This is a genomic window from Clostridioides sp. ZZV14-6387 (assembly GCF_020657835.1).
GTDB classification, from domain to species: Bacteria; Bacillota; Clostridia; order Peptostreptococcales; family Peptostreptococcaceae; genus Clostridioides; species Clostridioides difficile_A.
In genome coordinates, this window is sequence record NZ_JAGWCW010000020.1 from 1 (window position 1) to 57,671 (window position 57,671).

Here is a 57,671-nt window from a genome sequence, read left to right on the forward strand (position 1 = left end):
AAGTTAAGCTCTCTAGCGCTGATGGTACTTGGTGGGAAACTGCCTGGGAGAGTAGGACGTAGCCACGTAATTTTTTTATTTTTTGTAAAAAAAGACAAAAAATATGTATTTCTTTTTTTATTTCGGGGAAACTAAACACAGGAATTATGGACTATTATAAAAATTTAATTCTTGAGGAGTGATAGAAATGAAAAAAGTTGCTTTAATTTTAGCTATAATCGGTGCTCTTAACTGGGGAGGAATTGGTATCCTAGGTACAGATTTAATAGGTAGTATCTTTGGCGGAACATATGAAATGGTAAGTAGAATAATATACTTCATTGTAGGTTTAGCTGGATTATACTTAATACCAAGCTTAATGTCTGATGATAGAGAATAATTTAATTTGTACTTTTATATTAAATACCTCATTCTAAATATTTAGGATGAGGTATTTAATTTTATAAAAATCTTAATTTGTATCTTTTTTAATGGTAAAATAGATAAGAATTGAAGTTTTTAAAAAGATGTATTATACAAGAAAGAAGTACTATGTGAAAAAAGGAGTATTATTAATATATGTTTATAATTAATGAATTAAGTAATATTGTAAATAATGAAGTAATATCTTTTCATATGCCTGGTCATAAAAAAGGCAGAATTTATGAGAAATTAGGATATAGAAATGTATTAGAAAATTTGTATAAAATGGATACTACTGAAATATTAGGAACTGATAACTTACATTCGCCAGAAGGGATTATAAAGAGTTCTCAGAAGAAAGCATCAAGAGTATTTAAAAGCGATTATACATATTATCTAGTTAATGGGAGTAGTTGTGGAATACAGTCTGCGATAATGTCAGTGTGCGCTCCTAAGAGTAAAATAATTGTAAATAGAGATTGTCATCAATCTGTTATAAATGCATGCATTTTGGGAGATATAGATATAGAGTATGTTTCTTGTGAGATAAGTGAAGATACGAATGTCTTAAAGGGAATATCCATAAGTAATGCGATTGATGTAATAGATAAAAACTTAGATGCAAAAGCAGTGCTTCTTACATATCCTACATATTATGGAATGACATATGATTTAGAATGTATTTGTAATTATGCGCATGATAAAAAAATGGTAGTGATAATAGATGAAGCACATGGTGCTCATTTAGGTCTTAGTGATAGACTTCCTAAAACAGCTCTTGAGCAGGGTGCAGATATAGTTGTACAAAGTACTCATAAAACACTCCCATCATTTACTCAATCATCAATGATACATATAAAAGGAAATCGAATTGACATAGATAGACTCTTAAATCTGTTGAGAATCACAGAATCCTCAAGTCCTTCATATATATTGTTATCTTCTTTGGAGTTAGCGGTAGATATATATGAAAATAAGGGACAAGAACTAATGAAAGAGCTTTTAAATAAAATTAGAGTTTTTAAAAACAATATTAATGAAAATATTGAGATATATGATACGAATGATAAAACAAAGATATTTATATCCTCTAAAAATATAGGTCTAACAGGTTATGAATTAGAAAATATTTTAAGAAATAAATACAACATACAGGTAGAATTATCTAATTATTATGGAGTCCTTTTAATATGTACAATAGGAAATAGTACTAAGGATTTCAATAGTTTAGAAACAGCATTGAACAATATTGTAAAAGAAGACTTTAAATTTACAAAGTTAGAAAATAAAGAATATCCCACTATTATTCCAAAGAAAATATTAACACCTAGAGAAGCATTTTATAAAACTAAAAAAAGTGTTAAAATATATGACAGCATAGGTAAAGTCTGTGGTGAATGTATAGTGCCATATCCACCTGGGATAAGCATAATATCTCCTGGTGAAATTATAAGCAAAGAAATAATAGATTATTTAATATTCTGTAATTCTAAAGGGATGGTTGTAAGTGGACTAAAAGATGTAGATTTAAATTTTATAGAAGTAATAGATTTAGAAAATATTTAAGTTTATAATACAAAGTTTAAAATTATAATATGAAGTAAAAAACTTATAGTTGTAATGAGTAATATATAGAATATTTATATAAAGTTGTCTAAATAAAAATTATATTAAAAAGTAAAAAGTGTTTGTATGGAGGATATGAAAATGAAAGGTAAGTTAATAATTATAGAAAGTGGTTCAGATGCAAGTGGAAAGGCAACTCAGACAAAAAGATTATATGAAAGACTAAAAAAAGAAGGCTATATGATTAAAAAGGTAGAATATCCAAATTATGAGTCTCCATCATCTGCTTTAGTAAAAATGTATCTAAAAGGAGATTTTGGTAAAAATGCATCAGATGTAGACCCATATATAGCATCAACTTTTTTTACTGCAGATAGATATGCTTCATTTAAAACCGATTGGGAGGAGTTTTACAATGAAGGTGGAATAATTATTGCAGATAGATATACAACCTCTAATATGGTACACCAGGCTTCTAAAATGGATGTTTCTGATAGAGAAGCATATTTAAACTGGCTAGCTGATTATGAATTTAATTTATTTAAGATACCACAACCTGATTGTGTTGTATTTCTAGATGTTCCTATTGAGTTTAGTGAGAAACTCATGGAAAATAGAAAAAACAAGATTACAGGAGAAGAAGAAAAAGATATTCATGAAAGTGATATAGAGTATTTGAAGAAATCTTACAATAATGCTTTATATATAGCAGATAAATATGATTGGAAAAAAATAAATTGTGTTTCAGATAACGAATTAAGAAGTATTGAAAGTATACATAATGAAGTTTATGAAATAGTTCTTGGTTCAATAAAATCTATGGAGAGATAAATATGTATTTTGAAAATATTATAGGTCAAAATTTTGCAAAGAAATATTTAACAAATTCTATAAAGAAAAATAAACTTAATAATGCGTATATGTTTGAGGGTATAGATGGAATAGGAAAAAAGAAGTTTGCTGATGAGTTGTCTAAGTTGTTGCTTGATTATGTAAATCTAGAAAATAGTCCAGATTATATACTCATAAAGCCAGATGGAAATAGCATAAAAATAGCCCAAATCAGAAATATGCAATCAGACATAGTAATAAGACCTCATAAGGACTATAAAATATATATAATTAACAATGCTGAGAAAATGACTGTAGAAGCCCAAAATGCACTTTTAAAGACACTGGAGGAACCTCCAGATTATGCTATAATAATCTTAGTTACAAATAACAAAGAATCTTTACTAGAAACTATAAAATCTAGATGTGATATAATAAAGTTCTCACCTATACCAATGGAAGATTTAAAAAAATATTTAATAGATACAGGTATAGAGGAAGAAAGAGCCCAACTATTAGCTACTTTCTCAAGAGGAAGTATTGAGAATGCTTTGAGTCTATCTCAGTCTGCTGAATTTTCAGTGATGAGGGACGATATACAACAGTATATTCAAGTAATGTTAGATAAAAACATAGTAGAGATTCTAAACATCCCAAATAATATGGAAAAATATAGAGGTAATATTATAAGTTTATTGGATATTATGATAAACTATTTTCGAGATATTATCCTGTTAAAAGAAAATGTGAACAAAAATATGCTAATAAATGTAGACAAGCTAGTTTTTATTCAAAATATGAGTGGAAAAATTAGTTATTCTCAATTGTCCAAAATTATTGATATAATAGAAGATGCAAAGAGTAAAATAAAGAGCAATTGCAATTTTAATATAAGCATACAAGTTATGTCTTTAAATATATACGAGGTGATTAAATGATAAAAATAGTAGGTATAAGATTTAAAAGTGCAGGAAAAATATATTATTTTGACCCTGTTGATTTTAATATAGAGCAAGATATGGATGTAGTTGTAGAAACTGCAAGAGGTCTAGAGTATGGGAAAGTGGTAGTAGGACCAAAAGATATGGACGAGAGCGAACTAGTTTCCCCTCTAAAACCAATCATAAGAATAGCCACAGAGGAAGATAAAAAAATATATCTAGAAAATAAAGAAAAGGCAAAAGAAACTTTTGAATTATGCCAACAAAAAATAAAAGAACATGAGTTAACAATGTTTCTAATAGATTGTGAGTATACATTTGATAGAAATAAATTGATTTTTTACTTTACAGCAGAAGGAAGAATAGATTTTAGAGAATTGGTAAAAGATTTGGCTGCTATATTTAAGACTAGAATAGAGCTTAGACAAATTGGTGTTAGAGATGAAGCAAAATCTATAGGAGGTCTAGGACCTTGTGGTAGAAAACTTTGTTGTTCATCTTGGTTAGGTGATTTTCAACCAGTTTCAATAAAAATGGCAAAAGACCAAAGCCTATCTTTAAACCCAACAAAGATATCTGGAATATGTGGAAGATTATTCTGTTGTTTAAAATATGAGCACGATGTATATAGTGAGGCGATAGAAAAAATGCCTATTGTAGGTGCACTAGTGCAATCGGATGATGGAAAAGGAAAAGTTGTAGAAGTAAATCCTCTATTAGAGCAAATTAAAGTAGAGTTTCAGGATAAAACTGTAAAGATATATACAAGAGAAGATATAAGGATACTTAGAGAGCCTAAAAAATGTGATGGCTGTGGTGGTAAATGCAAAGATAATGATGGATTAGATGAAGCTACACTAAGAGAGTTGAAGAAATTAGAAGATTAAATTTAAGGTAGGGCTTTTCCTACCTTTTTTAAAGCAAATAATACTTGAGGTTATTAATATTTGAGGAGCGTTTATGAATATGCAATTAAAAGATTCAGAAAGAATAGATGATTTACAATTAAAAGGTCTTAAACTTATACAAGATACTAATGGATTTTGTTTTGGTATAGATGCAGTTTTATTAGCTAATTTTACTAAAATAAAAAAAGATGCTAAAGTTGTAGACCTAGGTACAGGAACAGGTATCATACCTATACTGATAGCAGGTAAAAGTGAAGCTAAAAAAATTATTGGTGTAGAAATACAAGAAGATGTATATGAAATGGCAACTCGTTCTGTAAAATTAAATAGTCTAGAAGAAAGAGTTGAAATTATAAATGAGGATATAAAATCTATAGATAAAGTTTTAGATATAAATGGTTATCATGTAGTTACATCAAACCCTCCATATATGCATATTGATGGAATAAAAAACCCAAATGATAAAAAAGCTATATCAAGACATGAAGTAAAGTGTAATTTGGAAGATGTAATTAAAGCTGCATCTAGATTAGTTATGCCTAGAGGAAAGTTTTTTATGATACACAGACCAACAAGATTGGTGGATATAATAACTTTAGGAAGAAGATATAAACTAGAGCCAAAGGTTATCCAATTTGTGCATCCAAGACCTAAAAAAGCACCTAATTTAGTTTTGGTTCAATTTGTGAAAGATGGAAGGCCAGAGCTTAAGATATTAGACCCATTGTATGTTTATGGAGAAGATGGGAATTATACAAAAGAACTAAAAGCAATATATAATAATGAAGATATAGGAGAGTTATAGATGAGTGGGAAATTGTACATATGTCCAACACCAATAGGAAACCTAGAGGATATAACATACAGAACTTTAAGAGTATTAAAAGAAGTAGATTTGATTGCGGCAGAAGATACAAGACATAGTATAAAACTTTTAAATCATTTTGAAATTTCAAAGCCTCTGACTAGTTATCATGAACATAATAAAGATTCAAAGGGAGATTATTTAATAAATAAACTTATTGATGGAGAAAATATAGCTTTGATAAGCGATGCAGGTATGCCTGGTATATCTGACCCAGGAGAAGAGATAATAAAGCAAGCTATACAAAATAATATAGAGATAGAGGTTTTACCAGGAGCAACAGCATTTGTAACTGCTTTAGTTGGCTCTGGTATGGATACACATAAATTTGTTTTTGAGGGCTTTTTAGATAGAGATAAAAAAGTTAGAAAAGGACAACTAGAAGAAATAAAAGAAGAAAGTAGAACTATAATTTTCTATGAATCACCACATAGATTGAAGGATACACTAAAAGATATGTTTAAGATTCTTGGAAATAGAAAAATTTCCATAAATAGAGAACTTACAAAAAAATATCAAGAGATAATCAGAGAAGATATAGAAACTGTTATAAAAATATTTGATGAAAAAGAAGTAAGAGGAGAGTTCGTATTAATAGTAGAAGGCTTTCATGGTGAAAAGTCAATAAAAGAAGATTATGATGCTCTTACGGATAGGGAATATGTTTTAAAACTAATTGAAAGTGGTATGAACAAAAAAGATGCAATAAAAATAGTTTGTAAAGATAGAAAATTAAAAAAGGATGTAGTTTATAAACAAGTTCTGGATTTATAAAACCTGAATCTGAGGTGATTTTATGGAAATAGAAAAAATTATAATAGAAAGTTTAAAGAGAAAAGATACACATAAAACGTTTATAGAGTTGGATAAAAAGGATGAACTGGAAAAAATAATACCTAAAGTAAAATGTATGAAGTCTGTAGGAGAATGTAAATATCATGTTGTTAATTGCTTTGAGCACTCTATAAATGCATTAAGAGAATTAGAAATCGTTCTAAATGATAAATATTTTTTCCCAATACATTTAAAAGAACATGTGTTAAATTATTTAGATGAATATGTTGAGGATGGTATAAATAAGTTACATGCACTAAAGTTAGGAATATTTTTACATGATATAGGTAAGCCTGATAGCATGACTTTAGATGAAACAGGAAGAGTTCATTTTACAAATCATGAAAAAATAGGTGCTCAAATAGTAGACAATATGGGGATAAAGTTAGAGTTATCAACAGAAACATATAAACTTATAAGTAAATATGTAAGACATCACATGATACTTTTGTCTTTGTATAAGAAAAATGATTTGAGTAGAAAAGAATTAATTAATGTATTTAATCTAATGGGTGAAGATACTATAGGAATAATACTACTTGGATATGCAGATATAGTTTCTACAATAAAGCTATTAGACAAAAGCGAAGAAGTGAGTGTGTTAAAGACATATATGGAATACATTCTAACAAATTACTTGTATAAAAGTAATTATACACATGTATAAATTTAGTCAATATAATTGAATTTTAAATGGTTAGTTAAAGTTTAAACTATGTAGATTTCAAAAACATAAAAGAAGTTGTCTTTGTTATAAAATTATGAAAGACAACTTTTTTTATATCAAAAATTGGAATCTCATTAAGGATACTTAATGGTCTATTAATTAATAAACCATTAGTATTTAACTTATATTACAATATTGATTTTGCTTGTATCGGTGTTGATAGTATAACAGAGGTCTTAGTAGAACCAATTTTCTTTATAGTATCAATCACATTTTCTAATTCGTACATATCTTTTACAATTACTTTTAAAAGTAAGCAATCATCACCTGTTATATGGTGACATTCTACAATTCTAGGGTCCTTTCCAGCTGACTCGATAAATTCTGTATATCCATTACTTGGAAGAGAAATATGAATAAATGCCTTTATAACTCTACCTAATGAATCTGGGTTAACAATAGCTTTATATCCTTCTATAACACCAGATTCTTCTAATCTTTTGACTCTTTCTGAAACTGCAGGAGAAGTTAAACCAACTATTTTTCCTAAGTCCTTCATAGAAATTCTCCCATCATCCTGTAAAATTTCTATGATTCTATAATCTGTAACATCCATAAATAAACAGTCCCCCTTAAATAAAAATAATTAATGCTATAAAACTTTTTTAGAATCTATCATTTTTGTTTTTAAATACCAAAGATCTTTAGATAAATCAACCTTATAAATGTGTGGTTTTGAAAGTCTTTTGTATTGTTCCCAGATAGTACTTAATTCATATTGTACATGATTTTTTATTTCAAGAACAGGTTTTTTATTATATTTGCATATTCCTTTTATATACAGTGGTTTAAGAAGCTCTTTAACTTTATATTTTGTAAATGTCTTCGTTTTCCATGTATATGTAGGATGGAAGATTTCTAAAGGTTTAGATTCATCTATAACTTCATCATGTAACATAATTAAATCTGCCTCTGCTTTATTGTCTTCGTTATATATTCTTATAACTTTCTTGTAACCAGGATTATTTATTTTTTCTGGATTTTCAGAAATCTTTATCTTAGGTTCAAGAGTTCCATTTTCACAAGATGCAGCTAATTTGTAAACTCCTCCAAGAGAAGGTGAATCAAAAGATGTAATGAGTTTTGTACCTACTCCCCATGAATTTATAGTAGCTCCTTCTGCTTTAAGTGATGATATAGTGTATTCATCAAGGTCATTAGATGCAGTGATACTAATATCTGAAAAGCCAGCACTATCTAATTGTTTTTTTGCTTCTTTAGATAAATAAGCTAAATCTCCAGAATCTAGCCTTATACCCATAGGTTTGTATCCTTTTTCAGAAATATTTTTAAACACCTTTATTGCATTAGGTACACCACTGTTTAATACATCATAAGTATCTACAAGAAGTAAGCATTTGTCTGGATAAACATCAGCATATGCTTGAAATGCATCAAGTTCAGTATCAAATTTTTGTACCCAACTATGCGCATGTGTACCAATTATAGGAATATCAAACATTTTCCCAGCTAATACATTTGCAGTTCCAGTACAACCACCAACTACAGCAGCTCTAGCTCCATATATACCTGCATCAGCACCTTGTGCACGACGTAACCCAAATTCAAATACAGGGTCTCCTTGAGCTGCAAAACAAACTCTAGAGGCTTTAGTAGCAATAAGAGATTGAAAATTGACTATAGTCAACAATGCTGTTTCAATAAGTTGAGCTTGATATAATGGTGCCTTAACAGTAATCAATGGCTCATTAGGAAACATGATAGTTCCTTCTTCAACAGCATATATATCTCCTGTGAACTTAAATTCTTTTAAAAACTTTAGAAATTTATCAGAAAATAAATTTAAGCTTTTTAAGTACTCTAAATCTTCATCTGAAAAATGAAGATTATCTATGTATTCAACAACCTGATCAATACCACAAACTATAGTATACCCTCCATCACAAGCGTTTTTTCTAAAAAACATATCGAATACAACAATGTCTTCGTGAATATTTTTTTCAAAATAGCCATTTAACATAGTAAGCTGATATAAATCAGTAAGAAGTGTTAGATTTCTCATTATTTCTCTCCTTAATTATTATTAAATATTAAAAATTATAAAAACTCCCACACTTATACTAAAACATAATATAGTACAACTTTCAAGTATAAAGTATTACCTAACTATCATAAAATTATTTAAAGAGGAGGATGATTAGGATAGGAAAAATATGGTTTTATATGGTATCAATAGGAATAATAGGAAGTCTGATTTCTAAAAATATGGGTGAATTAAATAAAGTTATATTGAGTGAGACATCAAAAGGTATAGAATTTGCAATAAGTTTAGCTGGTATCATGGCACTTTGGATGGGTGTAATGAATATTGCAAAAGAATCAGGTCTAATCGAAAAGATAGGTCAGAAATTAAATCCTATAATGAGAAGATTATTTCCTTCTATTCCAAAAGGTCACAAGGCAATGTCTTATATAGTTATGAATATTGCTTTAAATATGCTGGGAGCTGGAAATGGTGCAACAGCATTTGGTTTAAAGGCAATGAGCGAACTTCAAACTTTAAACAATAAAAAAGATACAGCAACTAATGATATGATTATGTTTATGGTAATAAATATATCATCTATACAGATAATTCCATTTACTATAATTAAACTAAGGATGGATATGGGAGCTCAAAATCCAAGTGAAATAATCTTTACAACTTTATTTGCAACCATTATATCTACAGCAATAGCGATAATAACGTGTAAATTTTTTCAAAAAAGATATAGATAAAGGGGATGTAGATACATGGAAGTATTTTCAAACTTACTTATACCAATAATAATTTTGTACATAGTAGTTTATGGTAAATATAAAAAAATAGATGTGTATGATAGCTTTGTAAAAGGAGCAATCGATGGGCTAAAAGCAGCTTGGGACATTCTACCATATATAATAGGAATATTTTTGGCAATAGGAATATTCAAAACAGGTAAAGGTCTTGATATGTTAGAATGGTTATTTACACCAATAGCAAATGTGCTTAGTATACCAAAAGAATTAATAGGTCTAATAAGTGTAAAACCTTTATCTGGAAGTGGTGCTTTAGGTATGTATAGTGAACTTGCAAATAGGGTTGGAATAGGTAGTTTAGTAGAAAAAATGGGAGCTACAATTGTAGGTTCTTCTGAAACTATATTTTATACAATGGCAATATACTATGGAAGCCTAAAGATAAAAAACACTAGACATACATTATCATGTGCTATGATTACCCATGTTGCTGGTGTTATAGCAGCTGTTTTTATTTGCTATGTAATATTTGTATAATTTGTTGACAATGTGGGAAAAATTTTATAATATAGTGATTATATAGAAATAAATAGTAATATAAATTATAAGCTATGAAAAGAAGAGTAAATAAAGGTTTTTTCTATCAGAGAGCTAGATTAGGTGAAAGCTAGTGTCAAAAGCTTTATTGAAGATGGTCTTGGAGCTTTTTATCTGAGCATATATGCTAGGATAAAACGGTTGGGCACGTTATAGTCTACTAAGATGTCTATAAAGTGAATTTCTACATTTCATGTGAAACATAATTATTATAGATGAATTAGGGTGGTACCGTGAATAATCTCGCCCCTATGTTAGCTCATAGGAGGCGATTTTTTATTATTTCCATGAAATATTTATAAAACTAGAACGATAAAAAAATTAGGAGGTAAATAATATGAGCAAACCGAGTTTTTATGTAACAACACCAATATACTATCCAAGTGGAGGATTACACATAGGTCATACTTATTCAACAGTAGCAGCAGATACGATAGCTAGATTTAAGCGTTTCTGTGGATACGATGTAAAGTTCTTAACAGGAACAGATGAGCATGGTGAAAAAATCCAAAAGAAGGCTATAGAACAAGGAATGTCAGAGATAGAATATCTTGATGGAATGATAAAAGATATAAAAGCTTTATGGAATACTATGGATATATCTTATGATGATTTTATAAGAACGACAGAAAAAAGACATACAGACATAATACAAAAAATATTTACTAAATTATATGAGCAAGGTGATATATATAAAGGAGAATATGAAGGTAGATATTGTACTCCTTGTGAGAGCTTTTGGACAGAATCTCAATTATTGGAAGGAAATAAATGCCCTGATTGTGGAAGAGAAACATACTTAGTAAAAGAAGAATCTTATTTCTTTAGACTATCTAAATATGAAGATAGATTAAAAGAGTTATTTAAGGATGATAGTTTCTGTTTCCCTGCTGCTAGAAAAAACGAAATGGTAGCAAACTTCTTAGATAAAGGATTAGAAGACTTAAGTGTAACAAGAACGACTTTTGATTGGGGAATAAAAGTTCCTTTTGATGAAAAACATGTAATTTATGTATGGGTAGATGCTTTATGTAATTACATAACAGCATTAGGATATATGACTGACAATGATGAAGAGTTTAAAAAATATTGGCCTGCCAATGTCCAAATAGTAGGTAAAGAAATAGTGAGATTCCATACAATAATATGGCCAGCACTTTTAATGGCTTTAGGTTTAGAAGTTCCAAAGCAAGTATTTGGGCATGGATGGATATTATTTGCTGATGATAAGATGAGTAAATCAAAAGGTAATGTGGTTTATCCAGAGCCTATAATAGAAAGATATGGAATAGATACACTTAAATACTTCTTATTAAGAGAGTTTGCATTTGGACAAGATGGAAGCTATACTCATAGAAACTTTGTAACAAGAATAAATTATGATTTGGCAAATGATTTAGGAAACTTAATAAGTAGAACTGTGGCTATGGTTGAAAAGTACAATAATGGAATAATACCAACAGCAAAAGTTTCAACTGATTTTGATGCAGATTTAAAAGAACAAGCTGTATCAACTAGAGAAAATTTTGAAGCTGAGATGGATAAGATGCAATTCCATGAAGCATTAGAGAGTGTATGGAAATTAGTTAGAAGAACTAACAAATATATAGATGAAACTATGCCTTGGGCACTAGCTAAAGATGAAGCTAAGAAAGATGAATTAGACACAGTTTTATATAATTTATGTGAATCTATAAGAATAATCGCTACATTAATAAATCCTATAATGAATGAAACAGCTAATAAAATATATGAGCATATAGGAATAAAAGGTCAAGATGATATAACTACATGGGAAAGTACAAAGACATTTGGACTTATTGGCGAAAATGTAAAGGTATTTAAAGGTGAGCCTTTATTCCCAAGATTAGATGTAGAAAAAGAAATAGAAGAATTAACTGAGATGTTTTCTGGAAAACCTCCAGTAGAGGAAAAACCATTAGAACATAAAGCAGAAATTACTATTGATGATTTAGACAAAATAGAGCTTAGAGTAGGAAAAATAATAAGCTGTGAAAAGCATCCAAAAGCAAATAAATTATTAGTGTCACAAGTTAAACTTGGACCAGAAACAAGACAAATAGTATCAGGAATAGCTGAATACTATAAGCCAGAAGATTTGGTAGGCAAGGAAGTTACAGTAGTATGCAACTTAAAGCCAGTTAAATTAAGAGGTGTAGAATCTCAAGGTATGATATTAGCAGCAGGTGATGATGGAGACCCATATATTCTACCATTTACACAAGGAGCTAAAGATGGATGCGAGGTTCGTTAATAGGCAATTAAACAGTAAGGAGATTAAAGATGTTATTTGACTCACACGCACATTTAAATGATGAAAGTTTTGATGAAGATAGAGATGAACTGATTGGTTCATTAAAAGAAAAAGGTGTAGATTTGGTTGTAAATCCAGGTGCGGATATAGAAACATCAATAACAGCAATTGAGCTAGCAAAAAAGTATGATTTTATATATTCAGCAGTTGGAGTACATCCACATGATGTATCAAAGCTAGATGATACAGCAATAGATACTTTAAGAAAACTTGCAACTGAAAATGAAAAAGTTGTAGCTATTGGAGAAATTGGGTTAGATTACTATTATGATTATTCTCCAAGAGAAGAGCAAAAAGAGTGGTTTAAGAAGCAAATTGAGTTAGCTAATGAGTTAAAACTTCCAATAATAATACATGATAGAGATGCACATGGAGATACTTTTGAGATAATAAAAAACACTAAGAGTCCTGAAATAGGATGTGTACTTCACTGTTATAGTGGCAATGTAGAGTTAGCTAGAGAATATGTTAAAATGGGTTGTTATATATCAATTCCAGGAACAGTTACTTTTAAGAATAACAAGAAAACTAGAGAAGTAGTAAGAGAAATTCCTCTAGAAAGACTGTTTATAGAGACTGATTCACCATATATGTCACCAGAGCCACACAGAGGAAAGAGAAATAACCCTTCTCAAGTAGCCTTTGTCGCTGATAAAATAGCTCAAGAAAAAGGAATATCCTATGAAGAAGTATGCAGAGCTACAAAAGAAAATGCAAAGAAGTTTTTTAATATAAAATAAACAATTAAAATTTATAATGACATATGAAATGAGCAATTTATAAGTACAAGATGAGTATACCATTCAGTTTGAATGGTATACTTTTTTTATTTCTAGTGACTTATTTTATCTTTTTAATATATATTTTCTTAACATTGTTAAAAAAGAATTTACAAGATATCCATTAGACTTAACTGAAACATAATATCTATTTAACTTAAGTTGTTTATTATATTCTTAGATAAGTAAACGAAAGGTAAATTAAGGAGGCAAAATCTTGTATACAATTGATAGTACTAAGATATTGATAAATATGGATTTAGGAGAACTAGAAAAAATATATTCAATGATAAAAGATATATCAAGCATTTCTATAATCAAAGACCCTAACTTAGCTACAGTAATGGTAAGAGCCAATGAAAGTGTAAATAATACAACTTTTAATTTAGGAGAGATATTAGTTACAGAATGTAGCGTAAAAGTAGACGAAAGTTTAGGTTATGGAATAGTTGCAGAAAATGATGATAAGAAAGTTGTTTATTTAGCAACTATAGATGCAGTTTTACATAGCAATAACACTAAATTTGATGAGCTAAAAAATTATATAAATAAAAGTGTATATGAAGAGAACTTGAGATATGAGCAAGAGATTATTGATGAGTTTAGCTTAATTAATAAAACAAAAGTTCAATTCAATACTATGGATTAAATAGGAGGAGAGTCATGGTAAATTATACACAAGAAATATATAGAAAACTGCTAGATAGTGCTTCATTTCCTGGGAAATTAAATAATATAGATAATATAAATATAGAAAATAATACAAAACTATCAAATGGAGCAATTGGTATAGCAATTACTCTATTAGACCAAGAAGTTACCTTCTATGTAGAGAATCATACACAAGAAGATATAAAAAATATAAGAGCACTTACAATGTCAAATCAAGCAGATTATAAAAGGTCAGATTATATATTTTTAGATACTAATTCAGAAATAGATATACTAGAAGTTAGAATAGGTTCTTTTGAATATCCTGATGAGAGTGCTACCATAATACATCAAGTAAATGATTTATCAATAGATTATCAAACTAAGTATATAAAGCTTGATTTAAGTGGTCCTGGTATAAAATCTAAAAATAGTCTCTATTTACATGGCATTAAAAAAGAATTTCTAGAGAGGTTGTCTACTATAAATAAAGATTATCCAATAGGAGTAGATTTAATTTTAGTAGATAAAAAGGGAGAACTTGCTTTTATACCAAGGTCATCAAAATTAAGTTGGGAGGTACTATAACAATGGCTTATGTAGCAGTTAAAGGTGGAGAAGAAGCTATATTACAGGCTAAAAATATACTTGAATTTTATAGAGTAAAAGGAGAGAGTTTACCTATAGATGTAAAGCAGATTAAGGAACAGATGTCTTATGCTGTAGACAAAGTAATGTCTGAAGGAAGTTTATACAATAAGGAATTATCTGCCTTAGCTATAAAACAAGCTCAAGGTGATATATTAGAAGCATCTTTTTATATAAGAGCTTTAAGGTCAACAATGCCTAGAGTTACATATTCACAACCTATAAACACAGAAGAAATGAGAATAAAGAGAAGAATATCAGCTACATTTAAAGACATACCAGGAGGGCAATACCTTGGAGCAACAAGAGATTATGAGAATAGAATACTAAATGTAGAATTATTAGAAGAAGATGAGAAAAAGAATAGAGAATTTAAAAATAATTTTATAAATGAATTAGAAAAAGTAGATGAAATCCCTAAGTTTACAAAGATATCTAATATATTTAGAGAAGAAAATTTATTGCAAGAAGAAGTGTGTTCAGATAAATCAGAGGAAGTGATAGATGATATTACAAGGAATAGTCTAAGATTTCCAGTTTCTAGGTCAGCAAAATTACAGGCTTTAACTAGAGGTGAAAGTGGAGTAGTATCAGGATTTGCTTATGCTATTGTAAGAGGGTTTGGTGATGAACATCCATATATAAGTGAACTTAGAACAGGTAATGTATCTGTAAAAATAAAACATCCAATCTATGAAGATGAGCAAATAACAATAGGTGATATGTTGGTTACTGAATGTGAAATAGTATCCAAAGCATCACAGAATAAGACTGAAAATTCTAAAAACAATTTGGGAGATAAAAATAAAATGTCTTTAGGATATGGTCTTTGTATGGGGAACAATGAGAATAAGGCTATATCTATGGCTATACTGGATAAATCTCTAGAACCAAATAGTGAAAAACTAGCACAAGATGAAGAATTTGTATTACTTCATATAGATGGAATAGATTCATTAGGATTTATATCTCACTTTAAACTTCCTCATTATGTAGATTTTAAAGCGGATGTAGAAAGAATAAAATAGTTTATGGAGGTAAGTTTAGGTGATATATAACTATGGTTTTTTAGACGAAAACACAAAAAAGGAAATAAGAAGAAAGATATTAAAAGCAGTATCAATACCTGGTTATCAAGTTCCTTTTGGTTCAAGAGAGTTGCCTATAGCTAAGGGATGGGGTACTGGAGGTTTACAATTAACACTATCATTAATTGGTAAAAATGATGTAGTAAAAGTAATTGACCAGGGAAGTGATGATTCTACAAATGCTTGTAATATAAGGAGTTTCGTTGCAGGTGTAAGTAATGTAGAAACTACAAAAGATACGTTAGAATCTACACTGATTCAAACAAGACATAGAATACCAGAAGAAAAACTAAAATCTAACCAAATACTAATATTTCAAGTACCAATACCAGAAACACTTAGAATAGTGGAACCTAGTGAAGTCGAAACGAGAAGAATGCATTCAGAAGAAGATTACAGTAGGATGTGGGTATATCTTTATGAAGATATAGTAAGATTTGATGATATATCAATAGCTGCGGAATACCCATGTAAAGTAAATGATAGATATTTAATGAATCCATCTCCAATACCAAGGTTCGACATAAAAAAATTAAACATGTCAGATAATTTATTCTTATTTGGAGCAGGGAGAGAAAAAAGGATATACGCAATTCCTCCATACACAAAAGTGGAACCTTTAGAATTTGAAGATTACAAATTTGAAGAGGAAAAATTTGAAGGAAAGCATTGTAGTTTATGTAAAAGTACAAATACATTTTTGGATGAAGTATACGATAGTGACACCAATGAAAAGTACTATAGTTGCTCAGATACAAGTTATTGTGAAAAAGTTAGGTTAAGAAATAACGGTGTAGATGTGACAATCGGAGGTGCTTGGAATGAGTAATATAAATAAAACGAAAAGAGTAGAAAACATAGACAAACAAGTATTAATAGGAAGAAATATCAATCTTATTTATGGAGATGGATGTGAGAAGTGTTTTGAAAGTACAGGATATGAAAGCAATAATATATGTAAATATTGTGGTTCTATAGTCGCATGTAATAATGTAAGTCTGGAACTTTATGAAGGAGAAGTCCTTGGGATTGTAGGTGAATCTGGCTCAGGAAAAAGTACATTGTTAAAGATACTGTTTTTTCAAGAACATGCAAATAGTGGAGAAGTATATATATCACATTACAATAAAGATGAAAATATATTAGAGCTTTCAGACCAGAAAAAGAGATATATAAAGAATCACTTTATGGGTATTGTGTATCAAAATCCTCATCTTGGTTTAAATTTGGACTTTAGCAGTGGTGGCAATATAGCAGAAAAATTATTAATGGCAAACTTGTATAATGTTGAAAAAATAAGAGATAGAGCCAAAGAGCTTCTAATAAAAACTAATATACCTGTAGAGAGAATAGACCATAAACCAAAATATTTTAGTGGAGGAATGCAACAGAGAGTTCAAATAGCAAAAGCTCTTTCAAATAATCCTCCAATATTGTTACTAGATGAAGTTACAACAGGTTTAGATGTATCTGTACAAGCAGAAGTGTTGGATTTAATAAGAGAAATTCAAAGAGAATTAAAGATTTCTATGGTAGTTGTATCTCATGACTTTGATGTTATCAAGATGCTTGCAGATAGAACAATTGTAATGAAAAATGGAAGTGTGATTGAGTCTGGTCTTACAGACCAAATAATGGAAGACCCACAACACCCATACACTCAGCAACTTATAAATTCACTGTTATAAATATTGTTTGTAAATAAGTAAAATGGGGGCTTTAAATAAAATGAAAGAAACTATACTTAAGGTAAATAATTTTAGTAAAGATTTTGAACTACATGCATTAAACAAGACTATAAAAGCATGTAATAATATAAATTTTGAAGTTTTAAAAGGGGAGTTCTTAGGAATAATAGGTAAATCTGGAGCAGGTAAATCAACTATATTAAAAAGTATTTATAAAACATACATACCAACAACTGGAGAAATAATATTTAACTCAGAAATATATGGAAATGTAGACTTAGCTAAAATTGGGGACAGAGAAATGATAAACCTTAGAAAAAAGGAAATAGGGTATGTATCACAGTTTTTAAAGACACTGCCACGTATAACTGCAATTGAACTAGTAGTACATTCATTAATTGAGAGCGGATTTGAAAAGATTTGTGCATATGACATGGCAAAGGATATACTCAATCAATTTGAAATAAAGGAAAATTTATGGGATGCTTATCCAAATAATTTCTCTGGTGGAGAAAAGCTAAGATTAAATCTTGCTCAAGCGATGGTTAAAAAGCCTAGACTCTTGTTACTTGATGAACCAACTGCATCACTTGATAATCAATCTAAAATATATGTAAAAGAAAAAATGTTGGAACTTAAAAGTCAAGGAACTACAATGATAGGAATTTTCCATGACATAGAATTTATGGAAACTGTTATAGATAAGACCTTTACTATGGCAAAAGGGACTATGAGTGAAAGTGGGGTAGCCTAGATGATAAAACTAATTCATAATGCAAATATTGTATTAGAGGATATAATACTTGAAAATGCTCATTTAATTATAGAAGGAGATACAATAAAAAAAGTATCAAATGATAAGATTGATTATGCATTTGATTTTAATGAGATAGATGAAATAATAGATGCAAAAAACTTATATGTCATACCTGGTATTATAGATATTCATAGTGATGCCATTGAAAAGGAAATAGAGCCAAGACCAAGTACATTATTACCATTTAATATGGCATTTTATGAGCTTGATAAAAAACTACCTGCAAATGGAATAACTACAGTTTATCATTCTATATCTTTAGGAGATGGAGTAGGAGTTAGAAGTATTGATAATTCTTTAAAGATGATTGAAAATATCGATTCATATAAAAACATAGATAGTAAGAGTATAAATCATAAAGTACATTTAAGATATGAAGTATTATATCATGAAGGTTTAGATAAGGTTTCAGAATTATTGGAACAAAATAAAATAGACTATTTATCAATAATGGACCATTCTCCAGGCCAAGGTCAATATACAAATCCAGCATTTTATAGAGAGTATGCTACTAAAGTATGGGGAGTTACAGAAAATTATATTGATACATGGCTAAATGGTTTAGTAGATTTACATGATAATTTGGACTGGAATAAAATAGCTAATGTTATAGGAAAAGCAAAAAATAAAAACATAAATATTGCTTCACATGATGATGATACGTTAGAAAAGGTAGATTTTATAAAAAATATAGGCGTCAATGTATCTGAATTTCCTATAACTCTTGAGGTTGCAAAACATTCAAAGAAGCTAGGAGTCTTAACTTGTTTAGGAGCACCTAATATTGTAAGGGGAAAATCTCATAATAACAACTTAAAAGCAATGGATGCTATATTGGAAGATTGTTGTGATATTGTTTGTTCAGATTATCTTCCATCAGCTATGATAAAATCTATGTGTATAGTTGCAGAAAAAACTAACAATTTAAATAAAGCAGTCAATTTATTTACTTCAAATCCAGCTAAAGCAGTAGGCATATATGATGAAAGAGGTAGCATAAAAGAAAATAAAAAAGCCGATTTAGTTTTGTTAGATATTGATAGTGAGTATCCAAAGATTGTAAATACTATTGTAAATGGAAATACAGTTTATAAAAGGGAGGTATAAATATTGTTAACGGATTTACATTGTCATACAAGTATATCAGATAATAATTTAACTACAGAAGAAATAATAAAAAAAGCATCAGAAAAGAATATAAATGTACTAGCAATAACAAATCATGATACTTTATCTGGATTAGATGAAGCTCTTGTACTTGGAGAACATTATGGAGTGACAATAATACCAGGGATAGAAATCTCAGCTTATGATTATAAAAATAGAAAAAGAGTTCATATTCTAGGGTATAACATAGATTTAGACAGTCAAGAAATAAAAAACTTATGTAATCCAATGGTATGTGATAGACATAAAGCATCTGTTAAGATGGTAAATAAAATTATGGATTTAGGGTACAAAATATCGCTAGAAGATGTAAAGAAATACTCATCAAGGACTGGAATATTTAAACAGCATATAATGAAAGCTCTCATAGATAAAGGATATACAGATAATATATATTCTAGTCTATATAAAGAATTGTTTCATAGAGGAAATGGCAAGGCATATGTATCCTTAAAGTATGTAGATTATAGAGATGCAATAAAAGCTATAAAGAGTTCTGGTGGAATTTGTGTATTAGCTCATCCTGGTCAAATGGATAATTTCAGTGCTATTGAAGATATGGTAAAAGTAGGATTAGATGGTATAGAAGTATATCATCCTTCGCACAATAAAGAATTAGAAAAAGAATCACTTTTTTATGCTAAGAAGTACAACTTGGTAATTACAGGAGGTTCAGATTACCATGGAGATTATTCTCAGCATAACTATGAACTTGGAAGCAAGAGCTTAAATAGAGAAGACTTATTTAAGTTTAGGTTGGCTTTAGGAGGGGTTTTATAAATGTCTTTTTTACAAGTAAAAAATATAAGTAAAAGTTATGGACAAGTCAAAGTGTTAAAAGATATATCTATTGATATTGAAAAAGGAGAGTTTATCTGTTTATTAGGTCCAAGTGGTTGTGGTAAAAGTACCTTGCTTAGAATAATTGCAGGTCTTGAGGATAAGCATGATGGAAAAATAATAATAAATGATAAGGATATGACTAATTCGCCACCTGAAAGTAGAAATTTTGGTATAGTTTTTCAGTCATATGCACTATTTCCAAACATGAATGTTTACAAAAATATAGCTTTTGGATTAGAAAATAAAAATATAAGTAAATCTAACATCGATAAGAAGGTTAAAGAAGTGCTAGAAGTTGTAGAATTGAGTGGATACGAGAAAAAATATCCATCACAATTATCTGGAGGACAGCAACAAAGAGTAGCATTAGCTCGTGCAATTGCTTTAGAACCAGACTTTTTACTTCTTGATGAACCATTATCTGCATTAGATGCAAAAGTAAGATTGAAACTAAGAGAGCAGATTAGAAGTCTACATAGAAAGCTAGGAATCACAACTATAATGGTAACTCATGACCAAGAAGAAGCGCTTTGTTTGGCTGACAAAATGGTGGTTATGAATAGTGGAGAAATAATACAGGTTGGAACACCAAAAGAAGTGTATAAAAATCCTAACACACCTTTTGTAGCTGATTTTATAGGAACAATAAATTTTATAGATGATGGTATTAATAAAATAGCTATTAGACCAGAAGATATAAAAGTAGAGTTTAATAAGGACTCTAAAGATAAGGATGTAAAAATTGGTGAGATTTTGGATATTGAATTTAGAGGCTTTAATTATAGAATTACAGTTGAGTACTGTTCTAAGCAAATGAAGTTAGATGTAGTTTCAAAAGTTGCTGAACAGATGAAACTATGTATAGGTTCTAAAATAAGCTTTAAGATACCTAAAGAAGGAATCGTAGAGTATAAATCAGAGGGATGTGCTTAATAGCTAGAGGTGAATAAATGATAACAGTAAAAAACAAAAGAAGAATAGGTGATAGCACGATACAAAAATGTTTTTTAGTTTTTTCAGTAGTTTTACTAATAATATTTATATTGTTTCCATTAGTATCATTATTAAAAAATGCATTCTTAGATACAAATGGAAATTTTATAGGATTTTCAAACTTTAGTAAGTATATTGAAAACCCAAGTCTTATAGCATCATTTAAAAACTCAATTTTTGTATCTACAGTTTCATCTTTAATATCATTATGTTTAGCATTTATATATTCGTATGCAATAACGAGAACAAATATAAAGTTTAAGAACTTTTTTAAAACAATGGGGATGTTTCCACTTTTTGCACCAACCATGTTATATGGTATCTCACTTATATACCTTTTTGGAAATAAAGGAATCTTTACCGCAATGGGGTTTGAAGTTCAATTATATGGTCCATTAGGAATAATCATTTCTCAGATACTATTTACATTTCCACAAGCATTCTTAATATTATCTGTTGCACTCTCAATGGCAGATTATAGACTTTATGAAGCGGCGGATAGCTTGGGGGCTAGTGAATTTAAGAAATTCTGTAAAATTACAATTCCAGGTATAAAGTACTCGCTAGTGAGTTCATTCTTTGTATCTTTTATACTTGCATTTACAGATTTTGGGGCAGCAAAGGTAGTTGGAGGAAACTATAATGTGTTGGCTACTGACATATATAAACAAGTAGTAGGACAATTTAACATACCAATGGGGGCAACTGTTTCTATGGTAATGTTGATTCCTGTATTGATAGCTTTTACATTAGACAAGATGGCAAGTAAAAAGCAAGGAATGACTATAACTGCAAAATCTATGCCATATAAAATTAAGGAAAACAAGCTTAGAGATAGAATGTTTTTAATAGCATGTAGTTTTATAACTTTATTAATCTTTATTTTGATATTCGTTTCAGTTGTAGGTTCAGTTATAAAGCTATGGCCATATAATTTAAGTTTTACAATGGAACATTATGCATTTAAAGGTATCTTGGGAAGTGGGATAAAAACTTATTTAAGTAGTTTAAAAATATCAACATTGACAGCAATATTTGGAACTATATTTGTATTTTTTAGTGCATATATGATAGAAAAGGTAGATAAATTTCCTAAATTAAGACAAACTGCTTACTTTTTATCGATGATACCTATGGCATTGCCTGGATTAGTTTTGGGTATATCATACATAACTTTTTTTAACTCATCAAATAACCCATTAAACTTTCTGTATGGAAGTACAGCAATACTAGTAATAGTAAATATAGTTCATTTTTATTCAGTATGTTTTATAACTTCAAATTCATCTTTAAAGATGTTGGATAAAGAATATGAATTAGTTGCAAAATCTATAAATATACCATTTTATAAAGTGTTTTTTAACATAACAGTTCCAATGTCTATAACATCAATACTTGAAATAGTAGTATATTATTTTGTAAATTCAATGGTTACTGTTTCAGCATTAATATTTTTATATACTCCTCAAACTCAGACTGCATCAATATCAATACTAAAGTTAGATGAGATAGGATATATAGGACCATCGGCTGCTATGGCAGTATTAGTGCTTTTAACAAATATAGTAGTAAGGCTTTTGTACGAATTTGTCACAAAGAAGTTGAAAAATAACACACAAAAATGGCAACAAAAAGATGTTGCTTAGGGGAGGTAAAAATGAAATTTAAGAAGCTAGTTTCTTTAGGAGTATTATCAACACTTTTATTGAGTGTAATAACTGGGTGTAGTACTGCCTCATCAGGTTCAGATTCAAAGACTGATAGTAAGACAAAAGGGGATTTAACAGTTTATACAGCAATTGAAGAAGATAGTATAGAACCATATCTGGCAACATTTAAAAAACAATATCCAGATATAAAATTAAATATCGTTAGAGCATCAACAGGAGATATAACAGCTAGACTACTTGCTGAAAAAGATAATCCTCAAGCAGATGTTGTATGGGGAGTTGCAGCTACAAGCTTGTTAGTTGCAGATGAGCAAGGAATGTTAGAGCCATATGCTCCAAAAGACTCTGAGGAAATAGAGTCTGCTTTTAAGGATGATAAGGAAGTTCCTTCTTGGGTTGGAATAGATGCCTGGATGACAGGTATAACAGTAAATACTAAAGAATTAAAAGATAAAAATATACCAGTTCCTAGTTCTTATGAAGATTTAACAAAACCAGAGTATAAAGGGCTTATATCTATGCCTAATCCATCTTCTTCTGGTACAGGATATTTAACAGTATCAGCGCTTATACAAATTATGGGAGAAGAAAAGGCTTGGCAGTACATGGATAAATTGCATGAAAATATTGGGGTATATACTCAATCTGGTTCAGCTCCAGCTACATCAGCAGCTTCTGGAGAATACCCTATAGGTATATCTTTTGGATATAGAGGTATAAAACTAAAAGAGGAAGGCTATCCAGTAGAAGTTGTATTTCCAAAAGAAGGTTCTGGATGGGATATAGAAGCAAATGCGCTTGTAAAAAAAGATGATATAAAAGAAGCTTCAAAAGTATTTTTGGATTGGGCGATAAGTAAGGATGCAATGAATGAGTATTCTAAGAATTATGCCGTTACTACAGTTTCTACAGGAAATCCAATTCCAGAAGGATTCCCTAAAAAGCCATTAGAACAAATGATAGATAATGATTTAAAATCAGCAGCAAAAAATAGAGAAACTATATTAAATAAATGGATATCAAAATATGATGGAAAAACAGAAAAAGAGAGTTAAATTTTAATAATAAAATCTAATAAAAAGAGCCTAGAATGTAAATTTTATATCTAGGCTCTTTTAATGTTGTTAAAAAATTTAAAAGATATTCTTAAGAACCAACAAAAACACAATATTTATTTATAAATGTTGAAGTACTAGCTTATAGCAAATCAACCTATTTATTGGTATTAATTTAGAAGCAGAAATATTGCAAATTAAAATAGGTTATTTTTTAATATTAAGACAAAAACGTAACTATTATGTATCAAGTAATTACATCATTAACCGATTATTAAAATAGGTATATAAGTTTTAAGTTAAGTAATTCTAGAATATATGATAAAAGAGAATATAAATAAGGCAAATAAAAGGTGGATTGCTTTTAGGTAAGTATTAACTTGAGAGTAAGAGTTTAAATATAGAGACTTATTTAAGTTCAAGTGGAGGGTTATAAATGTCTTTTTTACAAATAAAAAATATAAGTAAAAATTATGGAAAAGTAAAAGTGCTAAAAGATATAGCTATTGATATTGAAAAAGGAGAGTTTATCTGTTTACTAGGTCCAAGTGGTTGTGGTAAAAGTACATTGCTTAGAATAATTGCAGGTCTTGAGGATAAACATGATGGAAAAATAATAATAAATGATAAGGATATGACTAATTTGCCACCTGAAAGCAGAAATTTTGGTATAGTTTTTCAGTCATATGCACTATTTCCAAATATGAATGTTTACAAAAACATAGCTTTTGGATTAGAAAATAAAAATATAAGTAAATCTAACATCGATAAGAAGGTTAAAGAAGTGCTAGAAGTTGTAGAATTGAGTGGATATGAGAAAAAATATCCATCGCAATTATCTGGAGGACAGCAACAAAGAGTAGCATTAGCTCGTGCAATTGCTTTAGAACCAGACTTTTTACTTCTTGATGAACCGTTATCTGCATTAGATGCAAAAGTAAGGTTGAAACTAAGAGAGCAGATTAGAAGTCTACATAGAAAGCTAGGAATTACAACTATAATGGTAACTCATGACCAAGAAGAAGCGCTTTGTTTGGCTGACAAGATGGTGGTTATGAATAGTGGAGAAATAATACAGATTGGAACACCAAAAGAAGTGTATAAAAATCCTAACACACCTTTTGTAGCTGACTTTATAGGAACAATAAATTTTATGGATGATGGCATTAATAAAATAGCTATTAGACCAGAAGATATAAAAGTAGAGTTTAATGAGGACTCTAAAGATAAGGATGTAAAAATTGGTGAGATTTTGGATATTGAATTTAGAGGATTTAATTATAGAATTACAGTTGAACATTGTTTTAAGCAAATAAAAATAGATGTAGTTTCAAAAGTTATGGAACAAATGAATCTGTGCATAGGTTCTAAGATAAACTTTAAGATACCTACAGAAGGAATAATAGAATATAAATCAGAGGGATGTGCTTAATAGCTAGAGGTGAATAAATGATAACAGTAAAAAACAAAAGAAAAATAAGTGATAGTATTATACAAAAATATGCTTTAATTTTTTCTGTAAGTGTATTGGCAGTTTTTATATTATTTCCATTAGTATCGTTATTAAAAAATGTATTTTTAGATATAAGCGGAAATTTTATAGGATTTTCAAACTTTAGTAAGTATATTGAAAATCCAAGTCTTATAGCATCATTTAAAAACTCAATTTTTGTATCTACAGTTTCATCTTTAATATCATTATGTTTAGCATTTATATATTCGTATGCAATAACGAGAACAAATATAAAGTTTAAGAACTTTTTTAAAACAATGGGGATGTTTCCACTTTTTGCACCAGCTATGCTATATGGTATCTCACTTATATACCTTTTTGGAAATAAAGGAATTTTTACAATTATGGGACTTGAGGTACAATTATATGGTCCATTAGGAATAATCATTTCTCAAATACTATTTACATTTCCACAAGCATTCTTAATATTATCTGTTGCACTTTCAATGGCAGATTATAGACTTTACGAAGCGGCGGATAGTTTGGGGGCTAGTGAATTTAAGAAGTTCTGTAAAATTACAATTCCAGGTATAAAGTATTCACTAATGAGTTCATTCTTTGTATCCTTTATACTTGCATTTACAGATTTTGGGGCAGCAAAGGTAGTTGGAGGAAACTATAATGTGTTGGCTACCGACATATATAAACAAGTAGTAGGGCAATTTAACATACCAATGGGAGCAACTGTTTCTATGGTAATGTTGATTCCTGTATTGATAGCTTTTACATTAGATAAGATGGCAAGTAAAAAGCAAGGAATGACTATAACTGCAAAATCTATGCCATATAAAATTAAGGAAAACAAGCTTAGAGATAGGATGTTTTTAATAGCATGTAGTTTTATAACTTTATTAATATTTATTTTGATATTCGTTTCAGTTATAGGTTCAGTTATAAAGCTATGGCCATATAATTTAAGTTTTACAATGGAGCATTATAGATTTAAAGGAATGTCAGGAAATGGGATAAAAACTTATTTAAGTAGTTTAAAAATATCAACATTGACAGCAATATTTGGAACTATATTTGTATTTTTTAGTTCATATATGATAGAAAAGGTAGATAAATTTCCTAAGTTAAGACAAATTGCTTACTTTTTATCAATGATACCTATGGCATTACCTGGTTTAGCTTTAGGTATATCATACATAACTTTTTTTAACTCATCAAATAACCCATTAAACTTTCTGTATGGAAGTACAACGATATTAGTTATAGCAAATATAGTTCATTTTTATTCAGTGTGTTTTATAACTTCAAATTCATCTTTAAAGATGTTGGATAAAGAATATGAACTAGTTGCAAAATCTATAAATATACCATTTTACAAAGTATTCTTTAATGTGACCATTCCAATGTCTATAACGTCAATACTTGAAATAGCGGTATATTATTTTATGAATTCAATGGTTACTGTTTCAGCATTAATATTTTTATATGCTCCTCAGACTCAGACAGCATCAATATCAATACTAAAGTTAGATGAAATAGGATATATAGGACCATCGGCTGCTATGGCAGTATTAGTACTTTTAACAAATATAGTAGTAAGACTTTTATACGAAGTTGTAACAAAAAAATTAAGAAATAACACACAAAAATGGCAACAAAAAGATGTTGCTTAGGGGAGGCAAAAATGAAATTTAAGAAGCTAATTTCTTTAGGAGTATTATCAACACTTTTATTGAGTATAATAACGGGGTGCAGTGATGCTTCATCAAATTCGAAGTCTGATAATAAGTCAAAGGGAGAATTAACGGTTTATACAGCAATTGAAGAAGATAGTATAGATACATATTTAACGACGTTTAAAGAAAAATATCCAGATGTTAAGTTGAATGTTTTTAGAGCATCAGTAGGAGACATAACAGCAAGACTACTTGCTGAAAAAGATAATCCTCAGGCAGATGTATTATGGGGTGTTGCAGCTACAAGTTTGATAATTTTAGATGACCAAGGAATGTTAGAACCATATGCTCCAAAAGACCTTGATAAGATAAATCCTGTTTTTAAAGATGATAAGGAAGTTCCTTCTTGGGTTGGAATAGATGCCTGGATGACAGGTATAACAGTAAATACTAAAGAATTAAAAGGTAAAAATATACCAATTCCTAGTTCTTATGAAGATTTAACAAAACCAGAATATAAAGGGTTAATATCTATGCCTAATCCATCCTCTGCGGGAACAGGATATTTAACCGTATCAGCATTCATACAAATAATGGGTGAAGAAAAAGCATGGGAATATATGGATAAATTACATAAAAACATTGGTGTATATACTCAATCTGGCTCAGCTCCAGCTATATCAGCAGCTTCAGGGGAATATCCCATAGGTATATCTTTTGGAAATAGAGGTATAAAATTAAAAGAGGAAGGTTATCCAGTGCAGGTTGTATTTCCAAAAGAAGGTTCTGGCTGGGAATTAGAATCAAATGCTCTTGTAAAAAAAGACAATATAAAAGAAGCTTCAAAAGTATTTTTAGATTGGGCTATAAGTAAGGATGTAATGAATGAGTATTCTAAGAATTTTGCTGTTACTACAATTGATACAGGAAATCCGATACCAGAGGGGTTCCCTAAAAAGCCATTAGAACAAATGATAGATAATGATTTAAGATTGTCAGCAAGAAATAGAGAAGCTATACTAAATAAATGGGTATCAAAATATGATGGAAAGACAGAAAAAGATAGTTAAACTTGTAGTAAAGTAACTTAAAATAGACTATATCAAAATAAAATGATAATTTACAAATATAAAAAGGTGAATTCTAATAGATGGAGTTCACTTTTTTATATATAAATATTCTATTGACAGAAGGATATAATGAATATTAAGAAAATATATTTACAGATTGAATATGCAGAAGAATATCTTTAATGATACTTGGAAAGAAGGCTATAAAAGACAAAGTTTATATTCACCTAATAAAATAATTTTTTTATAAGATATGTTTTCAAATAAAAATAAATAGTTTAGTACCTTGATTAAATCAAATAAAAACTTTAAAATAAAGAGATGTAAAGAAAAACTAAAAATGAATAAAAGGTGAATTTATATGATAAAAGAAATAATCGTAGTAGAGGGTAGAGATGATGTTACAGCAGTTAAGAGAGCAATAGATGCAGAACTTATAACTACAGGTGGATTTGGATTTCCAAAAGGTGTAATGGAGCGTATAAAATCTGCTAATGAGAGATGCGGTGTTATAATATTTACAGACCCAGACTTTGCAGGTGAAAAAATAAGAAAAAAAATAGCATCAGAAGTTCCAGGATGTAAACATGCATTTCTACCAAGAGAAGAAGCTAAAAAAGATGGAGATATAGGTATTGAAAATGCTACTCCTAAAAGTATAATAGCTGCTTTAAATAAAGTCAGAACTGAAAATACAGAAAAAAGAAATGAATTTAAACAAGTTGATTTAATTAGAAATGGTCTTATAGGCAATGAAGATGCATCACTTAGAAGAGATACACTTGGCAAAATACTTGGAATTGGATATGGAAACGCGAAACAATTTTTAAATAGATTGAATAATTATGGAGTTGAAAGAGAAGAATTTATAGATGCATTAAAACAGCTCTAAGTGTAATATTTAGTATGTGAAAAATATTATATAAAATGGATGTAAAATAACAGGTTAATTTAAGATAAAATATTTCTAATAAATACTTTATTTTAAATACATACGAATATGTATAATTAAAAAAATTAAATCTTAAAATAAGTTAAAAGGAGTAAATAATGGATAGACTATCTTCACATAGTGCAACAAAAGAAGTAGTACAAAAATATAATTTTAAATTTTCAAAGTCTCTAGGTCAGAATTTTTTGATAGATAGTAATATAATTGATAAAATACTGGTTGGAGCTAGAATTAAAGAAGGCGATAATATAATAGAAGTGGGGCCTGGTATAGGTACACTTACTCGTGAAATGGGTAAAGTAGCACAAAAAGTAGTAGCTATAGAAATTGACAGGAATTTAATCCCTATACTGAAAGACACATTGTCAGATTTAGATAACACAGAAGTAGTAAACAAAGATATATTAAAAGTAGATATACAAGAACTAATAAAAGAAAAATTAAATGGTGGGCCAGTTAAGCTTGTGGCAAACCTCCCATACTATATAACTACCCCAATAGTTATGAAATTTTTAGAAGAAGATATACCTGTAACAGATATAGTGGTCATGGTTCAAAAAGAAGTTGCAGATAGAATGAATGCTATGCCAAGCACTAAAGATTATGGAGCATTATCTATAGCTGTTCAATATTATTGTGAAACAGAGATTGTAGCAAAAGCTCCAAGACATATGTTTATACCACAACCAAATGTAGATTCTACAGTTATAGGTCTACATGTAAGAGCTGAAAAAAAATATGATGTTCATAATGAAGAACTATTTTTTAAAACAGTAAAAGCATCTTTTGGACAAAGAAGAAAAACTCTTCTCAATTCGTTGGGAGGACTTGGTTTTCTTAATAAAGATGAAATAAGAGAAATATTAAAAGAAGCTAATATAGACGAAAAAAGAAGGGGCGAAACTCTTAGTATAGAAGAGTTTGCAGTTCTTTCAAATATAATAAATACAAAAGTATCTTCTAAATAGAAGGTACTTTTTTTTATTTTATCAACATATATTGTTTAGAGAAACTGTGTTAAGGGGGGATTGCAGTGGGTTCTAAAAGAAAGTTTAAAAGAGACTATATAATACTAGAAGCTAAAGACATAAACTTTAGATACAAAGAACGAGTACTGCCAAAAGCTTTTGCAAAAGTTGAAGTAAATGATGAAAAAGCAATTATTGCATTATATGTAGAAAATCTAAAATATGTTAAAGATGGGTATAAAGCAGTGGCAATAAAAGGTGACCATGGATTGATAGACTTGGGAAATATAATTTTAAATGAACAAGGAAGAGGTGAATTTGTTTTAGATTTAGAAGATTACGATGATGAGATAAAAGGTATTGCGTTATTGTATGAAAGAAACATACCTTTAATTGGATTTAAAGGAAATAAGATTGAAAATTATGAGGACATATTATTCCAAGAGATAGAAGAAGAATATGAAGAAGAATATGAAGAATTGGAAGAAGACGAAGAATATGAAGAGTCAGACGCTGAGGAAGAGAGTGATAGAGAAGAAGGGAATGACGATGAAGAATATATTATAGAAGAATATGATGAAGATGAGTATGAAGATTATTGGGAAGATGATGAAGACGTTGAAGAGGGAGAGTTAAAAGCAAGAACGGATATAGAAGATTCTAGTGATGAGGAAATAGAAGAATTTAATAACTATAAGGAAATAGAAAATTATAATAAGGTTAAAGCACAAGAAGAATATAGAGATATGGAGTATGATGAGGAATATGACGAAGATGATGAAGAAGATTTTGAAATAAGTAGAGAAGAAGAAGCTATCGTTTCTTCAAAACCTACTAAATCAAAGAAAGCTCAAAAAGAGTTAAATAATATTGAAAAAATAAAAAGAGCTAATGGAATAAGTCAAGGAGATAGTGGAAATAAACAAGCTGGAACATTACTTATGCCTAGACAAATAAAGAAAGGTTTGAAACTTTTTAGAGAAGTAAAACCTTTTGCGACAGATTATATAGATAAGACAAGATGGTGGAAAATAGAGATAAACCCTACAACTCTATGTGGATATACAATGCCACATTTAGGATATTTAAATGTGTTGAATTATACGATGTATAGTGATGCAGTATTAAATTCATATAAATATAGACATTACTTATTTGGAGTTCAATATGATGAATATAATAAAAGAAAACATTATATATATGCTATTCCGGGAAATAGAAGTGAACAGCCAGACAATGGAAGTACAGGATTCTTAAGATACCAAGCTTGTGACAATAGAACAAATAGTTTAGGATATTGGTTATGTTTTATAGATTCTAGACAAAGAAATATAGTCAGATAGAAATAGTGAAAATGCAAGAATTTAGCTTTAACTTTCATTTTACTAAAATAAATTAATGAAAGTAATATAAAAACTTAAAAACTATTGATAATATTTAAATATTACACTACAATATATGTTGAAATACCTATTATATTATGGAGGAAAATTATGATAAACGAGCAAAGAATTTTAAACGAGTTCCTTGAATTAATACAGATAGACAGTTTATCTTTAAAAGAGGGGAATGTTGCTAAAGTATTAGTTAAAAAATTAGAAGAAATAGGTTGTTCAGTTGCAGTAGATAATGCTGGTGAAAAAACAAATGGAGAAACTGGCAATATAATAGCTACATTAAAAGGAAACAAAGAAGGTAAGAAAATATTATTTAGTTCACATATGGACACAGTAACTCCAGGTATAGGAGTAAAACCTATAGTGGATGAAGCAAATGGAATAATAAAAAGTGATGGTACTACAATATTAGGTTCTGATGATAAAGCAGGTATAGCAGCTATATTAGAAGGCTTAAGATATATAAAGGAAAATAACATAGAACATACTGATATACAAGTTGTATTCTCTATATGTGAAGAATGTGGATTAGTTGGTGCTAAAAATTTAGACTATGGAAAAATAGATTCTAAATATGCTTTTGTATTAGATAGTGGAGGTTCTCCTGGAGAAATAATAGTAAAAGCTCCTGCACAAGATGTAATAAATGTTAAGATATTAGGAAAGACTGCTCATGCAGGTCTTGAGCCTGAAGCTGGTATAAGTGCTATAATGGTAGCAGCTAGAGCAATAGAAAATATGAATTTACTTAGAATAGATGAAGAAACAACTGCTAACATAGGAATTATAAACGGCGGAACAGCTACAAACATAGTAACAGGTGAAGTTAATATAGTTGCAGAAGCTAGAAGTTTAAAAGAAGATAAATTGGATGTTCAAACTAAACATATGGTAGATACTTTTGAAAAAGCTGCCAAAGATTTTGGAGCTCAAATTGAAATAGATGTAAACAGAGCATATACTCCAATTGATGTTAGTGAGGATTCTGAAATAATAAAACTTGCAAAGAAAGCTTTTTCAAACTTAGGTATAGAAGGTCATACTGAATCTACAGGAGGAGGTAGTGATACAAATATATTAAGTAAAAATGGTATCGAAGCTATAACTTTAGGAATAGGTATGAAAAATGCTCATACATTAAGCGAACATATAGCTATAAAAGATTTATATGATTCTGCTAAAATGGTAGTAGAGATAATAAAAGAAGCATAAATTTAAATAATAGTGTATAATATATATCGCCTAGCTTAAGCTAGGTGATTTTTCATTTTATAGAAGATTGATAATCTCTATTGAAAGTAAAGAGTATACATTTGCATGTAATAGTAAGTTTAATTTATATCCAGATGTATGTTTTTGATATAATATTAGAGTCGTTTTAGAAGGAGGAATAAAAATGGAAACAAGGTATGAGGAAGCAAATAAAATAACTATACAATCAATACTTTGGAATATAGCATTAACAATAATTAAGATGATAGCTGGAGTTATTGGTAACTCTAGTGCAATGATTGCAGATGGTTTACATTCAGCATCAGATATCATAAGTTCGATAGGAGTATTAATAGGTAATTATGTATCTTCTAGACCAGGGGATAGAGAACATAATTATGGGCATGAGAAAGCAGAAACATTGGTATCATTCGTATTATCAATATTACTTATATTTGTTTCTATAACAATAGGTATAGAGGCAATTAAATCTTTATTTAACTTAGATGCACTAAGTGTTCCATCAATATTACCATTAGTAGTATCAGTTATTTCAATTTTGATAAAAGAGTATCAATATAGAATAACAATAAAAGTTGCTAAAAAGATAAATTCTCCAGCCTTAAAAGCTGATGCTTGGCATCATAGGTCAGATGCATTATCTTCAGTAGCTGCTTTTATAGGGATAGGAGGTTCTATTTTAGGTTTTAAGCCTTTAGACCCAATTGCATCAGTTGTAGTGGCTATATTTGTAGCTAAGGTAGGAATAGATATACTTATAAGTTCTGTTAATGAATTGATGGATGTTTCAGTTGATGAAGAAGAAATAAAAGAATTAAACTATATTGTAGCAGATACAGAAGGCGTTAAGAATCTAGGAGATATAAAGACTAGAAAACATGGAGCTATGGCATATGTGGATTTGACTATATGTGTTGATGAAAACTTGACAGTTAAGCAAGGTCATGACATTGCTACTAAACTTGAAAAACATATAATAAAACACATGGAATTTGTAAAAGGTATAACGGTTCACGTTGAACCATGTACTAATTGTCAAGGAAATAAGTGTAATAAATAATTAAACCTTAAAAAAAAGTGTAAAAAGTTATATAATTGTTTTATGATTATAAACTCTAGGGGTGGTTAAATGAGTAAGAAAAGAAAACTAAAGAAAAAAGCTGCGATATTAATAGGAGTGGTTGTTTTCTTTATAATATACTTTATATCCTTCAAAATAGGATTGAATATGGAAAAGGATAAAAGTGAAGTTCCAAAAAAAGTAGAAAGAGAAGAAGAAGATACTCGGTCTTTAATGACTCAAATAAAAGAGAAGAAGAAGATTTATATATCAGATAAGAATATAGAAAACATAAAAATTGAAGAAGATATGTGGGATGAGATAAAGTTCTTTTTCTCAGATTTTAAGAAAGTAAGAAATACCACATCTTCTTATGAAGCAGTTTACGAAGGTTATTCTGATGATGGTGTTAAGTTTTCTACAGACCTTAACTTTTTTAGAGTATATACTGTAAACAAAGAAGAGTATTATAAAGTTCCAGTTGATTCTAAGAGTGCTTTTAAGAAGCTTTTAGATGAAAGTATATATACTTCATTTGACCTCTTAAGTCACTATAAAGATTGGAAAGAAGTAACTATATCTCATGGAAAAGAAATTAAAAAAGTTCATAGATGGAAGTTCGATGATTTAGCACATAAGATGATTTCAAAGAGGGTTGTAGGGAAAGTTCAGCCTGAGAAAAGTAAGGAAAGAAGTGAATATAACTTTACTATAGACATAAAAGGTGATGATTTTGCTGTAAAAGTTGAAACAATGGGAAAAGATTATGTGAAAGTCACTTCTAAAAAAACTGTATCTTACTATGAGGTTCATACAAGTTTGTTTGATTACCTTAAAAACGAGATATTTGAAATTGGAAAGAAATAAGATTTTAAGAAGGCTATCAAATGAGATATTTGATAGCCTAAATTACTTTTTATATATTATTTTTCAACCAACAAGTCTGCAACTTTATAAATTGGACCAGCACCAGCAGTTATTACTAAATCATTATCATTAACATTTTCACGTAAATATTTTACTATATCTTCAAATTCTTTTATGTAGATAGCATCTACATTGTTTTGATATAACTTTTCAACTAAGTCTTTAGAATGTATGTCTCCTGGGTCATTTTCTCTAGCAGCATATATATCTGTTATTATAACTTTATCAGCTGCATAGAATGCTTCTGAGAATTCACCTAAAAGAGATTTTGTTCTAGTATAAGTATGTGGCTGGAAGATACACCATAAAGTGGATTTTTTTAATTTTTTAGCAGCAGCTAAAGTAGCTTTTAATTCAGTTGGATGATGTGCATAATCATCTATTACTAAAGCATTTTTATAATATCCTTTAGTCTCAAATCTTCTTCCTACGCCTTTATAAATCTTTATATTTTTTCTTATAGTCTCTAAATCAATACCAGAAACAAGAGCTGCCATTATAGCAGAAGATGCGTTGTATATATTATGAAGACCATATACCGAAAGTTCAAATTCTCCTAGGTCTCTTCCTTGATATTCTATTTTAAATATTCCATGACCACCATTGTCAAAGTGAATATCTTTTATTACAGCATCATTATCAGAGTCTCTACCGTATTTTATAATAGTAGCCTTAACATCGTACAATATGTCATCAACATTCTCATCATCACCATTTATTATGAAATAGCCATCTGGAGGTAATAGCTTACCAAATTTGTTAAAAGAAGCCTTGATTTCATCTATACCAGAGAAATAATCAAGATGGTCTTCCTCAACATTTAAGACTATAGATATTTTAGGGTTAAAATTAAGGAAGCTATCTACATATTCACATGCTTCAGTTATAAAGTGGTCAGAATTACCTATTTTAACATTACCACCTATCATACTTAAGTTACCACCAACTAGTATAGTTGGGTCTAAATCTGCATATTCAAAGATTGTAGATAACATAGATGTTGTAGAAGTCTTTCCATGTGTTCCAGAAACTGCTATAGAGTTCTTATATTCCCTCATGATTTGGCCTAAAAAAGTAGCTCTGTTCATTACTAATTTATTTTTTTCTTTAGCAGCTATAAGTTCTTCATTGTCTGGATGAACTGCTGCTGTATAAACAACCATATTTACATTATCTGATATGTTCTCTTTTTTCTGACCGATATAGATAGTTGCCCCTTGGTCTCTAAGTTTGTCTAATAGATATGATTCGTTTGAATCCGAACCTGAAACTTGGTAACCTTTATTGATACATATTTCAGCTAATGCACTCATGCTGATACCGCCAATTCCTATAAAGTGTATATTCATAATAAAACCACCTTTCTTTTTAATTAAGTCCTACAATATGAACTATTTTTGTGGTATAATAATATAATGTTCAATATTTTATAATTAATATGCATATAATATTATATGTATTTTATTTTTGAATATAATAAAACATAAGTAATATTATACCACAATAAGAATTGTTATGCATTAGTTAGTTTAACGTTATATAAAGGTACTTGTAGGAGGAAATAGCAATGAAATTTAAAAGAACAGAGAGAATTGGAGCGATAGTTAAAATACTATCTGACAATCCAAATAAAATATATACATTAAGTTATTTTACAAATCAATTTAATGCAGCAAAATCAACAATAAGTGAAGATTTATTAGTTGTAAAGAATGTATTTGAAAAACTTCATTTAGGTAAAGTTATAACTATCTCAGGAGCAGCAGGAGGAGTAAAATATATACCTAAAACTTCTATAGCAGAAAATGCAGAGTTCTTAATGGAATTATGTGAGAAAATATGCGACAAGTCTAGAATATTATCTGGTGGTTTTTTATACTTGATTGATTTAATTTATGACCCTACAATAGCTGCTAAAATAGGAAAGATATTTGCCTCAAATATTGATTATGTAGATGCAGATTATGTTGTAACAATGGAGACAAAAGGTATACCTATGGCACTTATGACTGCTAAAGCTATGAATTTGCCTCTAGTAATAATAAGAAAAGATATAAAAGTATCAGAAGGTCCTACTCTTAGTATGACATATGTGAGTGGTAATAGAAGCTCTAAGGTTGAGAGTATGAGTTTGCCAAGAAAAGCCCTTAAGCCAGACAGTAAGGTTATAATTATAGATGATTTCATGAGGGGTGGAGGTACTATAAAAGGAATGGTAGACCTTATGAATGAATTTGGTGCAGAAGTTATAGGTACTGGAGTATTCATATCTACAACAAACCCTTCAGAAAAGATGGTAAAAGATTATATCTCATTAATTCAGTTGGATGTCGATGGAGACAAAATAGTAGTAGAGCCAAATTTAAAGACTTTTAAAGATGAATATAGAAATGAAGATTTAGATGAGGAAGAAGATTCAGAATTTGAATTTGAGATAGATGAAGATTAATAAAAAAAATATTTAGAAAAATATGTAAAAATAAAAAGAGGATATCCCTAGTTGTTCATAGAATTACTTAAAAAACAGTTTATATTAATTTATTCCAGCGATAATAATTTTAATATAAATTAATTTCTGTCAAAATCAAAGGGGGATATTTTGGTATGAAGATAACTGACGTAAGAGTAAGAAAATTAACAGAAGAAGGTAAGATGAAATGTATAGTTTCAATAACTTTCGATAATTTGTTTGTAGTACATGATATAAAAGTTATAGAAGGCCATAATGGCCTATTTATAGCAATGCCTAGCAGAAAAGTAGGCGAAGGAAATTTCAGAGATATAGCTCATCCAATAAATGCAGAAATGAGACAAGTTTTAGAAGATGCAGTTTTACAAGCGTATCATGAAGCATTAGTTCAATGGGAAGTAGCTGCTGAATAATAATAAATATATAAAATGGAGAGAGCCCGAACATTTAGGCTCTTTTTAAATGGAGAATTTGTATTAAAATATGTACTTTTTAGTAAAAAAGTGCTATATTATTAGTGATAATGTATATGTTGTATACAAATTGTCAAATAAATGTATTATAATGTATATTGATTGAGAGAATAATACGAATAAAATTAAATTGATTGAATGGAGTGTATCAATGAACTTTAAAGCTATAATCCTTGCCGCAGGTAAAGGAACAAGAATGAAGTCTAAATACCCAAAAGTTATTCATAAAGTATGTGGAAAAGAAATGGTCAACCATATTATAGATGTTTCAAAAAAATCTGGTGTAAAAGATACTGTTGTGATTTTGGGACATGAAGCTGAGGTAGTAAAAGAAAAACTAGCAGAAGAAACTATAATAGCTATGCAAACAGAACAGCTTGGAACAGGACATGCTGTAAAGATGGCTAAAGAATATATTAATGATGAAGATATAATAGTTGTACTTTGTGGAGATACTCCACTTATAAAGGAAGAGACATTAAAAAAATTATTTGAATATCATATAGAAAATAACTATCATGCCACAGTTCTTACAACAAGAGTTGGAAACCCAACAGGTTATGGTAGAATAATAAGAGATAAGAAGGGTGACCTTCTCAGAATAGTGGAACAAAAAGATGCAAATTCAGAAGAAAAAATGATAAGTGAGATAAACTCTGGAATTTATTGTTTCAATGGTAAGAGTCTTAGAGAAGCATTAGATTTGTTAAATAATAACAATGCACAAGGCGAATATTATTTAACTGATACTGCTAAAATAATGAGAGATAAAGGTCTTAAAGTTGGTGCATTTGCAGGTTCAACTATTGAAGAGCTTATGGGTGTTAATTCAAGAGTAGAATTATCAAAAGCAGAAGAGATTATGAGAAGAAGAATAAATGAATCTCATATGGTAAATGGAGTGACTATAATAAACACTAACTCTACCTATATAGAATCTGATGTTGAGATAGGTAATGATACTATAATATATCCAGGAGTTATGTTACAAGGGAAAACAAAGATAGGTTCAGATTGTATAATTGGGACAAATTCATCTATAACAAATTCAGAAATAGGTGATGGTACAGAAGTAAAAAATTCAACTATAATTGATAGTAAAGTTGGAGAAAATACTACTATTGGTCCATATGCATATCTAAGACCAAAGAGTAACTTAGGAAACAACGTAAAAATAGGCGATTTTGTTGAAGTAAAAAATGCTGTTATAGAAGATGGTTCAAAGGCATCTCATCTTTCTTACATAGGAGACGCACATGTTGGTAAAAATGTAAACATTGGATGTGGAGTAGTCTTTGTAAACTATGATGGTAAAAATAAATTTAAATCAATAGTAAAAGATAATGCATTTATAGGTTCAAATTCTAACCTAGTTGCACCAGTAGTTGTAGAAGAAAAAGGATATATAGCAACTGGTTCAACAATAACACACGATGTTCCAGATGGAGCTTTGGCAATAGCTAGAGAAAGACAAGTTATTAAAGAAGGCTGGGTAGAAAAGAAGAATCAAAAAGATGCAGAAGGTAAGTAATCATTAGTTTATTATTTTGGCTAATAAATTTAGCTCGAAATTATTATAAATTATATTCACTAGGATTTTAAAATTTTCAGGAGGGTTACATAAATGAATACTAGCGGAAGCGAGATTAAAATTATTGCAGGTAATTCATCGAAAGAGTTAGCGCAGAAGATAGCTGACTATATAGGTGTATCAGTGCTAGACTGTGAAGTAGGTACATTCAGTGATGGTGAAATATGTGTAAACATGAATGAGACAGTAAGAGGTTGTGATGTGTTTGTAGTACAATCTACTAACAGTCCAGTAAATGATAACTTAATGGAGTTATTAATCTTAATTGATGCATTAAAGAGAGCATCAGCAGGAAGAATAACAGCAGTTATTCCTTACTATGGATATGCAAGACAAGACAGAAAAGCTAAGGCAAGAGATCCAATCACTGCTAAATTAGTTGCAAACTTAATAACTGCTGCTGGAGCAGACAGAGTATTAACAATGGATTTACATGCAGCTCAAATACAAGGATACTTTGATATACCACTAGACCACTTATTAGGTGGAACAATATTAGCAGATTACTTCAATGAAAAGAAAATAGAAGATTTAGTAGTAGTATCTCCTGACTTAGGAAGTGTTACTAGATCAAGAAAATTTGCTAATACTTTAAATGGAGAAGTACCAATAGCTATAATAGATAAGAGAAGACCAAAAGCTAATGTATGTGAAGTTATGAACTTAATAGGTGACGTTAAAGGTAAAAATGTTATACTATTAGATGACATGATAGATACAGCAGGAACAATAGTTAATGCGGCAAATGCACTTAAAGAATTTGGTGCAAAAGATGTTTATGCTTGTTGTACTCATGGTGTATTATCAGGACCAGCTATTGAAAGAATTTCTAATTCAGAGATAAGTGAGTTAATAGTTCTTGATACTATACAACTTCCTGAAGAGAAAAGAATTGATAAGATAAAGATAAAAACTGTAGCTCCTTTATTTGGTGATGCTATAAGAATGATATTCTCTAACGAATCAGTAAGTAAATTATTCTAATTTATTAGATTTATAAGAGTTGTTTAAAAGGATATAAAACTTTTGGACAACTCTTTTTTGTTATTTTAATTTATAGGAATATTTTAGATGTGTATATGTAATTTTAGAAAAGGATTATAGTTTAAAATTTCAGTGTATTTAAGTAAAAATAAGTGTAAAAAGTAAATAAAATTATGAATATTATGAATATAAAAAATATTTAGAAAAAGTATTGAAAAATTTCAGATTATGTAGTATTATGTAAATATAAATAAATAAAGAAAGAAAGAGGTGTTTCCAATGGGAAGGTCAGAAGATGAACCCTTAATAATTAAATGATTCAGTCACAATCTATAAGGAATAAAAAAATCTATTGAAAGTTTATTTATAAGAATTGAAAATAGTATCTATTCTATATCTTTAATGTTTGTGAGAGGGTTCTGGATTATATAAAGTTACTGTAAAGAAAGTAATTTTGCACAATAAGCATATCTGTAAATGAAGAATTTCATTTATATAGTGATTGTGGCTGAATCATAATTAAAAGAGATAGAATGTTTATAATAGATGATTTTAATAAAATACTATATTGTAATAGCTTCTAGCTTTCAAATAAATATTAGCAAAGGATGGAAATGATGATGATAAAACTAAATGATAATTTATAAATATCTCCTTACGATATATGATAATTGTAGGGAGATGTTTCTTTTTTTGTATAGTATAAATATCTCTAGAAGTTGTGTTTCAATATGTAAAAAATTGGTATATATAAATAATATAAACTTAGTTGATAAAATTTGGTAACTATTATATAATATAAGTGGATATGTATATATAATTATGCATTACCCTGAATTTAATAGAAATAGAAACGTTGATATATGTTCTGTGATGTGGGCACCTTGGGACATATGGAGTTAGTGGTGCAACCGGCTATGGAATTGTATTTATTTATGGATACTTTTATTTTCATAGCATTTTTTGTTTTAAAATGGTTATATGCTAGAAATAAATCTGGTTAGTACGTGTAAATAACTTTACTTAGATTTTAACCAGGTATATTATAAGTAAGTATTAATTAAAAAAATTGAGGGGGAATAAAAATGAAGTTAAGAAAGAATAAAAAAGGTTTCACTTTGGTGGAATTATTGGTAGTAATTGCAATTATAGGTGTATTAGCAGTAGTAGCAGTTCCAGCTTTATTTAGTAATATAAATAAGGCTAAGGTAGCAAGTGTTGAGTCTGATTATAGTTCAATTAAGAGTGCAGCTTTGTCTTATTATTCAGATAAGAATAAAGTTCCTGTAAGTATTAAAAATGATTTAAAAGAATATATGGAAACAGTTCCAACAAAAGCAGATATAGGTGGAGATTATGAACTTTTTTCAACAGGGACTAAATTAGCTCTAAAAATAGGTAATAGCAAAGGGGCTAGCGATCCTGAGGGAACAAGTAATGAAAAACCAACATTAACAAAGGCTCAATTAGATAAACTTAAAAGTGATATAGGTGTAAATAAAATATATACAGACTCAAATCTTACAGATGAATTGAGTGATAATGAAATAAAAGATAAAATAATCTATTTAGTTCTTATTGATAATACTAACTTATAGTAAAACAATTGAATTATAAATATATTATTGCAAGTCTAATTTGAAATTTTTTAAACTAGAGGACAGGAAGAAAAATCTTCCTGTCTTTTTATACTATTTTCTTTTATATCCAATCACAAATGATGATATAATTGAGATAGTAAAGGAGTGAAATCTGTGGCTAAAAAAGTTAGAATAGGAGACAAACTGGTTGAAAAAGGATACATAACAGAAGACCAGCTTAAATGGGCATTATCAGAGCAAAAAAACAGTGGAAAAAGACTAGGAGAATTTCTAGTACAAGAAGGTCTTATAGATAGTAACTTATTAATAAGTGTATTAAAAGAACTTTTGGATATAGAAAGTGTATTTTTAGAAGGAACAGAAATAGATACATTAGCTACAAAAATGGTTCCAGAAAATATATGCAAAAGATATGCAATATTTCCATTCAAAATCGATGGAGACAAGATATGTCTAGCCATGTCAGACCCACAAGATAGAGAAGCAGTTCAAGATGTAAGACGTATGTCAGGGAAAGATGTAGAAATATTTATATCGAGTGCAGAAGATATAAACAAAGCAATAGGTCATGCTTATGCTCATTCAGAAATAAATAAGGCAATGACTGAGTACAACAAGAATAGAACTGGTGGAGTAAGAGAAACAGTAATACTTGAAGAAGATGTAAACGCAGCTCCAATAGTAAGATTAGTAAACAACATACTAGAAAATGCTGTGAGAATGGAAGCAAGTGATATACATATAGAACAAAGCGAAAATTACATGCGTGTTAGATTTAGAATAGATGGTATGCTAAGGGAATATATGAGAATGAACTCAGCGCCATACAAAGCAGTAGTAAGTCGTATCAAAATAATGTCAGATATAAATATATCTGAAAAGAGAATCCCACAAGATGGCAGAATCTATTTAAAAGTAGATAACAAACCTATAGATTTTAGGGTTTCTACAATGCCAACTAATAGGGATGAAAAGATAGCCATGAGGGTTCTTGATAAGAGTAATTTTATGGTTAGTAAAGAAGTACTAGGAATAGATGAACATGGCTCTAAGATATATGACGAGTTGATAAACACTCCTTATGGGCTTATATTGGTAGTTGGTCCTACTGGAAGTGGAAAGACAACTACATTATATTCAATGTTAAATCAATTAAATACAGAAAATAGGAACCTCCTAACTATAGAAGACCCTATAGAGTATGAATTACCTGGCGTAAATCAATCTCAAATAAATGAAAAAGCAGGTCTTACCTTTGCTAGTGGACTTAGAGCTTTTATGCGTCAAGACCCAGATATAATAATGGTTGGGGAGATAAGGGATACTGAAACTGCGGAAATAGCAATAAGAGCTTCTCTTACAGGACATTTAGTTTTAAGCACATTACATGCAAATACAGCAGTTGGAGCAATTTCTCGTCTTTTAGATATGGATGTAGAAAGTTTTTTGATAACTTCATCTGTTTTAGGGGTAATATCTCAAAGACTTACAAGAAAAATTTGTGAGCATTGTAGGGTTTCATATGAAGCAGATATCGGAGAAAAAAAGGCTCTTGGTATTGATATAAATGAATCAGTGACTATTTATAAAGGAGAAGGATGTGAAAGATGCAATAATACGGGATATAAGGGGCGTCTAGGTATATTTGAAATGCTTGAAATAACACCAGAAATAAAAGAGTTAATAGATTCATCTGCCAATCAAAGAGAAATTTTAAAGGTAGCTAGACAACAAGGTATGATTAGTCTAAAAGAGGATATAGTTAAAAAGGTTTTAAATGGAAAGACAACAGTAGAAGAAATGATTAGAATAATTTTGATGACTGATTAAAGGATGATATTATGAAAAGTTTTAAGTATACAGTGATAAAAGAGGATGGAAAAAAGCAAACTGATGTGATTGAAGCTAATGATTTTAATGAAGCTAGAAATCTACTTAGAAAAAGAAATCTTAGAGTTCTCGAAATTAAAGAAAGTAAAAGTAAAAATATAAGTGTTTTTAGTAGAAAGAGAAAAAAAGACTTAGGAGCTGACCAGATAAGCCACTTTTGTAGACAGTTTGCTATTATAGTATCTTCGGGTATAAATAGTATCTCAGGCCTAGAAACATTAGCCAGAAGGTCAACTAATGTTACCTTGAGAGAAGAAATTAATCGTATAGTGGCAGAAATAAAAATAGGTTCTACTATTGCAGATTCAATGCTTTCATCAAAATCAAAGTTTCCAAAATTACTTGGAGCTATGGTAGCTACAGGTGAGGCCACAGGTAAATTAGATGAAGTATTAAAAAGTATGGCTTCATTTTACTCAAGTGAACATAGAATTAAGCAAAAGCTTAGAAATGCAGCGACATATCCACTAATAGTTTTAATTTCTTCATTTATAATGATTTTTATATTTACAGCATTTATGGTGCCTAAGATGGTTAATTCAATTACAACAGTAGGTGCAACCCTTCCCCTTATAACAAGAATTGTTATGGGGTTTGGTATGTTTATGAAGAAGTTTTGGATAATAGTACTTCTAGCTATTATACTGTCCATTTACCAATTTAAGAAATATTTAAAAACACCAATTGGTAGAGCACATAAAGATAGAGTCATAAATAAGATACCTATTTTAGGAAAAGGAATAAACTGTATGGTAGCTACACGTTTTTCAAGAGCATTGTATCTATTTGTATCAACAGGGTACCCATTAGTTCAGGGACTTGATTATATTATAGATAGTGTAAATAATACCATGGCAGAAAAGATTTTGTCATCAGCTAAAGATGGAATAACAAGAGGTGAGGGCTTAGCAGAAAACTTAGAGAGATATACCTATTTTGATTCTGTATTAGTGCAGATGATAGCTATAGGAGAGCAGACAGGGGAGTTAGAGAATATAAGCAGACAGATGGCCGAATTCTATGAGTATGAATCCGAAATTTATTTAAATAGGATGGCATCAATGATAGAACCTGTTTTAATAATTGCAGTTGGTATTATAGTTGCGGTACTGGTTGTATCAATATTTATGCCAATGCTTAGTATATATGATGCTATGTAGGAGGGAAAGGACAAATGAACAAGGTTTATGTATCATATTATGGCGATTCTATTTCCATAGTTGAGGGCAGATATAAACATGATAAAGATAAGTTTTATATAAAAAATTTTAATGCGTTTTCAATAGAGGATATTGCACAAGATTTTTCTAAGGAAAAGTATGCTCTATTGAGATACGCATTAGAAAATATTAAGTTAAAATCAAGACATGTAGTTTTTTGTTTAAATACAAGAGATGTAATTCTAAAACCCCAAAAACTCCCTAAGATGGATAAAAAGGATTTAGATGGATTTATGAAGCTAGAAATGGATGAGATGATGGCTTTGGAATCAGATGAATATGTGTTTTCATATGAAGTATCTAGTGAAACATCAGATAGTTCAACTGGTGAGGAGTCAAGTCTAAATCTTATCATTGGAGCTATAAAAAAGGAAGAAATAAATGCAATTGTAGAGATAATGCATGAGTTCGATTTAATATTGGATAGAATAGACACATTATCAACAGCTTATTTAAGAATTCTTAAAAATTTGGATTACAACGATATAATGGTAACTAACATAAGTGACAATAGTACAATTATAAATATATATAAGAAAGATACTTTATTTATTAGTGATAATATACCGATAAGAATAACTGCAAAAGATATGGAAATGCAATTATTAAATGTAGTAGAAGAATCAAAAGGTCTTATGAATTACTATTCGTCAAGAAACTTTGGTAAGGTTACAGATACCATATTAATATTAGGAAAAAGATATTCAAATAAATTGATTTATGAGGCTTTTAGTTCTGCATTTTCAAATTATGTTTCTCAAGGTCTTACTGAAATAATGGATATATCTGATATGATAACTGGAGATATAGACGAAGATGATATAAATTCAATTGTAGAGCTTCTAGGAAGTATGATAGAACCTAAAGGTAAAAAGGATTTTGAAAATATAAATTTTTTACCAATGGATATACTCAAAAAACAGATGAAAGCCAAGCAAGTGAAAAACATACTAAAAATAGCACCAATAGTTATTTTAGTTCTTGCTATTCCATATTTATGTTTGATTTTTTCAAATAGCTTAGCTAATAAAGAGCTTGAAAATGTTAATGATGAAATAAGAAGTATTGAATCTGCATATTATCAGATTGGAAATATAGAAAAGATGATACAAAGCAAAACTGAAGAAATAAAAGTATATGATATGTTAATTGGGAAAAAGGTGAAGTGGGAAAATTTATTGGATGATATAGATAAAAATACTCCAAGTAGAGTTGAGCTAACAAGTTTATCAACTACTTATCAAAATTTTGGAACGACTAATAAAACTGAAAACTCAAATAATGATAAAGCTACTACAAATAAATCAAGTAATAATGAAACAAAATCAAACACAAAAAGCAATAGCGATGGAAATAAAACTAGTAGTGATTTAAGTGAAGAGAAGACTACAAATATATCAGAAGCATTAACTGGGGATAGTAAAACTAATGATACAGATACAGAGACTGATGATAAGACACCGTTATATGACAAGATACCAAATATCATAAACATAGAAGGAAATGCTAAAGATTCTTCTTATGTAGGGCAATTTTTATATAAACTAAAGGGATTGTATTATTTTGAGGATGTTAAATTACATAGCATAAAAAATAATGAAGAAGATTCTAATTATACATTTAACATGACATTATACCTGAAAGAAGGTGTATTAACTAATGAATAAAGATATATTTAAAAAAGATATAAAAGACATATTCAAAGTGGAGGTTACTCTAAAAGGAATTCTTATAAAAGTCATAATTTTATTAGCTATTTTATCATATGGCTACTTTGGGCTTTATCCTCAATACCAAAAATATGTTGCTACAAAAAATTCTGTAAAACAATCTACAGAAAAATTAAATACGTATAAAGAGAAAACAGCTCTTATGCCAAAATATGAAAAACAACTTAAGGAAATTGAAAGTGAACTTAAAGAAAAAAGTAAAAACCTTTTATATGATATGCAAGATGGTCTTTTTTTAATAGGTCTAGACAAAAAAATGAAAGCATACAATATAGACTTAACTAGTTACGATGTTGGAAACGTTAGAGAATATGAACATTTTTATGGTATATCAACAACAATAAGTGTTAGAGGTGATTATAGGAACGTCAAGAAATTAATGGCTTACTTAGAAGAACAAAAAAATGTTACTCAGATATTAGATTATACAATGACTTCATATATAGAGCCAGAAAAAGAAGAAAAAGAAACGACAACTAGTAAGGATTTAATTAAAAATGTGAACATAAATAAAGATACAAAAATATATTGGGTAGAAGGCGAAGATAGATGGCACTTATATAATGATTGTCCATTGATAAAAGAAGGAGAAATTCTAAAAAATGATAAGCTTTTAGATAGGTCTACTAGTTATCTATGTAATACTTGTGTACTTAGAGCAGCTACAGAGAAAGAAATACAAAAAGAAGTTGTAGCTCCAGAAGCAGAAGGTGTAGTGGATGCTACATTCAAATTTATAATGTACACTAAGGATAATACTACTATGATACTTGATACAGATAATCCATCTTCATGGAGACCAGGAAAATATAATCCATTTAAGTCTAGTGCAAAATAAAGCTAAATGGGCTTTAAAGATAGGTGATAAACTTGTACAAAAATAATGAAAAAGGTCTTACCTTATTAGAAATAATCGTAGCTGTATTTATATTGACTATAGTTTTAAGTATTTCTTATAAAGTGTTTAATGGTATAACATTAGCAGTAAAGAAACAACAAATCATTACAGATGCTCAAGTAAATGTTAATTTGATTAATAAGTATCTAAATAGGGATTTGGAAAACTGTAAAGAGGTAACCAAAGCTAGCTCAGGTGATAATTATGAATATAATATAGAGACACCAGATAATATTGTAAGGTATGAAGTTTCTATAGAAACCAAAAATAATACAGGAGTATATTCTGTAACGAGAATTCAAGAAAATACTTCTGATGCTGATAATGAAGTTAGAGAAGAAATAATCTCTAATCAACCACTAGTTCAAAATAATAAAGAAATGAAGGAAACACCATTTAAAATAGAGAAGCAAACTGATAAATCTATTTATACTGTAAGTATATACTATAATGAATCAACACAAGAAAATCAGAAAGACAGTGATTTAAACAATAAGACTTATACATTTGATGTTATGTCTAGAATTGGGTAATAAGAATTTATTTAAAAATAAGTAGGTTGATAAAATATGGGTAAAAAGAGTAATGAAAAAGGGTTTTCCTTAATTGAAGTACTGGTAGCCCTGGCTATTATGGGAATTATACTATTTGCATTTTTTAACATTATCAATACTAATAATAAGGCTAACGCTAAAAATGACACAGATATAAGTTCCTTAAACTATGTTCAAAGTGAAATAGAAAATCTGAGGGGAAAAATAAAGAGTGGAGAATTTGATTTTGATAGTTTAGATAAACAAGAAGATGGGAATGTTGTGTATGAAAAACTAATAGATAAGTCAAAAAAAGTAGTGTATGATAAAGTACTTAGTAAGGATGATGTGAGTCTATATGATACTCCATACGAAAAGATTACAACTATAAAAGATAAAAATGGAGATTTAATTGACAAAGAAAGTATTGCAAATAAGATAAAGATTACTGTAGAAGATAAAAATGGTCAAATATATAAAATAACTGCAATTGGGAAAAGTATGAATGACTATTCAAGTAAAAAAGAAGTTAAAATTGTAACTGAAATATTTAAAGATAAATAATTTTACTTGGGGGTGAGATTTTGAGGAAGTGGAATAAATCTAAAAGTGAAAGAGGGGCAGCTTTAGTTTTAGTTTTGGTAGTGGTGGCATTGCTTTCTATTGTGGGATTGACATTTTCAAATCAGATAGCTAATAGAATAAAATCTACAAAGACTACTAATGAGGGTATACAAGCAAAGTATTTGGCAGAAACATGTGTGGAAAATAGTATTGATAAAACATATACAAAATTATATGATGAGCTTGAAAAAATAGATAATGAGTTTAAAAATGAAAATAAAGAAAAATCTATATCTAGGTCAACATTAAGGAATATATCAGAGACAGATATTAATAATCAAGATGATGAAAATCTTCCAGAAGAAAGATTAGGTTATATGAATAATGTAAAGTCTTATTTAAGTAAGGCTTCTTCAGATTTAGAAAAAGCTAGTATAGAGTTAAAAAAATTACAGGATTTAAATATACTTGATGATAGAGATTTTGAAGAAGTAAATATAAATATTCTATCACATAGAGATTCTATATTAGCAATCTTGAAGAATTATACTTCTGGAGATATAAATAAAATAAGTGAAAGTGTTTTGGATGGAGATATAAATTCAACTACGATTACTGAAACAAAGTTAATAAATAATGATATTATTTTAAAAATGTTCTTAGATGAAGGTAAAGTTGAAAAAGAACAATTAAATCCTACATTTTCATACACTTATAAAGCACTAGATAATATTTCCTTGGCAATGCAAAATATGATTGAGTATAGACATACATTTCATATTGATGACCCAAAAGTAGAGGTATCTGATGGAATTCCAAATTCTCAACAATATTATGACTTAATACAAAGTTCTATAATGAATAGTAAGAAATATAATTGGAAGGATACATGGGAGAAATTAGAAGTATTATTGAAAGATTTACCAAATCAAACTGAAGGATTTAATTCCTTAAGAGTTCATTTGAGAAATAATGTAAGAAAATTTGAACAGTTAAGTGATAATATATCTAATGGTAATAAAAATACGGCAGAAGCTTTTTTAGAATATAAAGATTTATTATATGAGATATCAGAACAATGCAATCAGTTAAAAAGTATGTCTTATGAGAAGATACCAGTTAGATATGACAATATGGCTTTGATAACAAACTTCAATTATATACAAAATGATCTTTTAGCAGAAATAAAGTGCAGACTGAAAGAATTAAAACCTCAAGAAGTTGATAAAACAGAAGACACTACTATAAAAATACCTTTTTACAAAGCTGACTATGATATGACAAAAGAAGGTTGGCCAGAATTAAAAGAAAATGGCTCAGGGTCAGAATTGAGTTTAATAGTAACTGGGGATGAAGACGGAATAAAAGAGGTAGAAATTAAAGAAGGACAAGAAAAAATTCTCGGATTAGGTGTTGAAGAAAACTCAAATTCAAAATATGAAGTTGAGGCTAAAGTTAAATTTAATATAAATGTAGATTCAAATATATTAGATAATTATGATATAAAAGACAAAATTTCAATTAGCCATGACATAAGTTCATACAAAAAGGTAAACTAAACACAAAAATACAACTTAGTATAAACGAATAAGTAATAAATTAACTTTGTATATTTATTACTAAAAAATAAGTAAACTAATAAAAGATATGGAGATTAAATATTATGTATATTTATGATTTATTGGAGCAAGGTATAAGACTGAACGCATCAGACATACACATAACGGTTGGAACGAATCCTGTAGCTAGAGTAAAAGGTGGATTTGTAAAGCTAAGTGAGCAGATACTTACACCAGAAATAACAATGCAAATGGCAAAAGACATAGCAGGGGAATCTATGTTTAAAGTAATAGAAGAACATGGAGAAGCTGATTTTTCAGCTTCTCTAAAAACAGGTGAAAGATTTAGGGTAAACTCATATAGACAAAAAGGCGATTACGCAATAGCAATAAGAACTATAACAGCAGAGATACCAACTTTTGAGAAATTAGGTCTTCCAGAAAATATAAGGTCATTTACTGAAAGGCATAAAGGATTAGTTTTAGTTACAGGTCCAACAGGAAGTGGTAAAAGTACAACACTTGCAAGTATGATAAATATAATAAATGAAACACAGCAAAAACATATAATTACACTTGAGGACCCAATAGAATATGTACATCATCATAAACAAAGCTTGGTAAATCAAAGAGAAGTAGGAACTGATACAGAAAGTTTTCACTCAGCTCTTAGAGCTATCTTGCGTCAAGACCCAGATGTAATACTAATAGGAGAGATGAGAGACCCTGAGACTGTGTCAATAGCATTAACAGCAGCAGAAACAGGGCATTTGGTATTTTCAACACTACATACAGTTGGAGCAGCTAAGACAATAGATAGAATAGTTGATATGTTCCAACCATCTCAACAGCAACAAATAAAGACTCAGTTATCTACAGTTTGTGAAGGGGTAGTGTCACAACAATTACTTCCTACAGCTGATGGAAAAGGTAGAATAGCTGCTATTGAATTGATGTTTGCTACTCCAGCAATAAAAAACTTAATAAGAGAAGGAAAAACATATCAGATTCCAAACATGATACAGACTGGGGTTAAAGCAGGTATGAAGACTATGGACCAAGATTTAATGGAACTTTATAAAAACGGAAAGATTACAAAAGATATGGCACTTAGTAGATGTACTGACCAAGAGTTTATGACAAGGATGATAGGTGGAGTAAATTATAATGGACATTATAATCGTTAATTTATACGTATTTATAGTTGGACTAGTATTTGGAAGTTTCTTTAATGTTTGCATTTTTAGGATTCCAGAAGGTATATCTATTTCTAGACCTCCATCCCATTGTATGAGTTGTAACACTAGATTAAAGCCTATAGACTTAATACCAGTACTAAGCTATTTAATAAGTGGTAGAAAATGTAGATATTGTTGTGAGAAAATCTCTAGTAGATATGCTCTAGTAGAATTAATTACAGGAATTTTATTTTTAACAGTGTTTATGATATATGGAATATCTACAACAACCATTTATTATTTAGTTCTTGTGTCTTTACTGATTATAATAACATTTATAGATATTGACCACTTTATAATACCAGATAGAATACTGATTTTTGGAGCTATATTTGCTATAATTTTTAATCTCATTTTTAAAGAAATACCAATTAAGAATTCTATTATAGGAGCTTTTATCTGTGGAGGAAGCGTTTGGCTTATTGTGCTTCTTATTGAATTTATAGTAAAAAAAGAGTGTATGGGTGGAGGAGATATTAAACTATTTGCAATGATAGGTCTTTATATGGGTGTTAAAAATGGTCTTTTGACTGCCCTACTAAGCGTTTATGTAGGTGCAGTATATGGAATTTGTGTGATAATCTTAAGTAAGATAAAGAGAAAGAAATACAATTCTGTTATACCTTATGGTCCATTTATATCAATTGGAGCATTAATAACAATCTTATGTGGGAAACAGTTACTTGAACTTTATTTTTCTATGATTATGTAGAAAATAGTTAAACTTAATCAAGTTTTAATTTTTATAAAAATGAATTAAAGTATTCAATAAGGACAATATTATTATTAACCCTATTACTAACGTGCTGTAGACTATGGAGTATATAATAATAATTTCCTTATTTTTTGCACATTTGATAAATAAATCTCTAGATATTTTTTGTGCTAGAGGAAAGAAAAATCTATATAATATGTTTTTTATTTACATAATAACTGTAGTTTTATCTGTATTAATATATCTAAAGTTTGGAATTAGTGTAGAATGTGTACAATATATGGTATTAATTCCATTTCTAATAATTATATCCATTATAGATTACTACACAATATATGTATATGATATAACAATAGTTAGTGGTATAATAGTTCAAGGTATAATTTTTTTGGTATTTTGTAATATTGTTAAGTTTGACTATATAAATCATATAATTGGACTAGCAATAGGCTTTGTTATACCTTATATTATTGCTAAATTAACAAAAGGATTAGGCTATGGAGATGTAGGTCTCTATAGCTTATGTTGCTTTGCATTGGGAAATAATTATGGTTTTTATGTGATAGTTTTATCATTTATGTTAGCGTTTTTGTTTTTTGTTGTTTTATACATACCTAAAATATTTAAAGGTATAAGCATAAAAAGGCAGATTCCTTTTACACCTTTTATTTCCTTATCGACAATTATAATAATATTTACAGAGTATAATATATTTGATTTTTATTATAGTTTGTTATACAAATTTATATAACAGGAGGTAAGAAATGTACGTAGTAGTAGGGTTAGGTAATCCAGGAAAGAAATATGAGAAGACTAGACATAACGTTGGATTTGATGTTATAGATATTCTTGCAAAAGAATACAACATTAGTGTCACTAAAATAAAGCATAAAGCTTTAATTGGTGAAGGTAGAGTAGGTACTGAAAAAGTATTATTAGTAAAACCACAAACTTATATGAATTTAAGTGGAGAAACATTAATAGATATATATAAATATTATAAGGTTGATTTAAGTAATATAGTAGTAGTATACGATGATATAGACTTAGAGGTTGGAAAAATACGTATAAGAAAAAAGGGAAGTGGGGGAACACATAATGGTATGAAGTCTATAACTAAATGCCTAGGTTCAAATGATTTTCCAAGAGTAAGAGTAGGTGTATCTAAGCCAGCAATTGGGCAAGATTTAGCCGACTTTGTGCTTTCTAGATTTAGAAAAGAAGAATCTGATAATATAAATGAAGCACTAGAAAAAGCAGCATGTGCTATTGACTCAATAATAAGAGAAAATATAGATATGTCTATGAACAAATACAATGGATAGTGAGAGGGAGATTTAAATGAATGATGTTTTTTTATATCCTTTGCAAAATTCAAAAGAGTATAAAGATATAATAAACTGTATAAAAAATACAAAAGGTTCATTATTAGTTAATGGACTTTTACCAGTACAAAAACCTCATATATCTTATTCTATATTTAATGATTTATCACGACAAATGATTTTTATAACTAGTAGTGATTTAGAAGCTAAGAAAGTATATGAAGATTTAAGTTTTTATATTGAAGATAAAGTTGAATATTTAGGCTTTCAAGATATTTATTTTTATCACTTAGATGCAAAGGACAGAAACGAAGAGGCAAAAAAATTAAAGGTATTATTAAAACTGGCAAATAAAGAAAAAATAATATTAGTAACTTCTATTGAAGCGGTTTTAAGAAAATACATACCAAAACAAGTTTTACTTGATAGTGTATCTCATTATAAGGTGGGAGATAGCTTAGATTTAGAAAAATTAACTGAAAAACTAGTTTCATTAGGATATGAAAGAGTTTCAAAAATAGAGGGGTTTGGTCAATTTAGTATAAGAGGTGGAATTATAGATGTATTTTCACTTGAATATACAAATCCAATTCGTATGGAATTATTTGATGATGAGATAGATTCCATACGAACTTTTGACGTATATTCGCAAAAATCAATTGATAAATTACAACAGTTTTCTATTACCCCATCCAGAGAATTTATTTATCCAGAGAAAACTACAGATGCATTAGTTAAACTAAAAAAAGAAACAACTAAGATTACTGATGAAGGTACATTTCAAAATATAGACTATATATCAAGCAAGACTTATTTTGAAGGAGTAGAAAACTATATAGATTATATTTATCCAGAAGAAAACAAAAGTATATTTACTTATCTAGCAGATGATGCAATAGTATTTATAAATGATATAACAAGACTTAAAGAGAGATGTGAAAATTATATAAATGAGTTTAGAGAAAATTATAAACTTAATCTTGAAAGAGGCTTGGCTATTAAAAACCAAGGAAAATTATTATATCATTATACAGACTTAGAATATCTAGTAAAAGACAAGTCTGTAGTTTTAAACTCACTATTGCCAAAGTCTATAAATAATTTTTCTATAAAATCTATAATCAACTTTGAAAGTAGAGAAGTCCCTACATTCAATGGAAAAGTAGATTTGTTAATTGAAGAATTAAATCGTCTGAAATACAATGGATACAAAATAATTTTAGCAACAAATACATTGGAAAGAGCAACTAAGTTGAGTAAAGATTTGTTGGATAAAGGCTTAGAAACAACTGTTTCTAAAGATAGAGATCTTGAAATTAAATCCTCTCAAATTATAATTGTACCTGCACATATAAACAGCGGTTTCCAGTACAAATCCATAAAGTTTGCTGTTATAACAGATAATGAAATGATAGGCGTTTATAAAAGAGCATCTAAAGCGAGTAATAAAAAAGCTAAAAAAGGGAAAAAAATCGAATCCTTTTTAGATTTAAGTGTTGGTGATTATGTAGTACATGAAAATAGTGGTGTAGGTAGATACACAGGGATTGAACAGATTACAGTCAATGCTATTAAAAAAGATTACATGAAAATAGTTTATCAAGGTGGAGATAATCTATATGTACCAATAGACCAGATGGATAAAGTACAGAAATATATCGGTGCAGAGGTAGAAAAAGTTAAGTTAAATAAGCTTGGAACCAATGAATGGACAAAGGCAAAAGCAAAAGTCAAAAAAGAAATTGAGGATATGACAAAGGATTTAATTGAACTTTATGCAAAACGTGAAAAAATACAAGGATATAAGTTCTCAAAAGATACACCTTGGCAGGCGGAGTTTGAATCGTTGTTTCCATATCAAGAGACAGAAGACCAATTAAAAGCAATAGAAGAAACTAAAAAAGATATGGAATCAAGTAAGGTAATGGACAGACTTGTATGTGGAGATGTTGGTTATGGAAAAACAGAGGTAGCTATTAGAAGTATTTTCAAAGCTTGTATGGACCAAAAGCAAGTTGCTGTGTTAGTTCCAACAACCATATTAGCTCAACAGCATTATAATACATTTAAAGAAAGATTTGAAAATTATCCTTTAAGAGTTGAAGTTTTAAGCAGATTTAAAACTCCAAAACAACAAAAACAAATTATTGAAGATGCTAAAAAAGGATTAGTAGATATTTTGATTGGGACACATAGAATAATATCAAAAGATATAAATTTACCAAACTTAGGTCTTGTAGTTATTGATGAGGAGCAAAGATTTGGGGTAAAACATAAGGAAGCTTTAAAGAAAATTAAATCTACAGTAGATGTACTTACACTTTCAGCAACTCCTATACCAAGAACCTTACATATGTCTCTAAGTGGAATAAGAGATATGAGTGTTATAGAAGAACCTCCACAAGAAAGACATCCTGTAATAACATATGTTACAGAGAGTAAGGAAAGTGTAATTCAAGATGAAATAGAGAGAGAATTAAGTAGAGGTGGACAGGTATTTTTCGTATACAATAGAGTTGAGCATATTGAAGAGATGGCAAGCATGATTCAAAAGCTCGTACCAGATGCTAGAGTAGCTGTTGCACATGGAAGAATGACTTCTAAATCATTAGAAAATATAATCCTAGGATTTTTAAATAAAGATTATGATGTACTAGTTTGTACTACAATAATCGAAACAGGTATGGACATATCCAATGCAAATACAATGATTATATATGATGCAGATAAAATGGGATTAGCTCAACTTTACCAATTAAGAGGTAGGGTTGGCAGAAGCTCAAGACAAGGATATGCATATCTCTTATATGAAAAAGACAAAACTCTGAGTGAAATAGCTGAGAAACGATTAAAAGCTGTCAGAGAGTTTACAGAGTTTGGTTCAGGTTTTAAAATAGCAATGAGAGACCTTGAAATAAGAGGAGCTGGAAATATTTTAGGTTCTCAACAACATGGTCATATGGCGGTTATAGGTTATGATTTGTATGTTAAAATGCTTAATGATGCAATTAAAAAGGTTAAAGGTGAGCCTATTGTTGAAGAAATTGATGTTGAAATAGACTTAAGCGTAAATGCATACATTCCAGATAATTATATAAAAGATGAATTGATTAAAATTGAAATGTACAAAAAAATTGCTTCTATTGAAAACAAAGAGGATATGCTGGATATACAAGAAGAACTTGAGGACAGATTCTCTGATATACCTAAACCAGTTCAGACATTACTTACAATAGCTTATATAAAATCGTTGTGTAAAATATTGAAAATAGAAAAAATAAGACAATTAAAAGATGAAATATTATTAGTTCCAATAACAAAGTATAGAACTAAACAGAAAATAGGTTATAATATAGTTACAGAATTAGAAGAATTATTAGAAAAAATGTGCAAGGCAAAATAACTTGTAAATTTAAGAAGGGATGTTTTAAATTTGAAAAAAGTAATAACGTTGGCAATAGCTATGATTTTGGTAGTATCTATGACTGCCTGTAGTTCTAGTAAAGGAGAAACTGTGGCGACAGTTGAAGGGTCAAAGATATCATCAGATGAATTTAAAAAGACTATAGCTCTTTATAAAGATTCTATGGAACAAACTTATGGAAAAGATATATGGGATAAGGAAGTTGAAAAAGGTGTAAAATATAAGGACAAGTTTAAGGATTTAATTCTTGACCAACTTATAACTACAGAAGTAATATATTCTCAAGCTAAAAAAGATAACTTACTTCCTAAAAAAGAAGATGTTGAGAAAAGTTTTAAAGATTTAAAAGATGCTATGAGCAAAGACGAAAAATATAAAGAACAACTTAAAAAACTAGGAATAGATGACGAATTTTTAAGAGACCAACAAGAGAAAGATTTAGCTATGCAAAATTATCAAAGTAGTTTTACTAAAAAGACTAAGATATCAGATGAAGAACTGAAAAAATATTATGATTCACATAAAGATGAATTTAAAAAAGATGAAGTAGAAGCTTCTCATATT

General features: G+C 29.1%; 53 protein-coding genes, 1 riboswitch and 1 other annotated feature (1 of these 55 running past the window's edge). Of the genes, 50 read left to right on the plus strand and 3 right to left on the minus strand.

All coding sequences use genetic code 11. The features are described from left to right. Nucleotides 1-187: 187 nt before the first annotated feature. The 8 genes from KGF38_RS13195 (at nucleotide 188) to KGF38_RS13230 (ending at nucleotide 7,014) form a co-directional block, all read left to right on the plus strand. On the plus strand, nucleotides 188-379 hold the full coding sequence (locus KGF38_RS13195; protein ID WP_021386455.1) for a DUF378 domain-containing protein: 192 nt from the start codon (nucleotides 188-190) through the stop codon (nucleotides 377-379). Nucleotides 380-558: 179 nt separating this feature from the next. After that, nucleotides 559-1,968, plus strand: a complete 1,410-nt coding sequence (locus tag KGF38_RS13200; protein WP_227832450.1) for an aminotransferase class I/II-fold pyridoxal phosphate-dependent enzyme — start codon at nucleotides 559-561, stop codon at nucleotides 1,966-1,968. Nucleotides 1,969-2,109: 141 nt separating this feature from the next. Then, nucleotides 2,110-2,799 carry a dTMP kinase gene (locus KGF38_RS13205; protein WP_054277777.1) on the plus strand — a complete coding sequence of 230 codons (690 nt, stop codon included), beginning with the start codon at nucleotides 2,110-2,112 and terminating at the stop codon, nucleotides 2,797-2,799. Between the two features lie 2 nt (nucleotides 2,800-2,801). Beyond that, the gene (locus KGF38_RS13210; protein ID WP_074180066.1) at nucleotides 2,802-3,737 is read left to right on the plus strand and encodes an ATP-binding protein; all 936 of its coding nucleotides are present in this window, start codon (nucleotides 2,802-2,804) and stop codon (nucleotides 3,735-3,737) included. Then, nucleotides 3,734-4,627, plus strand: a complete 894-nt coding sequence (locus KGF38_RS13215) for a stage 0 sporulation family protein (protein WP_054271978.1) — start codon at nucleotides 3,734-3,736, stop codon at nucleotides 4,625-4,627. Before KGF38_RS13210 ends, KGF38_RS13215 begins: the two co-directional genes overlap by 4 nt. A gap of 79 nt (nucleotides 4,628-4,706) precedes the next feature. Next, the gene (locus KGF38_RS13220) at nucleotides 4,707-5,453 is read left to right on the plus strand and encodes a tRNA1(Val) (adenine(37)-N6)-methyltransferase (protein WP_074180125.1); all 747 of its coding nucleotides are present in this window, start codon (nucleotides 4,707-4,709) and stop codon (nucleotides 5,451-5,453) included. Beyond that, nucleotides 5,454-6,287 (plus strand): 16S rRNA (cytidine(1402)-2'-O)-methyltransferase, encoded by an 834-nt coding sequence (gene rsmI, locus KGF38_RS13225; RefSeq protein ID WP_074180067.1) that lies wholly within the window; start codon nucleotides 5,454-5,456, stop codon nucleotides 6,285-6,287. Nucleotides 6,288-6,309: 22 nt separating this feature from the next. Beyond that, nucleotides 6,310-7,014 carry an HD domain-containing protein gene (locus KGF38_RS13230; RefSeq protein ID WP_074180068.1) on the plus strand — a complete coding sequence of 235 codons (705 nt, stop codon included), beginning with the start codon at nucleotides 6,310-6,312 and terminating at the stop codon, nucleotides 7,012-7,014. A 187-nt stretch (nucleotides 7,015-7,201) separates the two neighbouring features. Here the strand turns inward: KGF38_RS13230 and KGF38_RS13235 are convergent, their stop codons facing one another. Beyond that, on the minus strand, nucleotides 7,202-7,630 hold the full coding sequence (locus KGF38_RS13235; protein ID WP_021386461.1) for an Lrp/AsnC family transcriptional regulator: 429 nt from the start codon (nucleotides 7,628-7,630) through the stop codon (nucleotides 7,202-7,204). Nucleotides 7,631-7,666: 36 nt separating this feature from the next. Then, nucleotides 7,667-9,097, minus strand: coding sequence for a nicotinate phosphoribosyltransferase (locus KGF38_RS13240; RefSeq protein ID WP_054271975.1), 1,431 nt, complete (start codon nucleotides 9,095-9,097; stop codon nucleotides 7,667-7,669). Nucleotides 9,098-9,228: 131 nt separating this feature from the next. On the opposite strand from KGF38_RS13240, the gene KGF38_RS13245 reads away from it, so the two are divergent. From KGF38_RS13245 to KGF38_RS13360, 24 genes are all read left to right on the plus strand, one after another. Then, the gene (locus KGF38_RS13245; protein WP_054271974.1) at nucleotides 9,229-9,813 is read left to right on the plus strand and encodes a nucleoside recognition domain-containing protein; all 585 of its coding nucleotides are present in this window, start codon (nucleotides 9,229-9,231) and stop codon (nucleotides 9,811-9,813) included. Nucleotides 9,814-9,828: 15 nt separating this feature from the next. Beyond that, nucleotides 9,829-10,350, plus strand: coding sequence for a spore maturation protein (locus tag KGF38_RS13250; protein ID WP_054271973.1), 522 nt, complete (start codon nucleotides 9,829-9,831; stop codon nucleotides 10,348-10,350). A 65-nt stretch (nucleotides 10,351-10,415) separates the two neighbouring features. Continuing rightward, nucleotides 10,416-10,664, plus strand: a binding site (T-box leader). 83 nt (nucleotides 10,665-10,747) lie between these two features. After that, nucleotides 10,748-12,685, plus strand: a complete 1,938-nt coding sequence (metG, locus tag KGF38_RS13255) for a methionine--tRNA ligase (RefSeq protein WP_074180069.1) — start codon at nucleotides 10,748-10,750, stop codon at nucleotides 12,683-12,685. 29 nt (nucleotides 12,686-12,714) lie between these two features. Beyond that, on the plus strand, nucleotides 12,715-13,485 hold the full coding sequence (locus tag KGF38_RS13260; protein WP_054271971.1) for a TatD family hydrolase: 771 nt from the start codon (nucleotides 12,715-12,717) through the stop codon (nucleotides 13,483-13,485). Between the two features lie 256 nt (nucleotides 13,486-13,741). Then, nucleotides 13,742-14,173, plus strand: a complete 432-nt coding sequence (gene phnG / locus KGF38_RS13265) for a phosphonate C-P lyase system protein PhnG (protein ID WP_054271970.1) — start codon at nucleotides 13,742-13,744, stop codon at nucleotides 14,171-14,173. A 14-nt stretch (nucleotides 14,174-14,187) separates the two neighbouring features. Then, nucleotides 14,188-14,763, plus strand: a complete 576-nt coding sequence (gene phnH / locus KGF38_RS13270; RefSeq protein ID WP_054271969.1) for a phosphonate C-P lyase system protein PhnH — start codon at nucleotides 14,188-14,190, stop codon at nucleotides 14,761-14,763. Nucleotides 14,764-14,765: 2 nt separating this feature from the next. Beyond that, entirely contained in the window at nucleotides 14,766-15,851 is a 1,086-nt protein-coding gene (locus KGF38_RS13275; RefSeq protein ID WP_054271968.1) for a carbon-phosphorus lyase complex subunit PhnI, read from the plus strand. Between the two features lie 19 nt (nucleotides 15,852-15,870). Then, nucleotides 15,871-16,740, plus strand: coding sequence for an alpha-D-ribose 1-methylphosphonate 5-phosphate C-P-lyase PhnJ (locus KGF38_RS13280; protein WP_054271967.1), 870 nt, complete (start codon nucleotides 15,871-15,873; stop codon nucleotides 16,738-16,740). Continuing rightward, nucleotides 16,733-17,599: an ATP-binding cassette domain-containing protein gene (locus tag KGF38_RS13285; RefSeq protein ID WP_054271966.1), complete on the plus strand. Its 867-nt coding sequence runs from the start codon at nucleotides 16,733-16,735 to the stop codon at nucleotides 17,597-17,599. The genes KGF38_RS13280 and KGF38_RS13285 overlap by 8 nt, the downstream gene beginning before the upstream one ends. 40 nt (nucleotides 17,600-17,639) lie before the next feature. Next, on the plus strand, nucleotides 17,640-18,353 hold the full coding sequence (locus KGF38_RS13290; protein WP_054271965.1) for a phosphonate C-P lyase system protein PhnL: 714 nt from the start codon (nucleotides 17,640-17,642) through the stop codon (nucleotides 18,351-18,353). Further along, nucleotides 18,354-19,523 carry an alpha-D-ribose 1-methylphosphonate 5-triphosphate diphosphatase gene (locus tag KGF38_RS13295; protein WP_074180070.1) on the plus strand — a complete coding sequence of 390 codons (1,170 nt, stop codon included), beginning with the start codon at nucleotides 18,354-18,356 and terminating at the stop codon, nucleotides 19,521-19,523. A gap of 3 nt (nucleotides 19,524-19,526) precedes the next feature. Then, complete coding sequence (locus KGF38_RS13300; protein ID WP_054271963.1) at nucleotides 19,527-20,363, plus strand: PHP domain-containing protein; 837 nt, start codon at nucleotides 19,527-19,529, stop codon at nucleotides 20,361-20,363. After that, on the plus strand, nucleotides 20,364-21,359 hold the full coding sequence (locus KGF38_RS13305; RefSeq protein WP_054271962.1) for an ABC transporter ATP-binding protein: 996 nt from the start codon (nucleotides 20,364-20,366) through the stop codon (nucleotides 21,357-21,359). A 17-nt stretch (nucleotides 21,360-21,376) separates the two neighbouring features. Continuing rightward, nucleotides 21,377-23,065: a putative 2-aminoethylphosphonate ABC transporter permease subunit gene (locus KGF38_RS13310; RefSeq protein WP_054271961.1), complete on the plus strand. Its 1,689-nt coding sequence runs from the start codon at nucleotides 21,377-21,379 to the stop codon at nucleotides 23,063-23,065. Nucleotides 23,066-23,076: 11 nt separating this feature from the next. Continuing rightward, on the plus strand, nucleotides 23,077-24,144 hold the full coding sequence (locus KGF38_RS13315; RefSeq protein WP_227832451.1) for a putative 2-aminoethylphosphonate ABC transporter substrate-binding protein: 1,068 nt from the start codon (nucleotides 23,077-23,079) through the stop codon (nucleotides 24,142-24,144). A 436-nt stretch (nucleotides 24,145-24,580) separates the two neighbouring features. After that, nucleotides 24,581-25,576: an ATP-binding cassette domain-containing protein gene (locus KGF38_RS13320; RefSeq protein WP_223195932.1), complete on the plus strand. Its 996-nt coding sequence runs from the start codon at nucleotides 24,581-24,583 to the stop codon at nucleotides 25,574-25,576. Nucleotides 25,577-25,593: 17 nt separating this feature from the next. Further along, a complete protein-coding gene (locus KGF38_RS13325; RefSeq protein WP_223195931.1) occupies nucleotides 25,594-27,282 on the plus strand; it encodes a putative 2-aminoethylphosphonate ABC transporter permease subunit in 1,689 nt (562 codons plus the stop codon). A gap of 11 nt (nucleotides 27,283-27,293) precedes the next feature. Further along, nucleotides 27,294-28,355 carry a putative 2-aminoethylphosphonate ABC transporter substrate-binding protein gene (locus tag KGF38_RS13330; RefSeq protein ID WP_074180072.1) on the plus strand — a complete coding sequence of 354 codons (1,062 nt, stop codon included), beginning with the start codon at nucleotides 27,294-27,296 and terminating at the stop codon, nucleotides 28,353-28,355. 361 nt (nucleotides 28,356-28,716) lie between these two features. After that, nucleotides 28,717-29,247 carry a ribonuclease M5 gene (rnmV, locus tag KGF38_RS13335; protein ID WP_074180073.1) on the plus strand — a complete coding sequence of 177 codons (531 nt, stop codon included), beginning with the start codon at nucleotides 28,717-28,719 and terminating at the stop codon, nucleotides 29,245-29,247. A 158-nt stretch (nucleotides 29,248-29,405) separates the two neighbouring features. Then, on the plus strand, nucleotides 29,406-30,275 hold the full coding sequence (gene rsmA / locus KGF38_RS13340; RefSeq protein ID WP_054271958.1) for a 16S rRNA (adenine(1518)-N(6)/adenine(1519)-N(6))-dimethyltransferase RsmA: 870 nt from the start codon (nucleotides 29,406-29,408) through the stop codon (nucleotides 30,273-30,275). A 65-nt stretch (nucleotides 30,276-30,340) separates the two neighbouring features. Then, nucleotides 30,341-31,618, plus strand: coding sequence for a hypothetical protein (locus KGF38_RS13345; RefSeq protein WP_219673897.1), 1,278 nt, complete (start codon nucleotides 30,341-30,343; stop codon nucleotides 31,616-31,618). Between the two features lie 150 nt (nucleotides 31,619-31,768). Then, the gene (locus KGF38_RS13350; protein WP_054277753.1) at nucleotides 31,769-32,884 is read left to right on the plus strand and encodes a M20/M25/M40 family metallo-hydrolase; all 1,116 of its coding nucleotides are present in this window, start codon (nucleotides 31,769-31,771) and stop codon (nucleotides 32,882-32,884) included. 184 nt (nucleotides 32,885-33,068) lie between these two features. Continuing rightward, nucleotides 33,069-33,965, plus strand: coding sequence for a cation diffusion facilitator family transporter (locus tag KGF38_RS13355; protein WP_054271955.1), 897 nt, complete (start codon nucleotides 33,069-33,071; stop codon nucleotides 33,963-33,965). A 69-nt stretch (nucleotides 33,966-34,034) separates the two neighbouring features. Beyond that, entirely contained in the window at nucleotides 34,035-34,832 is a 798-nt protein-coding gene (locus KGF38_RS13360) for a hypothetical protein (protein WP_074180078.1), read from the plus strand. A gap of 56 nt (nucleotides 34,833-34,888) precedes the next feature. On the opposite strand, the gene murC is transcribed toward KGF38_RS13360, so the two are convergent. Next, entirely contained in the window at nucleotides 34,889-36,241 is a 1,353-nt protein-coding gene (gene murC, locus KGF38_RS13365; protein WP_054271953.1) for a UDP-N-acetylmuramate--L-alanine ligase, read from the minus strand. Between the two features lie 218 nt (nucleotides 36,242-36,459). Here murC and purR point away from each other — a divergent pair, with 218 nt between their 5' ends. From purR to KGF38_RS13455, 18 genes are all read left to right on the plus strand, one after another. Next, nucleotides 36,460-37,341 carry a pur operon repressor gene (purR, locus tag KGF38_RS13370; protein WP_054271952.1) on the plus strand — a complete coding sequence of 294 codons (882 nt, stop codon included), beginning with the start codon at nucleotides 36,460-36,462 and terminating at the stop codon, nucleotides 37,339-37,341. A gap of 155 nt (nucleotides 37,342-37,496) precedes the next feature. Beyond that, the gene (gene spoVG / locus KGF38_RS13375) at nucleotides 37,497-37,775 is read left to right on the plus strand and encodes a septation regulator SpoVG (RefSeq protein ID WP_003421453.1); all 279 of its coding nucleotides are present in this window, start codon (nucleotides 37,497-37,499) and stop codon (nucleotides 37,773-37,775) included. Between the two features lie 211 nt (nucleotides 37,776-37,986). Continuing rightward, nucleotides 37,987-39,366, plus strand: a complete 1,380-nt coding sequence (gene glmU / locus KGF38_RS13380) for a bifunctional UDP-N-acetylglucosamine diphosphorylase/glucosamine-1-phosphate N-acetyltransferase GlmU (RefSeq protein WP_227832454.1) — start codon at nucleotides 37,987-37,989, stop codon at nucleotides 39,364-39,366. Between the two features lie 93 nt (nucleotides 39,367-39,459). After that, the gene (locus KGF38_RS13385) at nucleotides 39,460-40,410 is read left to right on the plus strand and encodes a ribose-phosphate diphosphokinase (protein WP_054271950.1); all 951 of its coding nucleotides are present in this window, start codon (nucleotides 39,460-39,462) and stop codon (nucleotides 40,408-40,410) included. A gap of 840 nt (nucleotides 40,411-41,250) precedes the next feature. Continuing rightward, nucleotides 41,251-41,336: riboswitch (cyclic di-GMP riboswitch) on the plus strand. Between the two features lie 159 nt (nucleotides 41,337-41,495). Next, a complete protein-coding gene (locus KGF38_RS13390) occupies nucleotides 41,496-42,008 on the plus strand; it encodes a type II secretion system protein (RefSeq protein ID WP_074180079.1) in 513 nt (170 codons plus the stop codon). A gap of 156 nt (nucleotides 42,009-42,164) precedes the next feature. Further along, nucleotides 42,165-43,841 (plus strand): GspE/PulE family protein, encoded by a 1,677-nt coding sequence (locus KGF38_RS13395; protein WP_054271948.1) that lies wholly within the window; start codon nucleotides 42,165-42,167, stop codon nucleotides 43,839-43,841. 11 nt (nucleotides 43,842-43,852) lie between these two features. Then, on the plus strand, nucleotides 43,853-45,061 hold the full coding sequence (locus KGF38_RS13400) for a type II secretion system F family protein (protein WP_054271947.1): 1,209 nt from the start codon (nucleotides 43,853-43,855) through the stop codon (nucleotides 45,059-45,061). A 14-nt stretch (nucleotides 45,062-45,075) separates the two neighbouring features. Further along, nucleotides 45,076-46,788: a PilN domain-containing protein gene (locus KGF38_RS13405; protein ID WP_074180081.1), complete on the plus strand. Its 1,713-nt coding sequence runs from the start codon at nucleotides 45,076-45,078 to the stop codon at nucleotides 46,786-46,788. Further along, nucleotides 46,781-47,689: a type 4a pilus biogenesis protein PilO gene (pilO, locus tag KGF38_RS13410; RefSeq protein WP_054271945.1), complete on the plus strand. Its 909-nt coding sequence runs from the start codon at nucleotides 46,781-46,783 to the stop codon at nucleotides 47,687-47,689. Before KGF38_RS13405 ends, pilO begins: the two co-directional genes overlap by 8 nt. A 23-nt stretch (nucleotides 47,690-47,712) precedes the next feature. Continuing rightward, nucleotides 47,713-48,282, plus strand: a complete 570-nt coding sequence (locus tag KGF38_RS13415; RefSeq protein ID WP_074180083.1) for a prepilin-type N-terminal cleavage/methylation domain-containing protein — start codon at nucleotides 47,713-47,715, stop codon at nucleotides 48,280-48,282. 36 nt (nucleotides 48,283-48,318) lie between these two features. After that, nucleotides 48,319-48,846, plus strand: a complete 528-nt coding sequence (locus KGF38_RS13420; protein ID WP_074180085.1) for a prepilin-type N-terminal cleavage/methylation domain-containing protein — start codon at nucleotides 48,319-48,321, stop codon at nucleotides 48,844-48,846. A 20-nt stretch (nucleotides 48,847-48,866) separates the two neighbouring features. Further along, on the plus strand, nucleotides 48,867-50,405 hold the full coding sequence (locus KGF38_RS13425; protein ID WP_054277744.1) for a hypothetical protein: 1,539 nt from the start codon (nucleotides 48,867-48,869) through the stop codon (nucleotides 50,403-50,405). A gap of 104 nt (nucleotides 50,406-50,509) precedes the next feature. After that, nucleotides 50,510-51,592, plus strand: coding sequence for a type IV pilus twitching motility protein PilT (locus KGF38_RS13430; RefSeq protein ID WP_054271941.1), 1,083 nt, complete (start codon nucleotides 50,510-50,512; stop codon nucleotides 51,590-51,592). Then, entirely contained in the window at nucleotides 51,573-52,355 is a 783-nt protein-coding gene (locus KGF38_RS13435) for a prepilin peptidase (protein ID WP_054271940.1), read from the plus strand. The genes KGF38_RS13430 and KGF38_RS13435 overlap by 20 nt, the downstream gene beginning before the upstream one ends. Nucleotides 52,356-52,497: 142 nt before the next feature. After that, nucleotides 52,498-53,109 (plus strand): prepilin peptidase, encoded by a 612-nt coding sequence (locus KGF38_RS13440; protein WP_227832456.1) that lies wholly within the window; start codon nucleotides 52,498-52,500, stop codon nucleotides 53,107-53,109. 13 nt (nucleotides 53,110-53,122) lie between these two features. After that, nucleotides 53,123-53,683, plus strand: a complete 561-nt coding sequence (gene pth, locus KGF38_RS13445; RefSeq protein ID WP_021386404.1) for an aminoacyl-tRNA hydrolase — start codon at nucleotides 53,123-53,125, stop codon at nucleotides 53,681-53,683. 16 nt (nucleotides 53,684-53,699) lie between these two features. Then, a complete protein-coding gene (gene mfd / locus KGF38_RS13450) occupies nucleotides 53,700-57,086 on the plus strand; it encodes a transcription-repair coupling factor (protein ID WP_054271938.1) in 3,387 nt (1,128 codons plus the stop codon). Between the two features lie 30 nt (nucleotides 57,087-57,116). Further along, a protein-coding gene (locus KGF38_RS13455) for a peptidylprolyl isomerase (RefSeq protein ID WP_054271937.1) crosses the window boundary here: on the plus strand, nucleotides 57,117-57,671 show its 5' portion. 441 nt of this gene lie beyond the right edge of the window; 555 of the gene's 996 nt are visible here — the first part of the coding sequence; its start codon is at nucleotides 57,117-57,119; the stop codon falls past the right edge of the window.

Bases quoted from the DNA above. Each gene is read 5' to 3' on its own strand.
- KGF38_RS13400 (WP_054271947.1), top strand. From the start codon at position 43,853: ATGAAAAGTTTTAAGTATACAGTGATAAAAGAGGATGGAAAAAAGCAA.
- KGF38_RS13360 (WP_074180078.1), top strand. From the start codon at position 34,035: ATGAGTAAGAAAAGAAAACTAAAGAAAAAAGCTGCGATATTAATAGGA.
- KGF38_RS13315 (WP_227832451.1), top strand. From the start codon at position 23,077: ATGAAATTTAAGAAGCTAGTTTCTTTAGGAGTATTATCAACACTTTTA.
- pilO (WP_054271945.1), top strand. From the start codon at position 46,781: ATGAATAAAGATATATTTAAAAAAGATATAAAAGACATATTCAAAGTG.
- rsmA (WP_054271958.1), top strand. From the start codon at position 29,406: ATGGATAGACTATCTTCACATAGTGCAACAAAAGAAGTAGTACAAAAA.
- KGF38_RS13405 (WP_074180081.1), top strand. From the start codon at position 45,076: ATGAACAAGGTTTATGTATCATATTATGGCGATTCTATTTCCATAGTT.
- KGF38_RS13435 (WP_054271940.1), top strand. From the start codon at position 51,573: ATGGACATTATAATCGTTAATTTATACGTATTTATAGTTGGACTAGTA.
- KGF38_RS13350 (WP_054277753.1), top strand. From the start codon at position 31,769: ATGATAAACGAGCAAAGAATTTTAAACGAGTTCCTTGAATTAATACAG.
- KGF38_RS13285 (WP_054271966.1), top strand. From the start codon at position 16,733: ATGAGTAATATAAATAAAACGAAAAGAGTAGAAAACATAGACAAACAA.
- rnmV (WP_074180073.1), top strand. From the start codon at position 28,717: ATGATAAAAGAAATAATCGTAGTAGAGGGTAGAGATGATGTTACAGCA.
- KGF38_RS13215 (WP_054271978.1), top strand. From the start codon at position 3,734: ATGATAAAAATAGTAGGTATAAGATTTAAAAGTGCAGGAAAAATATAT.
- KGF38_RS13330 (WP_074180072.1), top strand. From the start codon at position 27,294: ATGAAATTTAAGAAGCTAATTTCTTTAGGAGTATTATCAACACTTTTA.
- KGF38_RS13195 (WP_021386455.1), top strand. From the start codon at position 188: ATGAAAAAAGTTGCTTTAATTTTAGCTATAATCGGTGCTCTTAACTGG.
- metG (WP_074180069.1), top strand. From the start codon at position 10,748: ATGAGCAAACCGAGTTTTTATGTAACAACACCAATATACTATCCAAGT.
- phnH (WP_054271969.1), top strand. From the start codon at position 14,188: ATGGTAAATTATACACAAGAAATATATAGAAAACTGCTAGATAGTGCT.
- KGF38_RS13200 (WP_227832450.1), top strand. From the start codon at position 559: ATGTTTATAATTAATGAATTAAGTAATATTGTAAATAATGAAGTAATA.
- KGF38_RS13390 (WP_074180079.1), top strand. From the start codon at position 41,496: ATGAAGTTAAGAAAGAATAAAAAAGGTTTCACTTTGGTGGAATTATTG.
- purR (WP_054271952.1), top strand. From the start codon at position 36,460: ATGAAATTTAAAAGAACAGAGAGAATTGGAGCGATAGTTAAAATACTA.
- KGF38_RS13245 (WP_054271974.1), top strand. From the start codon at position 9,229: ATGATTAGGATAGGAAAAATATGGTTTTATATGGTATCAATAGGAATA.
- KGF38_RS13305 (WP_054271962.1), top strand. From the start codon at position 20,364: ATGTCTTTTTTACAAGTAAAAAATATAAGTAAAAGTTATGGACAAGTC.
- KGF38_RS13240 (WP_054271975.1), bottom strand. From the start codon at position 9,097: ATGAGAAATCTAACACTTCTTACTGATTTATATCAGCTTACTATGTTA.
- KGF38_RS13310 (WP_054271961.1), top strand. From the start codon at position 21,377: ATGATAACAGTAAAAAACAAAAGAAGAATAGGTGATAGCACGATACAA.
- KGF38_RS13275 (WP_054271968.1), top strand. From the start codon at position 14,766: ATGGCTTATGTAGCAGTTAAAGGTGGAGAAGAAGCTATATTACAGGCT.
- KGF38_RS13290 (WP_054271965.1), top strand. From the start codon at position 17,640: ATGAAAGAAACTATACTTAAGGTAAATAATTTTAGTAAAGATTTTGAA.
- KGF38_RS13220 (WP_074180125.1), top strand. From the start codon at position 4,707: ATGCAATTAAAAGATTCAGAAAGAATAGATGATTTACAATTAAAAGGT.
- KGF38_RS13295 (WP_074180070.1), top strand. From the start codon at position 18,354: ATGATAAAACTAATTCATAATGCAAATATTGTATTAGAGGATATAATA.
- murC (WP_054271953.1), bottom strand. From the start codon at position 36,241: ATGAATATACACTTTATAGGAATTGGCGGTATCAGCATGAGTGCATTA.
- KGF38_RS13205 (WP_054277777.1), top strand. From the start codon at position 2,110: ATGAAAGGTAAGTTAATAATTATAGAAAGTGGTTCAGATGCAAGTGGA.
- KGF38_RS13325 (WP_223195931.1), top strand. From the start codon at position 25,594: ATGATAACAGTAAAAAACAAAAGAAAAATAAGTGATAGTATTATACAA.
- KGF38_RS13430 (WP_054271941.1), top strand. From the start codon at position 50,510: ATGTATATTTATGATTTATTGGAGCAAGGTATAAGACTGAACGCATCA.
- KGF38_RS13420 (WP_074180085.1), top strand. From the start codon at position 48,319: ATGGGTAAAAAGAGTAATGAAAAAGGGTTTTCCTTAATTGAAGTACTG.
- KGF38_RS13230 (WP_074180068.1), top strand. From the start codon at position 6,310: ATGGAAATAGAAAAAATTATAATAGAAAGTTTAAAGAGAAAAGATACA.
- glmU (WP_227832454.1), top strand. From the start codon at position 37,987: ATGAACTTTAAAGCTATAATCCTTGCCGCAGGTAAAGGAACAAGAATG.
- spoVG (WP_003421453.1), top strand. From the start codon at position 37,497: ATGAAGATAACTGACGTAAGAGTAAGAAAATTAACAGAAGAAGGTAAG.
- KGF38_RS13210 (WP_074180066.1), top strand. From the start codon at position 2,802: ATGTATTTTGAAAATATTATAGGTCAAAATTTTGCAAAGAAATATTTA.
- pth (WP_021386404.1), top strand. From the start codon at position 53,123: ATGTACGTAGTAGTAGGGTTAGGTAATCCAGGAAAGAAATATGAGAAG.
- KGF38_RS13385 (WP_054271950.1), top strand. From the start codon at position 39,460: ATGAATACTAGCGGAAGCGAGATTAAAATTATTGCAGGTAATTCATCG.
- KGF38_RS13260 (WP_054271971.1), top strand. From the start codon at position 12,715: ATGTTATTTGACTCACACGCACATTTAAATGATGAAAGTTTTGATGAA.
- KGF38_RS13355 (WP_054271955.1), top strand. From the start codon at position 33,069: ATGGAAACAAGGTATGAGGAAGCAAATAAAATAACTATACAATCAATA.
- mfd (WP_054271938.1), top strand. From the start codon at position 53,700: ATGAATGATGTTTTTTTATATCCTTTGCAAAATTCAAAAGAGTATAAA.
- KGF38_RS13250 (WP_054271973.1), top strand. From the start codon at position 9,829: ATGGAAGTATTTTCAAACTTACTTATACCAATAATAATTTTGTACATA.
- rsmI (WP_074180067.1), top strand. From the start codon at position 5,454: ATGAGTGGGAAATTGTACATATGTCCAACACCAATAGGAAACCTAGAG.
- KGF38_RS13235 (WP_021386461.1), bottom strand. From the start codon at position 7,630: ATGGATGTTACAGATTATAGAATCATAGAAATTTTACAGGATGATGGG.
- KGF38_RS13320 (WP_223195932.1), top strand. From the start codon at position 24,581: ATGTCTTTTTTACAAATAAAAAATATAAGTAAAAATTATGGAAAAGTA.